Here is a 40,457-nt window from a genome sequence, read left to right on the forward strand (position 1 = left end):
CGAAAGTAGGTCATCGCCAGGCTCTTACTACCTAAACCCCCTGCGGTACAAAACCGCAGGGGGTTTTTTCATTCCACTAACACCTACCCATGGCCGACAGCTCCCACGCGTGCCTGCCAATCCCTGCCGGGACATCCAGCCGCGTGCACATGAGCCAATGCCGACGTTCCAGTGAGACGCTTGTCTTCGCTTGTGCAAGGTCGTCGTGAGTCAGCCTCTCATCTCCCGTATCGTGGCGTAACCGGTTAACATGCACGCTTACCGTGCGCATTGTGCACGGGTAGCCCCAATCAGATTCATTCTCGAGAGCACGCTATGGCCGCTGACGATAACGCTGTTGCCGACGACTTGCTGCAGTTCATCGACGCCGCGCCGTCGCCGTGGCACGCGGCGGCGATCATGGCGACGCAACTGGAGTCGCTCGGGTTCCAGGAGTTGAGCGAGGCGGACGCATGGAATGTCGAGCCGGGAGGCTCTTATTTCGTCCGCCGTGGTGGCGCATCACTGATTGCGTTTCGTATTGGCACGGACCCGGCGGCGTCGGGCCTTCGAGTCATCGGTGCGCACACGGACTCTCCGGGATTCCGGATTCGTCCAGTGCCGGTCGGTGGTGACGATGGGCTGGCGAAGGCAAGCGTCGAGATCTACGGGGGGCCAATCGTCGCGACGTTTGCAGACCGGGATCTCACCGTGGCGGGCGTGGTATGGCGGCATGACGATGCAGGGACGGTGGTCCCTCACCTCTATTCGGAGGACCAGCCGCTGCTTCGTCTTCCCAATCTCGCCATTCACCTCAATCGTGGTGTGAATGAGGACGGACTCAAGTTCCAGCTACAGGATCAGCTCAATCTCGTACTGGGGGACGTGTCGGCGTCCACCGGGATGAACCGGGGCCTGCCCGAGTTTCTCGCCGAGCGCCTTGGTGTCGATCACGAGTCCATCGCGGGCTGGGAGCTTGCCGTGGCGGACACCCAGCCAGGGGCAAGGTTCGGCTGGGACGGTGAGTACATCGCCAACAGCCAGTTGGATAACCTTGCGAGTTGCCATGCCGGCTTGTACGCGCTGGTTTCTCAGGCGCCGCGTGAAGGTATCAGTGTGCTCGCGTGCTTCGATCACGAGGAAGTCGGCAGTGAAAGCCATCGCGGTGCGGGCGGGTCATTTCTCTCGGATACGCTGGAGCGCGTCCTGGCAGCCACGGATGCGCACGCGAACCGCCACCGAATGTTCGCCCGAAGCTGGCTGATCAGTGCGGACATGGCGCACGCGTGGAACCCGAATTTTCCCCAAGCCTATGATTTCGCCCATGCACCGCGCGTCAACGGCGGCCCCGTGGTCAAGGTGAATGCCAAGCAGCGTTATGCGACCGACGCCGAGGGCGAAGCGTACTTCCGGGCGGCTTGTGCCCGCGCCGGGGTGCCGGTGCAGCGATACGTGCACCGAAATGACCTGCCGTGCGGCAGCACCATTGGCCCGATCAGCGCCAGTCGACTGGGTATACGCACGGTTGATGTCGGCAGCGCGATGTGGGCCATGCACAGCGTACGCGAATCCGGCGGCGCCCGGGATCCCGGCTATCTGGTTCGGGCGTTCCAGGCATGCTTCGCGGAGATCTAGCCACGTGTCGAACGCTCACGATCGCGACGAATCCACGGCCGCGCAGCGTGTACAGGCGGCACTGGCCGATGGGGACGTGCATTCCGGTGAAGCGCTTGCGCGGGCGAGTGGTGTCTCGCGTGCTGCGGTATGGAAGGCGGTCGAACGGTTGCGAGAGCTCGGCCACGAAATTGACGCCGTGCCGGGGCGTGGGTATCGGGCGACGATGCCTCATGCGCCACTGTCCGCAAGGGCGATCCGGGACTATGCCTGCGTCTCGCCTGCGATCGAGCTCAGCGTCCACCAGGAGCTGGATTCCACCAATGCCCAGTTGCGCCGCGACCCACCGGCCGGTGGCACGGCGGGCGTTTGCTTTGCAGAACGCCAGACGGCCGGACGTGGACGTCTGGGTCGGGATTGGGCGTCGCCCCCGGGCGGCTTGTACTTCTCTGTTTCCTGGCCGTATCGACACCTGGAACGGGGACCGGCCGGGCTGAGCCTGGCGGTCGGAATCTGCCTTGCTGAGCGTCTCCATGCGCTGGGGGTTCGCGGGGTAGGAGTGAAGTGGCCGAATGACCTGTGGCACGAGGATGCGAAACTCGCCGGTATCCTGGTGGAGCTCGAAGGTGATCCTACTGGTGCATGCCGGGTCATCGTCGGCGTCGGCATCAACTGGCGCATGGGGGATGAGTGGCGCGAACGCCTCGGACGGCCGGTCGTTGGCGTGACGGAACTTCGTGCGGGTCTCGACCGCAACCAGGTGGCGGGTGCCGCTGCAGCGGCGGTACTGCAGGCGTGCGATTCTGTGCCTCATGGTATCGAAACACTCCTGCGTGATCGCTGGCCCTATCATGACGTCCTGTCCGGGCGGAGTGTTCGCGTCGAGCTGCCGGGACGGACAGTGACCGGCATCGCCCGCGGGGTGGACGCGGACGGGGCGCTGTGTGTGGCTACGGCGGAAGGGATGCAACGGTTGTTGAGTGGCGATGTAAGTGTCAGGCCGTCAGCATGAAGCTGCTATTCGATCTGGGTAACACCCGCTGCAAGTGGGCGACGGCCGCCGGCGGGCACTTGGGACGCTCCGGGGCCTTCACACGCGGCGACGATATCGCACAGCGTTTTCGTACCCTCATCACACGACTCGAGCCACCCGAGGCCGTCTACGGTATATCCGTGGCGGCGCCCGAGATCTGGGCGGCCCTCGTCCATCTCTGCCGAGAGCACTGGGGCATAGAGGCACACGAGCTGGTTACGCCGTCGGAAGGTGGTGGCGTGAAGGTCGCATACACCCATCCCCGCGGCTTGGGTACGGATCGCTGGGCGGCGATGGTAGGTGCTGCCGCACGGCATATGCTGCCGGCCTGCGTCATCGACTGCGGAACCGCACTCACCGTCGACGTCGTCGGGGGTTCAGGACATCATCGCGGGGGCTTGATTCTTCCAGGGCTGTCCACCATGCGCCGTTCGCTAAGTACCGGCACCCATGCGCTCCCCTCGGTGAACGACGGTCCGGTGCCCCTGCTCGCGAACAATACGTCGGATGCCATTAGAGCCGGCACGCTACGTGGCCTCGCCGCAACGGTCGACGGCCTCTACGACCAGCTTTCCAGGGAGCTCGGGGAGCCACTGAGCCCGGTGATAACGGGCGGCGACGCAGGGACGCTGCTGGAGTACTTGCGTACGCCGTTCCACATAGCGCCGGACCTCATCCTGGAGGGCATCGCGCACTATGTGGAGGGGGCGCATTGCGGATCATCGTAGCCCTGCTACTCGGGCTGAACGTCGCAGTACTGCTGTGGGGGCTTTGGCATACTGAAGGGGCGAGCGAGATAACGCTGGCTAAGTCCGAGCCCGCGGCGCCGCCCAACACGTCCTGCCGTGACGACAGCCAGGGGCAGGGGCCGACACGCGTTCTGATCGGCCCCTATCGTACCCTGCGGGAAGCGCGTGCCGTATTGCCGGATATCCGTAGCGTCACCGGCCGCAACGCGGTGCTTGCGTCCGGTGATTCGCCCAATATCCTGGTCATCCGTACAGCAGATGCCGAGACGGCCGATGCCTTGATCGATAAGCTGCGAGACGCCGGCTACGATGCGAACCCGCCGAACGCCGACGGCACCCGGGATTGCCTGAACGGCTCTAGATAACTATCATCTTCCTCACACAAGCTGGCGTAGCTCAGTTGGTAGAGCAGCTGATTTGTAATCAGCCGGTCGCGGGTTCGACTCCTGTCGCCAGCTCCAGACAATTCAAGTGCTTGGCTGATGTCCGCTTGTTCAAGCGGGCATTCTGTATGGCCAAGTGCCTATATCGTGTCACCCCGGCGCCGATAATGTCTTGGACGGGCACCCAGGTGGGGGAACCGTGCGGTGAGCGCTGATCTGCGCCTGACGTCACCGGGGCACGCCATCCAGTGGGACGTTGTAGGCGACCAAGGCATCTCACCGCTCGTTCTCGCCGAAAACCAGTCGGTCAGAGACGCAAGCCGTGATCCCGCCCCTGCCGCACGCTGCATTTACGCGTCTATACGCCGGCGTGACATCGCGTGAAACAGGACCTTGGCGGCGAATTTGGGCAATGCGGCTTGCCGGTGCGCCCGTTGCGGCTGTGTCACCAGCCGATAGAACCACTCCAGGTTGAGCCGTTGGAACGACTGCGGTGCGCGCCGAGGATTGCCGCATATGGCGTTGAAGGTACCGCCCACGCCCTGGCAGACCCTGACGCGGAGGCGGTCACGGTATCGGTTTATCCATTGTTCCTGCCTCGGGCTGCCGAGCGCCACGAAAAGAACATCCGTTCGCAGGGCGTTGATGCGGCCTATGAGTGCGTCCATCTGCGTATCCGGTAGATAGCCGTCCTGTGTGCCGACGATCTGGAGTCCGGGGTAGCGTGCTCTGAGGATTATTGCCGTTCTCGTCACGACGTCCGGCTTGGCCCCATACAGGAAAACGCGGCTGCTTGTTTCGACTGCCAGTTTGCAGATTTCAGGCATTAGCTCTGCACCCGGAACGCGACGCATGGTCGCCAGTCCAAGTATTTGCGCAGCCATGACCACTCCGATGCCGTCCGGTACCAGCAGGTCAGCGTCGCGAAGAATCGATAGCAGATTCGGCTGCTTTTGCGCCACGATCACCTTCTCCGGGTTGACGGAGAGGATGACATTGGATCGGCCACTATCCCGCGACAGCATGACGCGCACTGCGCCAGTCGCCGCTGTCATATCCAGGGAATCGACGGGAACGCCGAGAACTTCGATTCGCCTGATTGCTGGATCTGTTGCCTGAACCATGAAATTGCCCTCCCGGTCCAGCGATCGATCCCGTCATCGCCAGTCAGGCGGATCCGGGTGATCAGCTCGTGTGGCAACGTTCCGCGGTGGGTGACTTTCACCGTCGTAATCGGTTCCAGTTGTCCATAGGAGGGCGAACGCCAGCCGAGGATCGGGCTTCGTTCCCCGCGGTGAACCGATAGCGACCCGCCCGTGCAGGAGACTTCGAGGCCGCTGGCGGCGGGTTCGAGGATGAGCGTCCGTTCGTCGCGCCATTCGCCGAGGGGGACGCCCAAGTGCCAATGGAGCTCGATGAGATGTTCGTCCGTGCCGAACAGGCCGTCCCAGATCGTTATCCCTCGATCCGTCGACCACGCGACACCGCGCGCGTGGAGAACCCCAAGACGTGCGTAGCCATCGTGCACCGCAAGTAATCGGCCTTCGCCACGGTCGATTGCGGAGGCGATGAGCCGGCAGCGAAATGGCGTCGACCACTGGAAACACCCTTGCTGAACGGCCTGGTCGATTCCGTCGACGGTGACTGTGTTGTGAGCGCGTGTCCCTCGGAAGTACGCTCGCCACTGCGGGTCTCCGGTGTATGTGTATGTACCGGCGTCGAGTAACACGTCGTCGTCTCCGACGGTAAGCACAATCGCGAGGGCATCAGCGTGCCCGTGCCCGAACGCGGGGGGCATTCCCAGCGGTCCGTGGTCGAAGACGAGCTTCGCGGGAGGCGCCGAGGGCAGGCGTGCGACTGTGTAGCCCGTATTGCCGAACGTGCGTGTCTGCGGCGGGTCGGCGGAAACCTCCCCAGGCAGCCGCAGACTTTTGCACAGCGCCGCACCATCGTCGCTGTCTCCAATGCGGGGTAGTCGCATGCCCGACGTAATCATCGACGCCAGGAAGCGGTTGCTTCGCTCGAGCGCCTCACGTAGTTCCACCGGTACTTCGATACCGTGGTGAGTGAGCAGCGTGGACACGAGGGAAAGCAGCTGCGTGTTCTGGACGTGATAGTCGATCGCCTGCTCGATACCGCCGCCGTCTGGCAGAATCTGCCTCTGCGCTTCGGCGCGCAGAAGGCGTAGGCCAGTCGCGCGCCAATCGCACGCATGGCGTAGCTCCGGAAACAGCATGCCCGCGTAAACCAGCGCCGAACCCTCCGCGATGGTGTGGTTGCCACTGGAGGAATGCAGTGAGATGCGCCGTTCGATCAATGGTGCGTGGCTGTACACTATCGCCAGGAGATCTTGCCAGGGGGATGCGTCGAGCAACCCGCCACGTACCAGATCGAGCGCGTGACAGGCAGCGATGAGCCGCAGACCGCATTCCATCGCGGAGATGTAATGCGGCCCTACCAACGGCGGATTGTCCTCCACCCAGGAATGCAGCTGTGCCGTAATCATCGCGACTGCTTTACGCTGCCGCCCAGCGGAACCGCGTCGGGCAATGAGCGCCAGTTCGACCAGATGCTGCAGCCGGGCCGGCTCCCAGAGCGCGCGGACGTCGCCGTAGGGGTTGCCTTCACGATAGGGAATGGCGGCAAAGAAACGCTTCGGCCAGAGGCGACCGGTATCCGGTGCCTGGTGCCAGATCCCGGCAACGGGTTCCCACTGCCACGAGCCTTGTGCCGTGTTGACGGATCCCGCCATTAACCCGTTTGCCGCGTGCTCCAGCCGTTCCGGGTCATAGGGAAAATCGGGGAGTTGTGCGCTGTGCGATGTGCAGAATCGGGAGCTGGTTATGGTATTCGCATCGTCAGGCACGACGCTCATGCCCAGGCAGTGCTGGATGCGCATTGACAGAATCGTGCCCTGCTGGCTTGCGCGGTGGAAAACCTCACGGCCGGACATGAGTCGAAGCCGCCTGATGTACCACGCGATTTGCGTTGAACCGCGCGCACTCGGACGTCCGTCCTGCGCAACACGGGCTGACAACGAATGGTGGTTGTCGTCGCGTGCCCTTTTCACACAAGCGCCCTCAAGGTGAAGATGATCGTTGCTATGAACGTTGCGAACGGGAGCCAGTCTTTTCGCTCACGCCGTTCGACGAGTATTATTTCGCACCCGTAAAGGATGATCGGTAAGTAGATAACGAAAAATATGTTGGCGAATCCCGAAATGTTGTGGAACGCGGAGAATGTCAGGAAAACGAGAAGCGCAACGAGGGAGTCAATTCCCGTGCTGTAAAATTCCCGCTGGCGGCGTTTGGGCGAGAAACGGATTGCGCTTGCCGTGGCGGCGATTATTCCGGAAAAGGCAACAGCCTCGGTCAGGTGTGACGTCGCGCTCAAGAAAGGCCGGTTCTCCGTGTACAGATAAACGATGGCTGCTGCGGCGATGAATATCGGTATCCGTGCCATCGAAATGTTCTTCGCGTCTGGTGTCAGGAAATGAATTGCCATCGCGACCAGAAGTGCGCCGCCGAGTATGGAAAAATCGTCGGGGATGTCACTTGCGAGGCTCGCACAGATAACGAGAACCAATGGAATGACTGTCTCTAGCAGGATGCGGGGAGCCCAGACCAGGATGGGGCTTACGTCTTTCCCGTGTTGAGACCTCATCGTGAGCCGGGCTATTGCGCGATGATTCTCCCGCTGTGATCCCTCGGCAAGTATCAGGAACCCATAGAGAACGGCTATGTGAAGTACATAGACGAGCAGGATTTTCCAGTCGGTCGAGGTCATCGTCACGATGGCGAAAAAGACAAACGACGTTTGCGCTACGTAGATGATCACCACCGCCTGGTTGTGCGAGAAGCCCAGATCCAGCAGGCGGTGATGAATATGGTTGCGGTCCGGTCGGAAACAGCTTACACCGCGCATTAACCGGCGTACGGCAGCTACGGCCAGGTCGAATAGCGGCAGGCCCATGACCAGCAGCATCGTCCACGGGGACAGGCTGCCAGCTTCGGGCCGAACCAGTGCGAGTCCCAGAACGGCGACCGCGAACCCAAGAAACTGACTGCCCGCATCCCCCATGAATATCGTGGCCGGATGCGTGTTGTATCGAAGGAACCCGAGTAAACCACCGGCGGCTGCCGCGGCGATGAACAGGAGATTCGTATTACCGGTCGCGTAGGCGAGATAGGAGACACCGGCGAGGCTCAATAATGACTCGCCTCCGGCGAGGCCATCCAGGCCGTCAGACGTGTTGGTTGCGTTAATGCCGGCAACGAGTCCGACGCCGGTAATCGCGATTGCCACTGGATAGGCAATCGTGTGCTCGCCGAAAAGGGGGATTGATTGCACCGCCAGGCCGGCAAACCAGACAACGGGTAGAGATGCCGCGAATTGTACGGCGAGTTTCGTTGTGGCCCGCAAATCCCAGCGGTCGTCTGCCGCTCCCCCTATGAGCAGGATGAGCGATCCCCAGACAAATGCCAACGTCAACGCATTGATCGGCACCCACAACAATATTGCGACGACGGCGCCGCAGACGATGCCCCACCCCCCCACTCTGGGTATTGGCTGCGTGTGCACCTTTCGCGAGTTGGGATAGTCGAGCATCCCCAGTGTCGGTGCCAGACGCACCATCAGGCCCAGCGTCAGAAGGCTTACGACAAGAGCTGTCACAGTCGCGACCAGGGACTCCATGTTTCAGCCTCGATTCTTTGACCGCTTCCCAATGTCCCATCGGCCCGCGGCAGTACCCTGAACGCCCGGCTATGAGTGGCGACGACTCAGTCCCTTGGAGTTCGAGCCAAGTCCCTTTCGCGTGCTGTGCTGAAATCTGCGCAGGAGCCCTGGATGCCGTGATGCGCCGCAATGGACGCCGCCGCAACCTTGCATGCCGCCCGGCGGGAAGGTGGGCATGATCGGTGCGCAGGCGCGCTAGCTCACGGCGAAGGGCTTTGTGCCCGCGAATCCGTGCCAAGTATAGACACGGACCCTGGAAGGTGTGTGGTGAATAGGCAACCGTTCATCATATATCAAAGAATCTGGAGCATGGCGCAAGGGCCACGAATTTTGCGCAAATTGTGATTTAATTAACACATAAAGACAAAAATTGATCACAACTTTGGTGCGGTCTATATTCATTAAGCAGGTTGTCTGCAACGGCGTGTGAGCCGGCTCCGCGAGACTCTGCTCGGGCCATGACTATACTGCCGAGCGGGGGCAGCGGGACCGTCAGTGCGTCCTTGCCAGGCAATGGTGTCCGGAGTGGGGCGCATAGCCAGCGAGGTGAGGGTGGTGCACTTGCGGAACATGCTCGTCATCGCGTTGTTTTTGTGCTTGGGGGCTACAGCGACGCCCGCGGCTTTGGCCGAGACCGGCCCCGGGCAAACGTTGCCGGGGCCAGCCGCCCTCGCCGATGGAACGCTGGCGCGCTCGTGTGTGGGTGGATACGGGGTCGGCCCGAACGCAACGGTCCGCTTTGCCGTGGACGGCGCTTCGCCGCTGCGTGCATCAGAACTTCATTTCAAGCCTGGTCCCGATAACGCTGTGGCCCTTGCCCTCGCGGACCAAGGGTGCGGCACCTCAACCGGGATGCCGTGTGTGGTCCGCGTTGTAGCGACTCAGGTTGCGGACAATTCCGTCAATCGTGGCGGCAGCGCGCAGGGGCAGCCGCTTCTCATGCATCGTCGCGAAGTCGACGGGGGCTTCGTGCTGCCCGGTTCCGTGATTGTCCTCATAGTTGGTGTTCTGGGGGTCGTTCTGGTGTCTCGCCGGCCTATGCCGGCCTCACGGGGGAATACCAAGGGCTGAGACAAGTCCGAGTCGATCGCCGGGTGTGGATAGGCAAGGAGGTTGGATATGTGGCGCGGTGCGTTCATGGCCATTGTTTTTGGCGCGGTTGCCGTTTCGGGATGTAACACGATGGGGGAACAGCTACGGGCCGGCGGTGCTGCACCGGCTGCGGAATCGGCGCCAGTGGACCGGCAATACCGTATCGGACCGGAGGATGTTCTCGAGATCTCCGTGTGGAAGGAGGAGGGGCTGCAGAAGGAAGTTCTGGTACGCCCGGACGGCGGTATTTCATTTCCGCTGGCCGGCGATGTCGATGTGGCGGGCAAGACGATCCATGAGGTGCAGACAGAGATAACCGAGAGGATCAGCGAGTACATTCCCGACGCGGTAGTGACGGTTTCCGTACAGGAGCTCTCCGGCTATCGCGTGTTCGTGCTCGGTAAGGTCAACAAGCCAGGCCAGTATATCGTCGGGCGCTACCTTGACGTGATTCAGGCATTGACCCTTGCCGGCGGGTTGACGCCTTTTGCCGCTGAAGACGACATCATGGTGCTCCGCCGCATGGGCGATGAAGAGAAAGTGTTCCGCTTCAATTACTCGGATATCAAGCAGGGCCGGGACCTGGAGCAGAACATACCGCTACACAGCGGGGATGTGGTGGTCGTTCCGTGACCAGCGACTTTTCGGGCAACGCAGTGATGACAGTAAGGACGCGTCAGTTAGGCGAAGGGGGATCGATGCGTTGTAAAGCGCCGGCGAATGGCCCGGATAGAGCGGCAGGGTATGCCCTGATCGATGTGTGGGCACCTAGGGGGGATCAATTCGACCGTGGGAGGCATCGTTTAAGCCTGACGGTCGCCGTCATGTTGATTTCGGTCTCCCAGCTTGCGCCTGCGGCCAGCTGGGAGACGCAGACGTCAGTCTCGGTGGGCGCAGGTGTCGACGACAATGTGGCGCTGTCCGAGGACTCCCCGGGCACTACCTACTCCGGACGCACCACGGCGGCACTGGCATTGCGTCGAGTCACTGAGATATGGGACGTGCGGGCTGCCGGGCGAGTCGGCTATACGACTTACTTCGGCTCCACGGAAGGTGTCGAGGACTCCGATTTCCAGCATCTCACACTGGATGCCGCCTACGAGAGCGAGCGTGCCCGCTGGGGGTTCGAGGGCGGGCTGCGTCGGGACAAAACCCTCATCGAGATCGGTGATCCGGATGCTGACGTTGATCCGGGGGCGGATATTGACCAGGGACTGGTGGAGGAATCGGTGCGCCGGACCCGACTGATTCTCCGGCCGTCGTTCGAGTATGAGCTCACGGAACGTCTGCGCGGTGCGCTTCGCTATGAGGGCGTCAGCCTGAACTACGACGATCGTGAAAGCATCGACGTCGAGGACTCCCTGACCCACGAAGTCATCGCTGGTACGACCTACCGGCTTAGCCGGCGGGCCACCGTCGGTGCGGACGTCGAGGCGCTGTACTTCCGCGGTGAGGACGAAGACGACGACGTGGACAGCTACGGCCTGGTGGCCACGCTGGACTACCGCGTCAGCGAGCGAACCCGAGTGGCCATCGCCGGCGGCGCACGCCACGCCGAGCCACGTGCGGCCAATGGGGCGGCAGATGACGATACCGGCGCTCTGGCCCGTCTGGAAGGGCGAACCCGGGGCGAAAACTGGACAGCCTTCGTGGCACTCGAGCGCAGACTGAGACCGGGTGGCGAAGGGTTGCTCAGAGAGACGGACCAGCTCCGGCTGCGTGCGTCGCGGGATCTGTCTCCGAGAGTTGCCGTGAGCTTCAGCGGCCGCGCGTTCGAGGCGCGCTCAGCCACCGGTGACACTGACGGGCAAGACAATCGGTCTTACGTGAACCTTTCACCGGAAATCACGTACCGCCTGACACCCGCCTGGTACCTGACCGGTGCGTACCGCCATCAGTGGGTGGACCGCGATCCAGGCACGGCGACGAGCAACGCGGCATTCGTCGAGATCGAGTATCGCCCACCGTCGGAAGTGCCTTAGGTGCCTTGATGACAAGACTGGCACGCGTATCTCGCGTCTGAACCCGAATGCGGTCGATGCGTAGGAGTGAGGGTTATGAACGCCGCTGCGACACCCGCCGACTATATCGCCATGTTTCGCAGGCGGAGGAGGTTTTTCCTCATTCCGTTCGTGCTCCTGTTCGGGGCGAGCATCGCTCTGGCGACCATGTTGCCTTCGGTGTACGAGTCCACGGCAACGATCCGCATCGACAAACAGCATCTCCCCAAGGACCTGATCGAGACGACAGTGGTGACCGGGTACATCGATGAGTACCTGGAAGTTCTCAGTCAAAAGGTGCTGTCGAATAACAACCTCTGGGAAATCGCCGAATCGCACGATCTCTACCCCGAGCTCCGCGATGAATCGCGCAAGTACGTAGTCGGCGCACACATGCGGCGGAACATCCGCCGGGAGACGTTATACGTCAAGGTGGGGCCCGAGCAGCGCCGGTACGAGGACAGCGTCGCGGTGGCTTTCACCGTTACCTACGCGGCACGTGACCCCGAGACCGCGCATCAGGTCGCCAATGCCCTTGCCGATCTTTACCTGATTCAGAGTCATCGGGTCAGAACGGAGCAGGCTTCTCAGTTGGCCAAATTCCTGCAAGAGGAATCGAAACGCCTTTCCGAACACTTGAATGACCTGGAGCAGAGTCTTGCGCGCTTCAAGGAGGAACACGTCGCGAAGCTTCCGGACTTCATGAGTCTGAATATGAACATGATGGAGGGCACCCAGGATCAGCTGGACCGGCTCAACGAAACCATCGCCGGACTCAGGCAGGAGAAGATCCAGCTACAGGGGCAGCTCGCCCAGATTCAGCCGGAGCAAGGCATTCTGAACGCCGATCGCCGCGGGCTGACCCCGGCGCAACAGGTCGAACGTCTGCGGCTGGACTATATGGACATGGCCACGAAGTATACGCCGAGCCATCCCGACCTCAGACGGTTGCGCAATGAGCTTGCCGCCTTCGACGGCCAGGCTCCGAGAGCCGGGCGGATCCTGCGGCTTGTCACGGCCATCGAGGAAACGCGGGCCAGACTCATCGACGCCCGGGAAACCCACGCGGCGGATCACCCGGAGGTGCGTGAGCTCGAACAGGCAGTTGCCGAGCAGAAATCCGAGCTGTCGTCCCTTGGCAGCGGGAGTCTCGGTTCGGCCGCCAACGCCCAGAATCCCGCCTACATTGCTGCCAGGTCCCGGCTGGAAAGCGTCGAGGCGAAGCTCGAGGCGGAGCGGGAAAAGCGGGCGCTACTCACGCGTCGCCTGGATGAATTCGAATCCCGGGTCATGGGCAGTCCCGCGGTGGAAGAGAAATACCGCCGCCTCATGCGCGATTACGAGAGCGTGCTCAGGGAATACCGGGAGACGCGCGACAAGCAGCTCAAGGCCGAAGTCGCGGAGAAAGTGGAGCGCAACCAGATCGGCGACCGCTTCTCGCTTTACAGTCCGGCCTCTCGCCCGGACGAGCCGGCACAACCCAAGCGCGCCGGTATCGCATTGCTTGGGCTCATCTTCGCGTCGGGGGCGGGAACGAGCCTGGCCGCGCTCGCGGAATACTTCGACAGAACGGTCCGTGGTGTACGGGGGGTTCTGAACATATTCGGCGCTCCGCCCATCGCTACCGTGCCTTCCATTCTGACCAGAAACGAAAAGCGACGTCGCATGGGCCGGCTGGTCTTGCTGTGGATCGTGACACTCGGTGTGATCGCCGTCGGCATCGTGCTGGTGGTGAATATCGTGATGTCGGAGCCATCGAGTGGCGTCGGCATCTTCAATCAGGGCTAACAGCTCGGGCGGTTCCGTGGCTCGAACATGCCAGAGGCGGGGGTGGTGCGATGGTGGACAGCATTTCCAAGGCGATGGAGCTCGCCAGAAACCGTAACCGTGGGCACCATAACGCGCACGGCGTCCGGTGGCCCGAGTCCGTGGTGCCGCAGCACCAGTCGGCTTTTGCGCAGGCGCAACCGGAATACGATGAGGTGGAGCCGGAGTTCCCCGAACTGGAACCGGCTTTCCCGGATGCCAGATCCGTTGAAGTCACGGCGCAAACGCTGGAGCGCAACCGCCTGATCGGGGGACTGACGGACCAGCGGGTAATTGACTGCTATTCGCTGCTGCGCGCACGCCTTCTGCATCGGGTTCGCCAGCGTGATCTGAAGACCATCGGTGTCACCAGCCCGTCCGCTCGCGACGGCAAGACCCTTACCGCGACCAACCTGGCGATCAGTGTCGCCCTGGGCGGAACCCACTCGGTGCTGCTGGTCGACGCCGATATACGCCGCCCTTCTGTCGCGAGCCTTTTCGGCCTAAAGGTGAGCGCCGGGCTCTCCAGCTACCTCTCCGGCGACGTCCAGTTGAACGAGGTACTGCTCAAGCCCCCCATCGACAACCTCGTGATCCTGCCTGGCAATATCGATCCGTCCCTCCGTCCGGAGGCGTTGTCCTCCGATCGAATGCTGGAGTTGATTGCCGAGCTCAGGGCTCGGGCCCACGGCTGCCTGGTCATATTCGACCTCTGCCCGGCGCTGGTCGGTGGCGATGTCGTCACATTCGCGCCCAACCTTGATGGAACGTTGCTGGTCGTGGCGGAGCATCGTACCAATGAGACGGCGCTCGAAAGGACGCTGCCCTTGCTGGAGGGCGCGAACGTCATCGGCACGGTGCTGAATTTCGCCGAGGATGTCATGAGTTCAGATGACTACTATTCCGGCCGATAACGCCATGACGTCATCGCTCGTGACGGTGGCTATGCCGTAGGCATGAAAGCATGATCAAGCAAATCATCTTGGTCTGTTTCCTGGTCACACTCATGGCCGATGACATGCTCGATATGGGGCTGGGCATCGCGACAGGGCTGAGCGCCAAGAATGCCTATCTGTATCTCATTATCCTGTTGATCCTTTTCGAGAAAGCCATTGTTAAAGAACGTGGTTTGCTTCAACTTCCTGTTGTTCACGCTATTTTCGTGCTCCTGATAGGGGATGCCTCGCTATCGATACTGAGTGTTCACCTGTTGGCGGATTATGGCGGTTATGACCTCTTTGGGAAAATAGTTTCGTTGAAGGGAGTGCTGGTCGATCCGTATTTTGTTTTTCTTGTTTTCTTTTACGGTGTTTTTAGCGGCAGGGACGCTGTCAGGGTGGCGAGGTGGCTTGTCGGGTTTATCGTCGTGATCAATTTTGTCACGCTTCTGGATGTCTACGATATGCCGGATCTCGGGCTCATCGAGTTCCGTAAAGGTCGTTTGAGTGGGCCGCTCGGGCAGCCCAACGAATACGGCGCTTTTCTGGTGTTCTTCATTCCGCTCATGTTCTCCATGGCCCTGTCCTCCAGGCATATGAGCGGGCGCGTGTTTTTCGCGTTGGGCACGATCGTATCATTTGGGTTTCTTATACAGACCGTGTCGCGAAGTTCCTACACTGCCCTGATGACCGGAACGTTATTTGCAATTTGGTGGCTTAGGGATGGTATCGACGTCAAGCGGGTCATGCGTTGGGGGGGGGCACTCATTTTGGTGGGGGTGGCAGTCGCTGCCCTATTCGCTCAGCAGGTCGTTCTGCAGTTCGAAGAGCGAATATTGTGGAGTACGATACATGGCGATGCCGACCAGATAACGTCGGGACGAACCTGGCTGTGGGCTACAGCGTTGGACTTCCAGATGGCAAAGCCTTGGACATTGTTGTTCGGTGTAGGGTGGGACAGCTTTACGGACTTTCATGATTTCTCTGCGCATAATGCCTATATCAATTATCTGTTCAGTCTCGGGGCGGTTGGGTTGTCCCTGTTCGTCGCGCTTATCGTCACTATGCTGAGGTACGGAAAGAAAGGGTTTTTTGCGGCTCGATCGTTAGAAGAGCGGGTCATGCTAGCCGGTTTCGTGGCGGCGTGGTTCGGTATGGCTGTAGTGATGATGGGCGGGACTTTCAACAAGCCGTGGCTGTTCATTTGGGCTTATTCCGGACTGTGCATGCGTATCGTGTATGAGGCGGCGCGCGAGCGAATGGGAGAACAGAACGCCGGATGTATTGACTCTGTACCGGGGATGAGTCGGCCATGATACGAGCTATCGCGGCATATACTTCGCTTATCGATCCGCTGATCGACGTGGAGTCCGCCGAATCGGCGCGTACCCGCGCACATCTATTCCTGGTCGTGGCCATTGTCGTCGTTGCCTGCTGGTTGCGCCTGCGGGGTCTGGGGGCCGTCGGTTTCCACGGCGATGAGGAAACCATGGCACTGGCTGTGCGCGGGATCCAGGAGCACGGAATTCCACTGTTGCCGAGCGGTAACCTCTATCCACGGGCGCTCACGCAGCTTTACCTCATGGCGGGAGCCGTGGGCATATTTGGCGAATCCGAGTGGGCGATGCGGTTGCCGTCCGCCTTGGTGGGCGTAGTGAGCACGCTGCTGGCATTCTCCCTGGGGAGGCGATTTCTGACACCGACCTACAATGTTGCTTTCGTCGCCGTCATAGCGTTCACGCCCGCATTGATCGAGGTTTCACAAACGGCGAGGATGTACATCTTCTATATCGCGGCGGCCATGGCGTTCGCACTGGCGGTTTTTCGCTGGGAGTCGACGGGCTCCTGGAGAGCGGCGCTGGGGGCGTTGGCCATTATGGTGATCGCTCTGGAGTTTCACCCGCTGGCCATCTTCGCCGTTCCTGTCGCAGCCTATCCCCTGGTGACGCGCCCCGGTCCTCGGCGCCTGATTCAGGCACTGGTGGTCTGTTGCGGTTCGGTGTTGGCGTTTTATCTCGTGCGCACCTGGCACGCGATGAATTATGACTTCGGCCGGCTGGACGACCGCCAACTGGCGGAAACGGGAGGTCTCACGCCAGAGACGTTGTCCCTGGGCTGGCCTTCTGTCGCGATCAGCATCGGTATTGCGGCGTTCGGGATTTACTGGATCGTTTCGAGGGTACGAAACGGTTCTGAACGGCCGCACACGAAGCCGCTGGTCTTCGGTGCGACGGCGCTGCTGATACTGTCGCTGCTATGTGCTGTTGCGGCTAGCTATCATCTGGTGGCGCTGACATACGCGGTGGCCGCAGCGCTCCTTTTGCGTACCGGCGGTTGGTGGCAGACGCTGGCAGGCACGGCGGTGGCTCTCGCGATGATACTCGCGGCGCAAGGGACAGCACTGATGGCCGGTGGCGACGGCCAGTCGCTGAAGGAAGTCGTCAAGTATCTCATCATCCTTCCTTCACCGGTCCCCTATTTCCGTTTTGCTTATTATTTCCCTGCGGCGGTTCTCGCATACGCCGTCGTGCTGCTGTTTCTGGTAGTCCGGTTCATTCGTGGCGCCTACCTGCCGGCGCACGTTCTGTTCTTCGTGCTCGCCGTTTGGGTACCGCTGGTCGGTATCGGGTTTTTCGAATGGAACGTGCCGCCGCGTTATACCATCGGATTCGTACCGTTCTTCGCGCTCTGCTTCCTCGCGGCGGCGCAGTCCTTTCAAGCGATCGTGGTGACACGGGGTACGATGGGGAAAGGCGCGCATTCATGGCGGGTCGTCAGTGCTGTGGTGGCCGTCGCTTTGCTTGTGCACCCGGCCCAGCTTCCCGAAGCCATGTCCCGAACCTATGCCCATCATCCAGATCACAAGGGCGCCGCGGCGTTCATGCAGCAACTCGCCATTGGTCCGGCGGATATCGTCATCGCCGAGGACGTCCTCCAGCAAACGTACTACCTCGGCCGGGTGGACTACTGGCTAAGACACATGCGGGACGCGAGGCCGTTCCTTCGCCGCAATGGCGAAGCGCTCGTGGACTGGTACACGGGTACACGCGTAATCGCCGACGGTGACACATTCCGTGAGATTCTCAGCCGCCCGGGGCGGGGAGCCGTGTACGTGATAGGCGAGGCGGAGGGCTACCAGGGCCGCGATTACCGCCTCGGTGAGGCGATCATCAGGCAGTTTCGGGATTTCGATAATGAGGTCATCTATACCGGTCGTGATGCGGTGACTCGTATCTGGCGGTTTCCGCCCTTTCCGAAATCCACGCGCCACGCGGAGGCCCCCCGAACAAGGGATCCGCTAGCGGGTTTGGGGCGATGAGCACGGCAACGGTGTCGTCCCTCTTGAATCGCAGCCTGATCCTTGCGTTCGGGCGTGCGAGCAATTACGCGATTCTTCTGATCAGTCCGATCATTCTGACTCGTGTATTGCCGGTTGAGCTGTTCGGGCAATACCGGGAGTTCATACTATATGGTGTGTTGCTTACCGAATTGCTCCGGTTCGCGATTGGCCAGAGTCTTACATATCTGATTCCGCGCGATCCGGGCAATGAGCGTGTTTTCGTGTCTCAAAGCGTGGTGTTCACGCTTGCTGTCTACTTCGTCGGAGTCGGGTTGATTATCGTCGCGTCCGGTGTCTCGGCGATGGTCGAGTATCCCTACATGGCCGAGCTTCTCGTGTATGTGTTTTTCCTTTTGAACCTGGATTTCGTTATTCACTACTGGTTGGCCAAGGGGCAGTCATTCCATGTTTTCGTTTACGGGTGTGTGCGGCTTGTCGTTCGTGTCGGATCGGTTGTTGTCGTCGCCGTATGGGTTGCCGATCTCCAGGCTATAGTCTGGACGCTGATATTCGTGGAAGCGGCTCGTTTCACGGCTGTCCTGGTGTACTTGTCGAAAAATCGCCTGCTGACGCTCGCCGTGTCCAGGAGAACCATGGCCGAGCAACTCAGGTTCTTCGTACCGCTGGGATTTTCTAATGGCGCTGATGCGTTGAACAAGTACGTCGGCCAGCTTTTTGTCTCTCTGGCGCTGGGTCCGTCAGTGCTCGCGTTGTATGTTATCGGGACCTATACGGCGCCTTTGTTGAATTTGTGCCGCAGCTCCGTGGGGGATGCCGTGTTCCCCAGAATGTCGGAAAAAGGTGTCAACGGATCCGGTGAGACGTTGCGGCTCTGGCAAAGAACAACCATCGTCTACACTTTTCTCCTTGCGCCGCTCATCGTGTTCATCGTGGCGAGCGCAGAGAGTATTGTCGTCGTGCTTTTCTCCGATTCCTATCGGGCTGCGGCGCCGGTTCTCCAGGTTTTTTCGCTGGCAATGCTCAAGGATTGCGTGGATTTCGGCTTGCCTCTGCGTGCGCTTGGAAGAACTCGCACCATTCTCGCCAGCCGGTGCATATCGCTGGCAATTAATATCGGCTTGATGATGGTGTTCGTTCATTACTGGGGGTTGCTGGGGCCGGCGATCGCATTGCTGGTGACCCAGTTCCTCATAGAGCTGTATCTCGGGTGGCGGTTGGTGGACGTGGCGGGGGTGGCGTTCGCGAGGCTCTGTCCGTGGGGGGAGATCGGGCGGATCGTCGCGATGGCGATGATGTCCGGGGTCGTTTTCGCCGGGGCGGCGCTGACCGAATGGCCGCGCACGGTCGAGCTGGCGGTATTCGGAATGATGTTCGGCTTGGTCTACGCCGCCAGTGTCAGGGCGATGGGTATCACGGAGATCGACAGGCTGACCGGTCGGGTCGTGGGGACATTGCGCCACCGTCTGGTGCGTCGCCACGCGTAGAGGTTGCGTGCTTTGCCACCGGGGTGGTTTGAGACGCGCGGGCGCAGGGGTCGACGATGGAACTGAATCTGCTTGATGGGCGTAGCGACAAGGGGCGAATCCAGTGTATCCGGTGCGAGTCAGAGCCCGGTCTTTCGGTTGAAGACTTTCGTTCCCGGGCCTGGGGCGAGAGCTGGCGCAAAACGCTGCCTGCCATCATCGTGCTCAGGCTCGCGACCGGTCGCGAGGGTGGAGCGGTGCTCCGGGGCCGGTTTCCGGGGGCCCGTGAGCGGGTGCGTAAGGGCGTGACCGGATCGCGCGGCCTGTTTCTCATTGCCACCGGTGTGCCGGCGGTCGACCGGCGTTCCATCGAAAACAACCCGATTGCCACACCTCGTTACCTCGTGAATTGCGAGTGCGCCGTGGGTGAACAGGCTCTGATCGTGAATCTGATGCGGCATTACTCGGAGCTCGCGTATGGCTGTTGCCCGTCCAGTGCCACCCGGGCGGGCGTAGCGACGGTCCGGGATCGTTTGCGGCTGTCGCTCAAGGGGGCGCGGCGGTTGCGGATGCAGCCCGGGACGCTGACCTCGACTGCGCTCGGGCATAGAGCGCTGGGCACCGTCGAGGCGATCGACGGTGAATCGCAGCGAATCGCGGCCAGGAACGGGGAGGCGGGAAATGGCCCCCGAGGCTAGCGTACGGGCGCCGCGTATCTGCTTCGTTGCGCCGGCAATCTACTCGACCATCTGTCCGGATTCGGGCGTTTCCAGAATCGGGGGTGCCGAGCTGCAGCAGACCATTCTGGGCAACGTTTTCGCTGCAACCGGCATGGAGATTACCTACGTAACGCTGGACCATGGTCAGCCGGACAGGGAGCGGGTCAACGGTGCGACGATCATCAAGAGCTATCGGGAAGAGGCGGGCATCCCCGGGCTGCGCTTCTTCTACCCGCGGGTGCCGAAGCTGTGGCAGGCGCTGGCGCGTGCGGACGCGGACGTTTACTACGTGCGCGGAGCGGGCTACCTGCCGGGCCTGGTAGCCCGGTTCTGCCGGCGTCACGGGAGACGGTTCGTTTTCGCTACCGCCTCCGATGCGAATGTCGACCCCCTCCTGCCGAGCCTTCCGAGAATGCGCGATCGATGGCTTTACCAGCATGGGCTGCGGCGTGCGGACGCGATCGTGGTGCAATCGAACCATCAGGCGGAAGTTCTCTCCCGCCACTTCGGGTTGCCGGCGCGTGTCATCCGCAACGTCTGGCATGCCAGGGCGTTGCCATCCCCGTGCGACCGGCGGGAGCTGATCCTATGGGTTTCCATGTTCCGTGAGCTCAAGCAGCCGGAACATTTCCTCCGCCTGGCGAAAGCCTTTCCGGACGAGCGGTTCGTCATGATCGGAGGGCCGCTGGCGGGAACGAAGCCTTATTTCGATCGTGTTCGCCGCGAGGCGGAAGGCGTGGCGAACCTCGAGTTCCTCGGCTATAGGACGTTTCAGGAAACGGAAGCCTATTTCGAGCGGGCGAAACTGCTGGTTAACACATCGCGCTATGAAGGATTTCCGAACACGTTTCTCCAGGCGTGGTCGAGGGGCGTGCCGGTCCTGTCCTACGTGGACCCGGACAATCTCATCGTGCGGTGCGGTCTCGGCGCAGTGGCAGCGACAGAGTGGGACCTCGGTCGGTGCTTCGGCGACCTGCTCGATGGTTCGGCCTGCGATGTCGGCGACATCGTTCGCTATTTCAATGACAACCATGCACCGGAGGGCATTCTGGCCTGTTACGAACGGGTGTTCGCGGATCTGAATGTGGGCGCCCGGATTGCATTGACCGAACGTCTGCTTCTTTGAGACGGGGATCCGGCGCGGCCGATCACCGAAGGAGATGCCCGATGCCTGCAACGATGAGCTCCGGATATGACCAGCCCCGTTTCCGCTTCGGTGCGAACTGGAAGAACTTCGTCGGGAAGATCTCCGAGGCACACATCCATACCGCAGAAGTGGCGCTTGCCGACATGCTGGGTCGGGAGAGCCTCCGCGGGTGCCGGTTTCTGGACGTAGGCTGCGGGAGCGGCTTGTCGAGCCTCGCTGCCCGGAGGCTCGGTGCCGAAGTCGTGTCATTCGACTACGACGACCAATCCGTGGAATGCACCCGCGACCTTCGGGGCAGATATTGCGGCGATGACCGGCAATGGTCGGTCACTCAGGGAAACGTGCTGGATACGTCATTCATGGAATCCCTGGGCACGTTCGACGTCGTTTACTCCTGGGGCGTGCTTCACCACACAGGGCGCATGTGGGAGGCGATCGACGCGACAATCGACCGGGTTCGTGTCGGGGGGCAGCTTTTCATCGCGATATATAACGACCAGGGGCCGACCTCGCGGCGTTGGGCGGCTGTGAAGCGCATCTACGTCAGCGGGCCGCTGGGCGAGGTCGCGGTCAAGGCGCTGTTTCTGCCCGCATTCGCCGGCAAGCGTGCATTGGCGGACGTGTTGCACGGACGCAGCCCCATGCGCCGGTATCGCGACTATCGAAGGAACCGCGGCATGTCCCTGTGGACCGATTGGATCGACTGGCTTGGCGGCTATCCATTCGAGGTGGCCAAGCCCGAAGCCCTTTTCCACCACGTGCGCGAAAAGGGATTTACGTTGACACGGCTTACCACCCGCGGTGGTGGCCTGGGGTGCAACGAGCTGGTTTTCGCTCGTGGCGTAACGGTGGAATCGCCTGAGCAAACGTCCGCCAGTAACGTCTGAACCACGGGTAACGGGTCCATACGGAGGCATCGCCATGTGCGGTCTGGTCGGTTTCCTGACAGGGGCCTCCCGCGTGCCGCTCGCGGAAGCGACGGTACAGCGGATGCTCGACCCGCTCGAGAATCGTGGACCCGATGACGAAGGTATCTGGCTGGATTCCGCGCTGGGGGTGGCGCTGGGGCATCGCCGGCTGTCGATTCTCGATCTCTCGCCATTGGGGGCGCAGCCGATGCACTCCGCGAGGGGGCGTTTCGTGGTTGTCTACAACGGCGAAATCTATAACCACGTCGACCTCAGGCGGGAGCTGGAGGCGCAAGGCTGGCAATTCCGTGGGCATTCGGATACGGAAGTGCTGCTGGCCGCTGTCGAAGCGTGGGGGTTTCGGGAGACCGTGCCGCGGCTTCGGGGCATGTTCGCGTTTGCGCTTCTGGACCGTGCGTCCGGGGTGCTGCATCTCGCCCGGGACCGGCTCGGCATCAAACCATTGTACTACGGCAGCGTGCGTGGCTGTTTCGTCTTCGGCTCCAACCTCTCCGCGCTGAGGGCTCTGCCGGAATTCGACCAGCCTGTGGATCGGCGCGCGCTGACTCTGTTTCTCAGACATGGCTATATCCCGGCGCCATTGTCCATCTATGAAGGGCTCAGCAAGCTTCCGCCGGGGCACACATTGAGCGTGAACGTGCACGAAACCGGCGTGACCTCCCGGCCATCCCCTTACTGGTCGCTTGCGGACGCTGTCAGGCGTGGCTACGAAGACCCATTCACCGGTACCGAAGAAGAGGCTCTCGATACCCTCGAAGAGCTGCTGGCGGAGGCGGTCAAAGTCAGGCTGATTTCGGATGTACCGCTAGGTGCATTTCTGTCGGGCGGTCTCGACTCGAGTGCGGTCGTCGCTCTTATGCAGGCGGCAAGCGACAGCCCCGTGCGCACGTTTACCATTGGCTTTCACGAGTCCGGTTTCGATGAGGCGCGACGGGCGAAATCGGTTGCCGAGCATCTGGGCACCGATCACACGCAGGCGTACCTTTCCGCCGCGGACGCGCTGGATGTCATCCCGAGCCTGGGCACGATGTTCGACGAGCCGTTCGGTGACTCGTCGCAGATCCCTACCTTTCTCGTCTCCCGCCTTGCCCGGAAGTCCGTCACCGTGGCGTTGAGCGGCGATGGCGGTGACGAGCTCTTCTGTGGTTACCGGCGCTATCACCTGGCCTCGCGCCGGTGGCGTGCGCTTAGCATGGTGCCGGCGGGGGTGCGCGGTGCCCTGGCGAATTGTCTGCGTCCCGGTGAGCCCTCGACGTGTGAGCTGTCCGGTAACGGTTCACTGTCGGCGGTATTGGGGAATCGGTTTCCGCTACCGGGCCGCAAGCTCAGAGGGCTTGCAGAGACGCTTGCCATACCCAGCCCGGACGTGCTGTATCGACAGCGCTTCATATCGCAATGGCGCGACCCGGTGTCGGTGGTTCGCGGTGGCGTGGAGCCGGAAACGGTATTCGGCGGCATGGACGACCCGGATGTGCCCCTTGAATTCGAGCACCGCGCCATGTTCCGCGATTCTCTGGCCTACCTGCCCGACGACATTCTCACGAAAGTCGATCGAGCCAGCATGGCCGTGAGCCTGGAGGCCCGCGTTCCCATGCTCGACCACAACGTAGTGGAATTCGCCTGGCGGCTGCCTCTGACCATGAAAGTCGACCGCACGGGCGGCAAGCGCATACTTCGTCGGCTCCTGGCGCGCCGGCTTCCGCAACACCTGATTGCCCGGGACAAGAAGGGCTTCTCGATACCGCTGTCCACGTGGCTCCGGGGCGGACTTCGCGATTGGGCGGAAGACCTGCTGGATGAGCGGTTGCTTGCGGCGCAGGGATACCTCGATCCGGTGGTGGTGCGCCGGACCTGGCATCAGCATCTCGCCGGTACCCACGACTGGCAACACCAGCTATGGAACGTACTAATGTTTCAATCATGGCTGTCACGGCGATGAGCATCGCGGCGGCTTGCTGGCCGCAGGGCTCGTGTCGGGGAGGATGCCGCCTGTGACCGGGTATTCCCGTGGATCCGGTGCGTCGGGTCGACGGCCCGGTGGCGCCCTGCTGTTGCTGAACTCACTCACCGTCGGCGGGTCGGAAACGAAGGTCGTCGCCATCGCGAACGCGCTGTACCGAGCGGGGACACCCGTTCACATCGCCTACCTCAATGGCCCCGATTGTCTGCGAGCGCGCCTTGACCCTGCAATTCCCGTGATACCGCTCCATCGACAGGGGAAATTCTCGCCCAGCGCCGTGATGCGATTGGCGAAGTATGCCGCGGCGCACGGAATCGGCCGGATCGTCGCGGTCAACCTCCACCCGCTGGTATACGCTCATCTCGCCGCGCGCATTGTTGCCACCAAGCCGGCCGTCGTCGCCCTCGTGAATACCACGATTCACCGCAGCGCGCGCGATCGGGCGTTCATGCGCATCTACGCGCCCCTGCTCAGGCGCAGCACACGGGTCGTGTTCGGGAGCGAATCCCAGGCGGCGACTTGGGTCAGGGCCTATCGGCTGAGTCCTGATCGTTGCGTGAGCGTATTCAACGGCATCGATACCGATCATTTCGCCCCCGGGGGCGATTCGGCGTGTGCGCAGGCAGTGCGACGGGAGCTCGGGTTCCGCACAGACGATTTTGTTCTGGGTACCGTCGGTGCCATGCGCCCCGAAAAAGGTCATGCCGACCTCATCACGGCCGCATGTGAGATGCGTCGCCGCGGGTTGACGGTGCGCGTCCTGTTGGTCGGTGACGGGCCCTGTCGGCGCGAGCTCGAGCGCTACGCCCGGCAACGGGGCGTTGCCGAGGTCACCCGGTTCGTCGGACCAAGCGAGGATGTCAGGCCCTTCCTCTCAGCCATGGATGCATTCGTGTTGCCGTCGGTTGCTGTCGAGACGTTCTCGAACGCGGCGCTGGAGGCGATGGCGATGGCAAGGCCCGTCGTGCTCACCGACATCGGTGGAGCGAGGGAAATGGTCGTCGATGGCGCCAGTGGCCTGATCTACCCCGCCGGTGATGTAGAGGCCCTGATTCGCTCGCTGCACGCACTGGAATCGGACGCGACATACCGGGATTGCCTGGGCCGCGCGGCCAGGGCGCGCGTGTGCGAACGCTTTTCGTTCAAGCGGATGCTCAGGGATTACGAGCAGTGGGTATTCGACCACCGCGACATACCGGCCATGGCGATTTCATGACGCTTTCCACGGGACCAGGCGACTGAAGGGTGTGAACGGCCAATGAGCGCTGCAGGGCAAATACCGGATTCGCGGTTCGTATTCATTGTCGGCGTTGCCCGAACCGGGTCGAAGATTTACATGACCGTGCTCAACCGGCTCTCGGAAGTCGATATCGTCAACGAGCTTCACTACCTCGCGCCCCGGTTCATTCGCCGTGATTTCGTCACCACCGTGCAGCGTCGGCCGGGGACCCGGCTGGAGGCGTCTTCCCCCGGGGCGCTCGTCAACGAGATGTTCTCCGCGCCACTGAACGGTACGTTCTGGCAGCCGCGTTCTTCGGGGTCGCTGGAGCAGCGGATAACGGATTTGAACCGGGACACCCTGGTTCGGCGCCTCTCGACAGGCGCCACTAAGCCGGCGCGGGTGATGCGCGTACTGCTGGAAGAGCACGCGCGTGTCGCCGGCAAATCGAGGCCCGCGGACAAATTTCCCGTGGATATCAGCCGGGTGCCGACCCTCCTGGAGTGGTTCCCCGGGGCCAGCGTCATTCATCTCGTGCGCGACCCGAGGGCCATCTATTCATCGATGATCGCGCGTGATGTGCGCGTGTGCCGGGGAAACTGGCGTCAGCAGGCCGCCGCACGGTCCGGACGACTCGCCTACCTGGTGCACCAGTATCGACTGGCCGCGCGGGTGCACCGTCGGAACGCCGCGAACCCTGCCTATTACCTTTCCCGCTTCGAGGACCTGATCGCCAGGCCTTGCGAGAGCGTCCCGTTGCTGTGCGATTTCCTCGGGATCGAGGTGATGGCTGACATGTATCAGCCTCCGGGAAAAGACTCGTCGTTTCGCAAGGACGAGAGCACGGGATTTGATGTCGGCGCCGTCGATACCTGGCGCGAGTATCTGGATCGCCCCTCCCGCCGTCTAATAGAGACGCTCTTGAGCCGGGAGATGGCGATATTCGGTTATGACACGTTCACGCCCAGGAACCCGAGGAACGCGATCGATGGTATTTGACCCTGGACTGGACGGTGCGGTACCCGCGCAGGCAGGTGACGCGGGTGAGCGTCCGTTGAAGGTTCTGCTGCTGGTCCCGGACCCGAGCCTTGCCGGCGGTGTCGGCCAGTTCCTGCGAACCCAGCTCGAGCACCTTTCCGCCAGGACGTGTGCCGAGACCATGGTAATCGGCCGCCGCGGCACCGATCGGTGGAGCGTGCAGGCAGCGGTGCGGCCGCTCGCCGATTGCCTGCGTCTGGTGGTGCGTGCGTGGTTGGGCCGCTATGACCTTCTGCACGTCAATCCGTCCATGGCCTATCGCGCCGTCGTCAGGGATGGCCTGTTCCTGGCGGTCGCGCGCTTTGGCGGACTGCGCACGGCGGTGGTGTTCTTTCACGGCTGGGATCCACAGGTGGCTGACTGGATTGGCCGTTCGTGGTGGCGGCGGCGGATGTTTCGCGCCACCTATGGTCGTACGAGTCACGTCTTCGTGCTCGCGGAGTCGTTCAAGCAGCGCCTGATCGGCCTCGGCGTCAAACCGGCGAACGTGGAGGTTATAACCACGATGTTCGATGGCGCGGAGCTCGAGCGATGTGTCCGGCACGTCGCTCGCGCTCCGAATGCCCCCAGGCGCGTTCTGTTCCTCGCTCGTGTCGTGCTGGCAAAGGGCGTTCACGAGCTGCTGGACGCCTTCGTCCTGCTGCATCGCAGGCTCCCGTCGGTTGAGCTGGTGATAGCCGGTGACGGTCCGGAGCTCGACGCCGTCCGCGCACGGGTCCGGGACCTGGGGCTGGAAGACGTCGTTCAATGTCCCGGCTTCGTTTCCGGGTCCGAAAAGGCGCATTGGCTTGCCGCCTCAGACGTGTTCGTCCTGCCTACCTACCACCCCGAGGGCTGCCCTGTGGCGTTGCTCGAAGCCATGGCCGTGGGGCTTCCGGTGGTTGCCTCGAGCGTGGGCGGTATTCCCCACATCCTGGAGAATGGCGTCAACGGCGTCGTGCTCGAGGCCATTACCGCTGAGACCATTTGTTCGGCGCTAGAGGCGGTGCTCATGGACGATGACGTGCGTCGCAGAATCGGTGAGTGCAATCGACAGACGGCGTGGCGCCTGTATGAGGCGGGCGCGGTTACGGGAGCCATAGAAGTGCGCTATCGGGCGGCCATGGCGGTAGGCACCGAGAGACGTTCGAAACCGTCCAAAGGGGGCAGATCATGAAATGACCGAATCTGGAGGTCATCACTTCGCGAGAGGAGGAGTTGCGGTTGCTCTCCCGGGTCGTCAGGAACTACGGGGCATCGCACCCGCATATGAAGATACTCGAGGCGGGCTGCGGACGGCGGTGGTTGCTGGATCTGGACGATCTGAAATACACGCTGGTGGGTATTGACGTTGACGAGGACGCATTGAAAATCCGTATGGATGAGACAAAGGACCTGGATGACGCCATGGTCGGTGATCTGCGTGTCATTGATATTCCCGATGAGGAATACTACGTCATTTTCTGTTCCTTTGTCCTGGAGCATATCGACGGCGTGCAGGAAGTGTTGTCCAATTTCGTTCGTTGGGTGAAATCGGATGGTCTGATCATCATAAGAGTCCCTGACAGGCGTTCAGTGTTCGGGTTCGTGACCCGACACACGCCACTATGGTTCCACGTGCTTTATCGGCGGTTACTGGACGGGCGTAACCAGTCCGGCGTTCCGGGGTATGGGCCGTACCCGACTGTCTACGATAAAGTGCTATCGCCAGAGGGCATTCGTGAATTCTGCCTTGTGAATGATCTGGATATTCTCGGGGAGTACGGGATGGCAACGTTTCTCACCAAACAGACGGCAGGTGCCCGTGTCGAACGTGCGGCAGCGAGGCTGATTGGCACCTTGAGCATGGGCCGTCTCGCGGCGAGCCACTCGGGGCTCACGTATGTCATCAGAAAACGGCGCATCGTCACGGACGCATCCATCGGGGCCGACCGCGCGGCAACCGGCATTGTCTGATGTGATCGTGACCCGCGTTTGCAGAGGCTTGCGTCCTGATTTGTGCTGGCAACGCCAATGGCGCTGAGAAGCCCAGTCGGGGCGATAGACGACATTCACGATGAAGGTGGCACGACTCTATCAAGTGCGCTCTGTGACGCCGCTGGCGCGGTGTCGCCGGTAGTACATGCCCCACGTTGCCGGTGGTACGCGGCGTGAAGGTGTTCGAGCGTTTGTTCGCAAAGCGCCTCGACGGCAGGGGTTAGCGTAATGCTCGGCGATGTGATCGAAGACGCATTGATGAAACGAGCGCACCGCCCGCTCTGATCCAGCCCCAGGCGTGAGAAGACCCAGGCCAGTTCGCTCTCCGGGCTTCGGGCGAGTGTTTCGTAGTTCACGATAGTGATTCGGTCTGACTCACTGAGACGCTTTTCCACGAAAATCTGGTTTCTCGCCCACCATACGAGGCAGGAAAGGTCCATATCGGAAAGTTTTTGCGAGTATATGTCGCGCAAGACCTCCAGTGTGTAAGGCGACAACCCGTCCTCGAACCAACCGCCATTGCCACTGCCTGTGCATACCTGGCGAATGGCTTTCGTTGCATTCCCGAATTTCTTGAGTCGGGACAGTGCGACAGGTCTGAAATCCCGGTAAGCCCATATCGCTTTGCATGCCGGGAAATGCGTCAGGAAATCGTGGATTCTGTGGCTGTCACATATGGGTTTGAAGCAGCAGAACGCGGTCCTCGACGTTTGAATAAGTCCGTCGATTTTCTTGAAATCTCGTATCTGGAAGTCCTTGAAGGCGACGCTATTTCTGTGTTCGTCGAAAACCGTCGTGTCAGGGTGCATGTGAAATGCATACATGATCATCGACGTACCCGATCTCTGAGTGCCGAAGAGAAAGACCGGTGCCGCCCGGCGGCGTTGCTTGAACGGTTGTACGACACATTTCCTGGCGTCAGACAGGAAGACCGCTCTGCGTTGCCGGTCGAACAGGCGCTGAATCCTCATGCTGCAGTCTCCCGGACGGCGTGTGGTGGTGAGCACTGACCGCGCTCCGTGAAAGCGGTTGGCAGGCTCTCTATCAGAAGAGACTAATAGATATTTCCGCGCTTGCCCGTCGACCGCTGTCGGTCCAGGAACGTGACGGGCGTTTCTCGGGCGATGAGAGCGGCTGTCGGGGTGACGTAGCCCGGAGAGACGTGAGGTGGGGTTTGGAGATCGGCCGGGAGGGCGATGCCTCCCGGCCGCTATGCGCCTACTGAACCGTGATGTTCGTCGGCGGGTTCGGTGCCGCTGGCTCGTCAGTCGTGGTCGTGCCGTCGTCCGTGGTGCTTCGGCCTTCGACCTTGGCGGCATACTCGTGCAGCCACTCTTCGAGATTGGTGTAGCCGTCGCCGTCGCTGTCACCGCCGGGGTTGGACGGGAGGCTCAGGATACGCTGGTTCTTCGCGAGATCCGGCCAGCCACCGACCTCCGACTGGCTGTCGATGATGTGTCCCTTGCCATTGACCACCTCGTCGGCAATGCGCTGGTCCACACTGTCCCGGTCGGCTGGCCGGGCACCGGCATTGGCGACCACCCAGTCGAAGGCTTCGGAGGACGAGCGCGCGTTCAGGCCCGAGTTCCACGTCGGCGGCGAGGAGGCCTTGTACGTGCTGTCCAGGCTAGAGCCGATATCCACCGCGGACCAGGGGTCCTGGCCGTCATAGCTCGGGGTGATGTTGTCTTCGACGTATACCTTGGAGCCCGGCGTCATGTCGAGGCTGCTGCCGCGGCCGCGCATCTTGATGGCGGAACCTGAGGTGTCTACGCCCGCCTTGTAGTAGTTGCCGACCAGGCTGTTCAGGGTGACGATGCCGTCATCGCCCTGCAAATCCGTGCCCTTGTACTTCCAGTTGTAGACGACGTTGTTGACGAAAACGAGCTCGGCCACGCGTGACAGCGGGTTGCGCTCGGCGGCGTGTGCGAACAGGTTGTCCACCATCGTGATGCGGGTTTTCGAGGAAGGTCCGAACAGAGGGCCCTTGCTGTGCGCTCCTTTCGAGTGTAGCGAGTCGTCGAGCGCCTCCGAGAAGATGTTAGCCCGGAACGTAACGTCACCCGCATCCAGCCAGGTATTCGCCAGCTGATCGATGGACCAGCTAAACGAGTTGTGGTCGATAACGATATCCGTCAGGTCGTTGTCAGGGTGAGCGATACCGATCGGGTTCCGCCGGTCCGGGTCCGGTCCGTCCGGGTCATCGCCCGTGCGAAAGCGCAGGTGCTGGATGAGCACGTGGTTTGCCATGACCTTCAGGCCGGCGCCCCGAATGGTAATGCCGGGCGAGGGCGCTGTCTGCCCCGCGATGGTCAAGTAGGGGTTGCGAATCTTGAGCTTCTCGCTCAGGTGAATCGTTCCCGAGACTTCGAAGACGCACACGCGCGCCCCTGCGCCGTCGATACACTCCTTGAGGGATCCCGACCCCGAGTCGTTCAGGTTCGTGACGCGGTAAATGGCGCCGCCGCGACCTGCCGGTGTGTCCATGCCGAAGCCTGCAGCGCCGGGAACGACGGGCAGAGCGAAGGCTTCGGATAAGGGGATCAGCAGGCAAGCGATACCGAGGGAGAACTGCTTGAGCCGGTGCCCGAAACTTATTTTGGGAATGGCCATCAATGCCCTCCAGGTTGAAAATGGAGTCAATGGGCGTGTGCCGCATCCTGTTGTCGCAGGAAATTTTCAGAAGGGCGGGCGCCATCCTTTTCGCCGCGGACGTCGTTTCTCTTGTTGGTTAATGCACTAGCGTCAGCTCCTGATTGCCGGCACGCGAATATGCTTCTCTGCATATGATTTGGCGTGGACGATAATCCGATTGTGGTCTGTGACGAGTCCACGGCGCGCATTATACCGGCCGCCATTGAGACGTATGTGACGGGCATCACCCCGGTACGTGTGAAAGCCATCCCAGAAAAATTAATTGGGTCAATCATTTGTGTTGTCATTTGGCGACATGGAGGATTCCGTCGGGGGCGTTTTGGCTGGTGCGAAGCGGCACGGCACGAATTCGGGGGAGCCGACACAAGACCCCGAATGACTCGGGGTTCGTTGCCGGTTCGTGCCCTGGGGAAGGCGTGAGACAGGGCCTCACGTGGGGCGACCGCACCGCAGAGGTGTGTGCACCCGCCTGCGTCCTCGCGCCCCCGGTCATGCCGGTCCGACGAGCAGCGAGCCCCCGGGGCAGGGCAAGCCGGTGAGGGTATCGAGCCGTCCTCCCGGAAGGGGGCGAAACGTCCGTCCGCGTACGGTCCCGCCGAAGCGGTGGCGTGAAGGCTCATCCGGCACTCGCCCGATAGGTGCGGCGTCGACGGGTGCCCGCACGGGGTGACGCTCGGGGCGTCGGCTGCACCTGGGGGATGAGCGGTTATGTTCATACCAACACTGCGACGGAGTTTGTTCTATATTTAAAAGGAAGTAATGCTCATGTTTTGTGTGAATTGTGTCACACAAGACGCGTAAGGTCGGCAGTGGGCATATCGGGGCGAATAATCAACGGTTAAGGAGCTGTGGCCATATGGCGCGCCGGGCAACAGTGGACCTGTCGGTTGTGGTGCCGGTCTTCAACGAAGAGGACAGCGTGGCACCTTTGCACGAAGCGCTTATCGGCGCGCTGGAGCCGACCGGGCTCAATTACGAGATCCTCCTCGTCGACGACGGGAGCCGGGATCGGAGCCTGGAGCGTGCCATCGAGATCGCTCGCCGGGATGGGCGCGTGCGTGCCATCAAGCTGCGGCGCAATTACGGCCAGACGCCGGCCATGGAGGCGGGGATCCAGGAAGCGAGCGGACGCATCGTCGTCACCATGGATGGCGACCTGCAGAACGATCCGGTGGATATTCCACGCTTTCTCGAGAAAATCGACGAAGGTTACGACATCGTCGTGGGGTGGCGCCACGAACGCCAGGACAAGCTCCTGTCCCGAAAAGTACCTTCGCGAATAGCCAACTGGCTTATTGGCAAGGTTACGGGCGTCCCCATTAAGGACAACGGGTGTTCGCTCAAAGCATACCGCAGCTCCGTCATAAAGGCCGTCCCGCTGTACTCGGAAATGCACCGGTTCATACCCGCCATGTCGTCCACGGTGGGGTCGCGTATTGCCGAGATAAAAGTGAGGCATCACGCGCGCAGATTCGGTGAGTCGAAATACGGATTGTCGCGGGTCTATAAAGTGCTTTTGGACCTGCTCGTGATCAAAACGCTGATCTCTTTCGCCTATCAGCCAATGGTCTGGTTCTGTGCGCTGGCATTGCCGGCCGCGACGGCAGGCCTCGCCCTGCTGGTGTATTCACTGCTGAGCGCGATCGCCGGTGGCGGCGACTTTTCTCTGCCAGTGGCGGGTAGCGGTGTTTTGTTCTGTGCGCTTGCGATTTTCCTGTTTTTCGGAGGCGCGATCGGGGAGCTCGTCTCCCGGACCGCGCATGCGTCGATGTGGTCGACGGCACTGGTAACGGCAAAGGTTCGGCAACCGGAAATCGACGCGGCTGTCGACGGAAATCGGGGGTGAGGGCCATGGCAGACGGTCGGGAACAGTCATTCGGCAGCGTGTCCGTTGTCATTCCGGTATCGGACAGGTACGACGCCCCGGAGGCCCTCTATGAGGACTACCGCCGCGCGCTATCGTCGCTGAACGCCGAGCTCGAGTTCATTTACGTCATCGACGGCCAGCACGCGGCGGTCCAGCAATCGCTGCAAGCGCTCCAGGCCCGTGGTGAGCCGATTCGGATAATCAGCCTGGGCCGGCGGTTCGGTGAGGCGACGGCGCTATCGATCGGCTTCCGGCACTGTCATTCCGATGCGATCATCACGCTTCCGGCCTTTTATCAGGTCGATCCGTCGGATCTGCCCAAGGTTGTGGCCGGGCTGATGTCGGCCGATATGGTCACCGGGCGCCGCTGGCCGCGGCAGGACTCGCTGGTCAACCGTCTACAGACCCGGCTCTTTTTCTTTCTGGTCTGGTTTCTGACCCGTGCGAGCTTTCATGACCTCGGTTGCAACGTGCGTGGCTTGCGACGTCGGGTTTGTGATGAGGTCATGCTCTATGGAGATCAGCATCGCTTCCTGCCCGTGCTCGCGACGCATCAGGGGTTTCGGGTGACCGAGGTCGACCTCCGGCAGTCGAAACTCGATCGCTTCCGCCGCGTGTATGCCCCTGGCATCTATGTGCGGCGCGTGCTGGATCTGCTGACGGTTTTCTTCCTGGTGCGGTTCACCCGGAAACCGATGCGGTTCTTCGGCCTGCTGGGCACCGTCACGGCGGGTTTCGGGGGCTTGTACGTCGTCTACCTGGTCTTCGAGCGACTGTTTCTCGATGTCGCACTGGCGGATCGTCCCGCCTTGCTGCTCAGTTCCCTGTTGGTGGTTCTGGGAGTCCAGATCTTCGCGATGGGACTGATCGGCGAGCTCATCATCTTCACGCACGCCCGTCACCTGCAGGAGTATGCGATCGAGGCGATCGTCGATTCCGATGCCGAGCGCGACGAGCGGGATATACCGTCACTCGAGGACGCGGATAGCCGTGCCGGCACTACGAGCGTTTCGACGTGGGCGGTGTCACGGGAATGATTACATTGTAATGGGTGCAGCAGCGTCACGGAGCCGCGAGGTGGTCGTTGCTCGAAGCTGAAGAAGGCCGGTCCTGGCGGGCAATCGCAATCGGGCTGTCATTGGCCGTATTGGCGAGCTGCGCCCCGCTTCCGGATGTTACGGATACGCCGGACGAGGCCGGGGTCCCGACCCGGTTTCCCGAGGAGCCCGTAGGTGCGCCGCCGCGAGTGGCAACCGGGGATGCCAGGTTGTCCTGGGATGCGCCCAGAGCCCGCACTGACGGGGCCTGTCTGAGTGACCTGGCAGGGTTTCTGGTGCGTTGGGGAACCGATCCGGACCGGTTGACCCGGGCCAGGCGTATCCCGCTCCAGGGGGCTGATTGTGCTGCGACCGATCGTACCGTCACGTGCGGACAGGTGTTGCGCTGCACCCACATGGTGAAGGGGCTGACGCCGGCTACGTGGCATTTCGTGGTCCATGCGTACGATAGCCAATCGCGCCTGAGCGAGCCTTCCGGCATGGTCAGAAAGACGATTTCCCCGTCCCGGGGACCGGAGCCGCGATAACGGTGGATCGCGCGTGACGTGTCTGTATCGGGCTGCAACGGCCTGCTCGTCCGCTCGAGCCGATGACTATTGGCGCGAAAGGCGCCGAACGTCGCCTTCCTGCCCCGCATGTCCGGCTTCCGGTGGAGTCGGGTCAGGCAGTGCAATCACCACATGAGGCGATGCCTTGCGGGCGTCACGCCCGTTTGAGTTGCCGCCTGTCGACCAGAGTGCTGCCTCCGCCTTGTAAGCCAACCGTACTCGTCTATTCTTGGATTGAATGTTTAAAAATGTGACGTGAGACACAGCAAATAGAAGTGATCAATGATCAAGAGATCGCGAATCCGGAGTGGTTAACCGCTCCCGTGTCGTGGCGGACGGGGTGGGGGTCTAGGTGGCTGTAATCCTGGCGGTTGTGTATCGCTGCCACGCAGGGGCGTGGCCGGCTTTCATGGTCGTCGCATCAAGGGGCGTCCGGCGGGGAACCGTGGTATCGCACCACCCGGGTGAAGGGTGGTGTGGCACGGGTGTGCGTTCAGGTTGCCGTGTCGCCGCTGTGGGCAAGGCGCGCCGGGGTTGTAGGGCACGTTAGGGCAGGTACGGATCATGTACGAGGAGTTCTACGGCTTCCAGGGTGATCCCTTCCGGTTGACGCCGGATTCCCGGTTCTGTTTCGTGCATCGCAGTTTTCGCAAGGCGCGTGCCTACCTGGAGTACGGTATCCAGCGTGCGGAAGGCTTCGTCGTGGTCACGGGGGAGCCCGGCTCGGGGAAGACGACGCTGCTCGAGTATCTCCTCGCGGAATACGATCTCAGCGGGATAAACGTCATACGGTTGCTCACCGGGCGCCTGACCGGCGGTGAGCTGGTGCGTCTGTTGGCCTACGAGCTTGGCATAGACGCCCGCGGCCTGGACCAGGCCACATTGCTGCGCGAGTCGGTCCGTCACCTCGAGGCCGTGAGCCGTGAGGGTCGGCGTTCGGTGTTGATCGTCGATGAGGCCCAGGGGCTCTCCGAGGAGTCGCTGGAGGAGCTGCGCTCGCTCACCAATTTCCAGGACGGAGACCGTCCGCTGCTCCAGGTGTTCCTCCTGGGGCAGCCGAAGCTGCGCGAGTTACTCCAGCGGCCGTCGCTCGAGCAGCTTCAGCAGCGTTTGATTGCCGCCTGCCGGCTCGAGCCGTTGACCGTCGAAGAGACGCACGCCTACGTGGAGCATCGTTTGCGGCTCGTCGGCTGGCGGCCGGGGAAGCCTGCTATCGACGCCCGGCTCTACGGCGTGATCAACCGTGCCACCGGCGGTATTCCGCGTCGCGTCAACCACGTGATGTCACGGTTGTGCATGCACGGGTTCGTGGAGGCACGGCTGGCGCTCGGGCCCGAGGACATGCGTGCCGTGCTGGACGAGCTTCGCGATGACCATCTGTTGCCCTCGGGTTGCGATGTGGACTGGATGATGGCCCCTGCGAGAGCGGCCAGTGGCGTGGCGCCGTCGCCAGCCGGGCCGTCACGACCGGCGCCGAGGTCACCGCCGCGCGCGCGGTCGTCAGCACCCCCGCGGCGTGCTCCGCCGTCTCGGTCGGGGCCGGCTGCGGGGGCGGTCTCTGTCGGTGGTGGCGGTCCTCGAGCTGGTGGCGCGGTGCCGCGTTCGGGGTTGCGCTTTCATCACCCGGTCCAATGGGTGCTCGCGGCGGTGCTGGTCGTTCTCCTCGGTGGAGGAGGTGTGTGGTGGGCGGTCAACGGCAACGTCGCGGGTAACGGATGGGAGAGCTTCAAGGTGCCCGGGTGGCTGAGTCTGCCCGGGGCCGTCGAGTTGCAGCGCGGGGCGGAACCTGAACGTCGCGTGCCGGGTGCCGAACGCACTGTGCATCCGGGCTGAGGGCGCAGGCAGGAGGCGCTGGGTCACGGGTGTCGGGTGCGCGGGCGGGTTGCGGACAGAGCCGTTCCCGGAGGTGGCAGATGGCCAAGAGCGACGAGCCTTTGCTGGTTGTCGAGAACGACGCTGACTTGTGCAACCAGTTGCGCCGGTGTTTACGGGGGTATCGGGTGTTGTCGGCCAATGGTCCGGCGGAGGCGACGGAGACCATGCGCGCCGTCGAACCACCGGTCGTGTTGTTCGATCTCGGTCTGCCCGCGGGCCGAGGGGGTGCGGAACAGGGGGGCGCCGCGCTCGGCGAGATGCTCCGGCGCTGGCCCAGGGCCAAAGTGGTGGTCATTGCTGCCGGCGATGAACGTGAGTATGCGCTCAAGGCCGTTGATGACGGTGCCTACGACTTCTGTGAGAAGCCTCTGGAGATCGACGCGGTCAGGCAGGTTGTCGCGCGCGCCCGCAAGCTCTACCAGATCGAGGAAGAGAATCGTCGGCTGGTGCGTGCCTCCCTTACCCCTTTGCCGGGCATCATCGCCACGTCGCCGGCGATGCTCGAGGTCTGTCGTCTGATCGAGCGCCTCGCTCGGGTCAGCGCGACGGTGTTGCTTCTCGGAGAGAGCGGCACTGGCAAGGAAGTGCTCGCCCGTGCCCTGCACGCGCTCGGCCCGCGGGCGGACCGCCGTTTCGTGGCGATCAACTGCGCCTCCATTCCCGAGAGCCTGCTCGAGAGCGAGCTGTTCGGTTACGAGCGCGGCGCGTTTACCGGGGCTATACGGCGGAACACCGGCCGGATCGAGTACGCTGACGGCGGTACGCTGTTTCTCGATGAGGTGGCGGATCTGCCGCTGCCGCTCCAGGGTAAGCTCCTGCGTTTTCTCCAGGAGCGTGTGGTCGAGCGGCTCGGCGGCCGGGGGGAAATCCCCGTGGACGTGCGCGTGGTCGCTGCCACGCACGATGACCTCGAAGCAATGATCGCCGCCGGCACGTTTCGCGAGGATCTCTACTACCGCCTCTGCGAGATCTCTGTGCGGATACCGCCGCTGCGCGAACGCTCGGGGGATGCCGCTTTGCTCGCCCATACACTTCTGCGCCAGTACGCCCGCAGCGATGGCCGTGTGGTGACCGGTTTCACTGTGGACGCTCTCGCCGCGATCGATGCGTACGCGTGGCCGGGCAACGTCCGCGAGCTGGAGAACGTTGTGCGCCGTGCGGTGATTCTTGCTGAAGACCGGGAGGTGAGCGCATCCCATCTGGGGCTCGACGCCGCCGACGACGGCGCCGGTCGTCCATTGCGGTTACGCGATGCGCGCAATGAGGCGGAGCGCGCCACCGTGGCCCGAGCTCTGGGGTTGGCGAACGGCAACATTGTGCGCGCTGCGGAGCTGCTCGGCGTGAGCCGGCCAACCGTGTACGCGCTGCTCAACAAGTTCGGCATGAGGGCGGGGTGCGAGTAAAGGAAACGCGCACGGGCGCGTGATCAATGGTTGTGCCGGGTGGCAGCGTGAGCTGCGGCGCGGGTAGTGGCGTGTAATCGATGCGCCTTCGACAAAAGGGGGTGTTCCCCGGGGAGGGCCGAAGAAATGGCGGTATCGGTGGCTCATCGGCTTGGCCCCGTGCTCTGTGTGGTGGGGGCGCGGCCAAATTTCATGAAGATGGCGCCGTTGCTGGATGCCTTCGCGAACGCGCCGTCATCGATTCCCTATCGTCTGGTCCACACCGGGCAGCACTACGACGTCTCGATGAATGAGCAGCACTTCCGGGCACTGGACCTGCCGCATCCGGCGGTGTGTCTCGAGGTCGGCGGCGGCAGTCATGCCGTGCAGACCGCGGAAATAATGCGGCGGTTCGAGCCGGTGATCGCCGCGGAGGCGCCGTCGGCCGTGCTCGTGGTGGGGGACGTCAACTCCACACTCGCCTGTGCCCTGGTTGCCGCCAAGCTCGGTGTGCCGGTGATTCATGTGGAGGCGGGCTTGCGCAGTTTCGACCGGCGTATGCCCGAAGAGGTCAACCGGGTGCTTACCGATCAGATCGCCGAGTTGCTGTTCACCACGGAAGTGGCAGCCGGTGACAATCTCGTGCGCGAGGGCGTCGATGCCGCGCATGTCTATTTCGTTGGCAACGTGATGATCGACTCGCTTCATCGTTGCTTGCCGTTGGCCGTGCCGGCCGCGGATACCCTGGCCGAGTCCGGCCGTGCGCCGCCGCCCGCGTACGGGCTGGTGACCCTGCATCGGCCTTCCAATGTGGACGATCCGGTGGTCCTCGCCCGACTCCTCGACGCGCTCGTTGACTGCAGCGATCAGTTGCCCCTCGTATGGCCTTTGCATCCGCGAACCCATGCGCAGCTCGAGGCGATGAACCTCATGCCGCAGCTCGACCGGCCCGGGCTCCACGTTCTACCGCCGGTGGACTATCGCCGCATGCTGGGATTGCTGCGTCAGGCGCGCCTGGTATTGACCGATTCCGGTGGCCTGCAGGAAGAGAGTACAGCTCTCGGCATTCCCTGTTTCACGCTGCGGGAGAACACCGAGCGGCCGGTGACCGTCACCGAGGGTACGAACACCGTGGTGGGTACCGACACCGGCGCAATCCGCGACGGCGTGGCCGCGGTGCTGGCGGATCACGGCAAGCGAGGCCGGATTCCTGCCGGCTGGGACGGCAGGGCGGCTACGCGTATCGCAGAGGTTCTGCAGCGTTGGCTCGCGGCGCGCTATCGTGATGTGGCCTGAGGCGCCTGCGCTCAGGGGGTGGCGTTGATGCGGTAGATCGCGCCGCGGTAGTCATCGGAGACGAGCAGCGCGCCGTCTGGCATCACCTGTACGTCCACCGGGCGTCCCCATATGTCGCCGTTGTCGAGCAGCCAGCCCGAGGCGAAGGGCATGTACGCGTCGCCTTCCCCGGCGAGCGCCGCGTGTGGGTCGACCCGCATGACGCGGTAGCCGATGCGCTCGCTCCGGTTCCACGAGCCGTGCTCGGCAATGTAGATGTGTCCGCGGTAGCGCTCGGGGAAGGCGTCGCCGTCGTAGAAGCGCATGCCGAGAGCGGCGACGTGTGGGCCCAGCTTCTGGATCGGTGGCACGTAATCCGCGCACACGCCGGCGTTGCCGTAATCCGGGTCCGGGAGATCGCCGCCGTGACAGTACGGGAAGCCGAAGTGCTGTCCCGCGGTGGTGAGACGATTGAGCTCGTCCGGCGGGCGATTGTCGCCGAGAAGGTCGCGGCCATTGTCCGTGAACCAGAGTTGCCCGGACTCCGGGTGCCAGTCGAAACCGACGGAATTGCGCACCCCGCGGGCGATTATCGTTTGCTCGCCCGTCGCGGGGTCGACCCGGCGTAGCTGGCCGTATTCCTCGCAGACGTTGCAGGGGGCGCCGAGCGCCACGTAAAGGGCGCCCTGCGGCCCTGCTGCCAGGTATCGCCAGCCGTGGTGGCCGTAATCGGGCAGTTCGGTGACCGGTTCCGGTTGCGGTGGCTCGTCGAGTCGCGATTCGATATCGGCCAGGCGAACGATGCGGTCGATGAGCGCGACGTAGAGATCGCCGTCGACGAATGCCACGCCGTTGGGAGACTTCTCGGCGCCCTCGATCAGGCGCACCTGGGCATCGCTGCGGCCGTCGCCATCGCGGTCCTGCAGCGCGTAGACGTTACCGGCGCCGCGGCTGCCGACGAATACCGTGCCCTCGTCGCCGAGGGTCATGCTGCGGGCCCCGGGGACGCTCGGTGCGAACACCCCGATATCGAAGCCCGCGGGGAGTTCGATCCGCGTGAGTCGCCCCTCGTCGGCACCGTTACAGGCATTGGCGAGGAGCGCGAGGCCGATGAACATGACGAGCCCGACCGGTCCGCCGTGCCGCTGTATCGAGATGGTCGCCATAATCTCCCCTGTCAGAGGGCTTGACGCACGCCCCGCAGTATGTAGAATTTCGCGACCTGACGCGATGATCGCAGCCTCGGCGCGGATCGCGGCATACAAGTTATCCGGAGGGATACCCAAGCGGCCAACGGGGGCAGACTGTAAATCTGCTGGCACAGCCTTCGGAGGTTCGAATCCTCCTCCCTCCACCAGACAAGATAGCGCGGGAGCGGCGCGCCGGTTCTACGCGGGTGTAGTTCAATGGTAGAACCTCAGCCTTCCAAGCTGATGACGTGGGTTCGATTCCCATCACCCGCTCCAGTTTGGGCTCCCGTGTCGGGAGTGCAGAGTGACCTGGCCCATGTAGCTCAGGGGTAGAGCACGTCCTTGGTAAGGACGAGGTCACCGGTTCAAATCCGGTCATGGGCTCCATCTTCAAGTCTTGCCGAATGGCCCCTGGTTATTATTCCGACGCCCGCTGGTAGTCAGCTCGAGAACGAACGGGAGACAACGCCGTGTCCAAGGAGAAGTTTGAGCGCACGAAGCCGCACGTGAACGTGGGGACGATTGGTCACGTTGACCACGGCAA

31 protein-coding genes and 4 tRNA genes are annotated in these 40,457 nt (G+C 62.3%); 28 read left to right on the plus strand and 7 right to left on the minus strand.

Annotated features, from left to right (window positions below):
* Window positions 1-315: 315 nt before the first annotated feature.
* The 5 genes from ACPEES_RS18235 (at window position 316) to ACPEES_RS18255 (ending at window position 3,836) form a co-directional block, all read left to right on the plus strand.
* Window positions 316-1,614: a M18 family aminopeptidase gene (locus ACPEES_RS18235; protein ID WP_435105017.1), complete on the plus strand. Its 1,299-nt coding sequence runs from the start codon at window positions 316-318 to the stop codon at window positions 1,612-1,614.
* Window positions 1,615-1,618: 4 nt separating this feature from the next.
* A complete protein-coding gene (locus ACPEES_RS18240; RefSeq protein WP_435105018.1) occupies window positions 1,619-2,605 on the plus strand; it encodes a biotin--[acetyl-CoA-carboxylase] ligase in 987 nt (328 codons plus the stop codon).
* Entirely contained in the window at window positions 2,602-3,354 is a 753-nt protein-coding gene (locus tag ACPEES_RS18245) for a type III pantothenate kinase (protein ID WP_435105019.1), read from the plus strand. Before ACPEES_RS18240 ends, ACPEES_RS18245 begins: the two co-directional genes overlap by 4 nt.
* Window positions 3,339-3,740, plus strand: coding sequence for an SPOR domain-containing protein (locus ACPEES_RS18250; protein ID WP_435105020.1), 402 nt, complete (start codon window positions 3,339-3,341; stop codon window positions 3,738-3,740). The genes ACPEES_RS18245 and ACPEES_RS18250 overlap by 16 nt, the downstream gene beginning before the upstream one ends.
* A 20-nt stretch (window positions 3,741-3,760) precedes the next feature.
* Window positions 3,761-3,836, plus strand: a tRNA-Thr gene (locus ACPEES_RS18255).
* Between the two features lie 272 nt (window positions 3,837-4,108).
* On the opposite strand, the gene ACPEES_RS18260 is transcribed toward ACPEES_RS18255, so the two are convergent.
* The 3 genes from ACPEES_RS18260 to ACPEES_RS18270 all read right to left on the minus strand — a co-directional run bounded on the left by ACPEES_RS18260 (window position 4,109) and on the right by ACPEES_RS18270 (window position 8,453).
* On the minus strand, window positions 4,109-4,882 hold the full coding sequence (locus ACPEES_RS18260; protein WP_435105021.1) for a WecB/TagA/CpsF family glycosyltransferase: 774 nt from the start codon (window positions 4,880-4,882) through the stop codon (window positions 4,109-4,111).
* Window positions 4,810-6,711, minus strand: a complete 1,902-nt coding sequence (locus ACPEES_RS18265; RefSeq protein ID WP_435105022.1) for a heparinase II/III domain-containing protein — start codon at window positions 6,709-6,711, stop codon at window positions 4,810-4,812. The genes ACPEES_RS18260 and ACPEES_RS18265 overlap by 73 nt, the downstream gene beginning before the upstream one ends.
* 113 nt (window positions 6,712-6,824) lie before the next feature.
* Window positions 6,825-8,453, minus strand: coding sequence for a glycosyltransferase family 4 protein (locus ACPEES_RS18270; protein ID WP_435105024.1), 1,629 nt, complete (start codon window positions 8,451-8,453; stop codon window positions 6,825-6,827).
* Window positions 8,454-9,614: 1,161 nt separating this feature from the next.
* Here ACPEES_RS18270 and ACPEES_RS18275 point away from each other — a divergent pair.
* The 5 genes from ACPEES_RS18275 (at window position 9,615) to ACPEES_RS18295 (ending at window position 15,647) form a co-directional block, all read left to right on the plus strand.
* The gene (locus tag ACPEES_RS18275; protein WP_435105025.1) at window positions 9,615-10,220 is read left to right on the plus strand and encodes a polysaccharide biosynthesis/export family protein; all 606 of its coding nucleotides are present in this window, start codon (window positions 9,615-9,617) and stop codon (window positions 10,218-10,220) included.
* 191 nt (window positions 10,221-10,411) lie between these two features.
* A complete protein-coding gene (locus ACPEES_RS18280) occupies window positions 10,412-11,569 on the plus strand; it encodes a hypothetical protein (RefSeq protein ID WP_435105026.1) in 1,158 nt (385 codons plus the stop codon).
* A 75-nt stretch (window positions 11,570-11,644) separates the two neighbouring features.
* Window positions 11,645-13,375 (plus strand): GumC family protein, encoded by a 1,731-nt coding sequence (locus ACPEES_RS18285; RefSeq protein ID WP_435105027.1) that lies wholly within the window; start codon window positions 11,645-11,647, stop codon window positions 13,373-13,375.
* 50 nt (window positions 13,376-13,425) lie between these two features.
* Entirely contained in the window at window positions 13,426-14,307 is an 882-nt protein-coding gene (locus ACPEES_RS18290) for a CpsD/CapB family tyrosine-protein kinase (RefSeq protein WP_435105028.1), read from the plus strand.
* Between the two features lie 50 nt (window positions 14,308-14,357).
* Complete coding sequence (locus ACPEES_RS18295) at window positions 14,358-15,647, plus strand: O-antigen ligase family protein (RefSeq protein WP_435105029.1); 1,290 nt, start codon at window positions 14,358-14,360, stop codon at window positions 15,645-15,647.
* A gap of 83 nt (window positions 15,648-15,730) precedes the next feature.
* Here ACPEES_RS18295 and ACPEES_RS18300 read toward each other — a convergent pair whose 3' ends face one another.
* The gene (locus tag ACPEES_RS18300; protein WP_435105030.1) at window positions 15,731-15,853 is read right to left on the minus strand and encodes a hypothetical protein; all 123 of its coding nucleotides are present in this window, start codon (window positions 15,851-15,853) and stop codon (window positions 15,731-15,733) included.
* A gap of 60 nt (window positions 15,854-15,913) precedes the next feature.
* Between ACPEES_RS18300 and ACPEES_RS18305 the strand changes: the two genes are divergently transcribed.
* Genes ACPEES_RS18305 through ACPEES_RS18350 form a run of 10 tightly spaced genes read left to right on the plus strand, consistent with a single transcriptional unit; the run spans window position 15,914 to window position 28,042 of the window.
* Window positions 15,914-17,650 carry a glycosyltransferase family 39 protein gene (locus tag ACPEES_RS18305; protein ID WP_435105031.1) on the plus strand — a complete coding sequence of 579 codons (1,737 nt, stop codon included), beginning with the start codon at window positions 15,914-15,916 and terminating at the stop codon, window positions 17,648-17,650.
* Complete coding sequence (locus ACPEES_RS18310) at window positions 17,647-19,116, plus strand: oligosaccharide flippase family protein (RefSeq protein WP_435105032.1); 1,470 nt, start codon at window positions 17,647-17,649, stop codon at window positions 19,114-19,116. The genes ACPEES_RS18305 and ACPEES_RS18310 overlap by 4 nt, the downstream gene beginning before the upstream one ends.
* A gap of 56 nt (window positions 19,117-19,172) precedes the next feature.
* Window positions 19,173-19,793 carry a hypothetical protein gene (locus ACPEES_RS18315; protein WP_435105033.1) on the plus strand — a complete coding sequence of 207 codons (621 nt, stop codon included), beginning with the start codon at window positions 19,173-19,175 and terminating at the stop codon, window positions 19,791-19,793.
* A complete protein-coding gene (locus tag ACPEES_RS18320) occupies window positions 19,777-20,940 on the plus strand; it encodes a glycosyltransferase family 4 protein (protein ID WP_435105034.1) in 1,164 nt (387 codons plus the stop codon). The genes ACPEES_RS18315 and ACPEES_RS18320 overlap by 17 nt, the downstream gene beginning before the upstream one ends.
* Window positions 20,941-20,981: 41 nt before the next feature.
* Window positions 20,982-21,848 carry a class I SAM-dependent methyltransferase gene (locus ACPEES_RS18325; RefSeq protein WP_435105035.1) on the plus strand — a complete coding sequence of 289 codons (867 nt, stop codon included), beginning with the start codon at window positions 20,982-20,984 and terminating at the stop codon, window positions 21,846-21,848.
* 34 nt (window positions 21,849-21,882) lie between these two features.
* Window positions 21,883-23,829, plus strand: a complete 1,947-nt coding sequence (gene asnB / locus ACPEES_RS18330; RefSeq protein WP_435105037.1) for an asparagine synthase (glutamine-hydrolyzing) — start codon at window positions 21,883-21,885, stop codon at window positions 23,827-23,829.
* Between the two features lie 43 nt (window positions 23,830-23,872).
* The gene (locus ACPEES_RS18335; protein ID WP_435105038.1) at window positions 23,873-25,066 is read left to right on the plus strand and encodes a glycosyltransferase; all 1,194 of its coding nucleotides are present in this window, start codon (window positions 23,873-23,875) and stop codon (window positions 25,064-25,066) included.
* 42 nt (window positions 25,067-25,108) lie between these two features.
* Window positions 25,109-26,068, plus strand: a complete 960-nt coding sequence (locus ACPEES_RS18340) for a sulfotransferase (protein ID WP_435105039.1) — start codon at window positions 25,109-25,111, stop codon at window positions 26,066-26,068.
* Entirely contained in the window at window positions 26,058-27,263 is a 1,206-nt protein-coding gene (locus ACPEES_RS18345; RefSeq protein WP_435105040.1) for a glycosyltransferase family 4 protein, read from the plus strand. Before ACPEES_RS18340 ends, ACPEES_RS18345 begins: the two co-directional genes overlap by 11 nt.
* 47 nt (window positions 27,264-27,310) lie before the next feature.
* Window positions 27,311-28,042: a class I SAM-dependent methyltransferase gene (locus ACPEES_RS18350; RefSeq protein ID WP_435105041.1), complete on the plus strand. Its 732-nt coding sequence runs from the start codon at window positions 27,311-27,313 to the stop codon at window positions 28,040-28,042.
* Window positions 28,043-28,137: 95 nt separating this feature from the next.
* Here the strand turns inward: ACPEES_RS18350 and ACPEES_RS18355 are convergent, their stop codons facing one another.
* On the minus strand, window positions 28,138-29,034 hold the full coding sequence (locus ACPEES_RS18355; RefSeq protein ID WP_435105042.1) for a sulfotransferase domain-containing protein: 897 nt from the start codon (window positions 29,032-29,034) through the stop codon (window positions 28,138-28,140).
* 247 nt (window positions 29,035-29,281) lie between these two features.
* Window positions 29,282-30,676, minus strand: coding sequence for a pectate lyase family protein (locus ACPEES_RS18360; protein ID WP_435105044.1), 1,395 nt, complete (start codon window positions 30,674-30,676; stop codon window positions 29,282-29,284).
* A gap of 898 nt (window positions 30,677-31,574) precedes the next feature.
* On the opposite strand from ACPEES_RS18360, the gene ACPEES_RS18365 reads away from it, so the two are divergent.
* The 5 genes from ACPEES_RS18365 to wecB all read left to right on the plus strand — a co-directional run bounded on the left by ACPEES_RS18365 (window position 31,575) and on the right by wecB (window position 38,744).
* Complete coding sequence (locus tag ACPEES_RS18365) at window positions 31,575-32,564, plus strand: glycosyltransferase family 2 protein (RefSeq protein WP_435105045.1); 990 nt, start codon at window positions 31,575-31,577, stop codon at window positions 32,562-32,564.
* 5 nt (window positions 32,565-32,569) lie between these two features.
* Complete coding sequence (locus ACPEES_RS18370) at window positions 32,570-33,622, plus strand: glycosyltransferase (protein ID WP_435105046.1); 1,053 nt, start codon at window positions 32,570-32,572, stop codon at window positions 33,620-33,622.
* A gap of 1,133 nt (window positions 33,623-34,755) precedes the next feature.
* Window positions 34,756-36,024 carry an ExeA family protein gene (locus ACPEES_RS18375; protein ID WP_435105047.1) on the plus strand — a complete coding sequence of 423 codons (1,269 nt, stop codon included), beginning with the start codon at window positions 34,756-34,758 and terminating at the stop codon, window positions 36,022-36,024.
* An 80-nt stretch (window positions 36,025-36,104) separates the two neighbouring features.
* On the plus strand, window positions 36,105-37,469 hold the full coding sequence (gene prsR / locus ACPEES_RS18380; RefSeq protein ID WP_435105049.1) for a PEP-CTERM-box response regulator transcription factor: 1,365 nt from the start codon (window positions 36,105-36,107) through the stop codon (window positions 37,467-37,469).
* A 126-nt stretch (window positions 37,470-37,595) separates the two neighbouring features.
* The gene (gene wecB, locus ACPEES_RS18385; RefSeq protein ID WP_435105050.1) at window positions 37,596-38,744 is read left to right on the plus strand and encodes a non-hydrolyzing UDP-N-acetylglucosamine 2-epimerase; all 1,149 of its coding nucleotides are present in this window, start codon (window positions 37,596-37,598) and stop codon (window positions 38,742-38,744) included.
* Between the two features lie 11 nt (window positions 38,745-38,755).
* Here the strand turns inward: wecB and ACPEES_RS18390 are convergent, their stop codons facing one another.
* Window positions 38,756-39,889 (minus strand): PQQ-dependent sugar dehydrogenase, encoded by a 1,134-nt coding sequence (locus ACPEES_RS18390; protein WP_435105051.1) that lies wholly within the window; start codon window positions 39,887-39,889, stop codon window positions 38,756-38,758.
* Between the two features lie 106 nt (window positions 39,890-39,995).
* Here ACPEES_RS18390 and ACPEES_RS18395 point away from each other — a divergent pair.
* The 3 genes from ACPEES_RS18395 (at window position 39,996) to ACPEES_RS18405 (ending at window position 40,300) form a co-directional block, all read left to right on the plus strand.
* Window positions 39,996-40,080: transfer RNA gene (locus ACPEES_RS18395), tRNA-Tyr, on the plus strand.
* 35 nt (window positions 40,081-40,115) lie between these two features.
* Window positions 40,116-40,189: transfer RNA gene (locus tag ACPEES_RS18400), tRNA-Gly, on the plus strand.
* A gap of 36 nt (window positions 40,190-40,225) precedes the next feature.
* Window positions 40,226-40,300 (plus strand) — tRNA-Thr (locus ACPEES_RS18405).
* Window positions 40,301-40,457: the final 157 nt, after the last annotated feature.

The organism is Arhodomonas sp. AD133 (genome assembly GCF_051195215.1).
Classification (GTDB): Bacteria; Pseudomonadota; Gammaproteobacteria; order Nitrococcales; family Nitrococcaceae; genus Arhodomonas.

What these genes read in the sequence shown, in the direction of transcription:
- ACPEES_RS18375 (WP_435105047.1), top strand. Translation starts at nt 34,756, where the DNA reads ATGTACGAGGAGTTCTACGGCTTCCAGGGTGATCCCTTCCGGTTGACG.
- ACPEES_RS18315 (WP_435105033.1), top strand. Translation starts at nt 19,173, where the DNA reads ATGGAACTGAATCTGCTTGATGGGCGTAGCGACAAGGGGCGAATCCAG.
- ACPEES_RS18360 (WP_435105044.1), bottom strand. Translation starts at nt 30,676, where the DNA reads ATGGCCATTCCCAAAATAAGTTTCGGGCACCGGCTCAAGCAGTTCTCC.
- ACPEES_RS18355 (WP_435105042.1), bottom strand. Translation starts at nt 29,034, where the DNA reads ATGAGGATTCAGCGCCTGTTCGACCGGCAACGCAGAGCGGTCTTCCTG.
- prsR (WP_435105049.1), top strand. Translation starts at nt 36,105, where the DNA reads ATGGCCAAGAGCGACGAGCCTTTGCTGGTTGTCGAGAACGACGCTGAC.
- ACPEES_RS18335 (WP_435105038.1), top strand. Translation starts at nt 23,873, where the DNA reads ATGCCGCCTGTGACCGGGTATTCCCGTGGATCCGGTGCGTCGGGTCGA.
- ACPEES_RS18340 (WP_435105039.1), top strand. Translation starts at nt 25,109, where the DNA reads ATGAGCGCTGCAGGGCAAATACCGGATTCGCGGTTCGTATTCATTGTC.
- ACPEES_RS18320 (WP_435105034.1), top strand. Translation starts at nt 19,777, where the DNA reads ATGGCCCCCGAGGCTAGCGTACGGGCGCCGCGTATCTGCTTCGTTGCG.
- ACPEES_RS18365 (WP_435105045.1), top strand. Translation starts at nt 31,575, where the DNA reads ATGGCGCGCCGGGCAACAGTGGACCTGTCGGTTGTGGTGCCGGTCTTC.
- asnB (WP_435105037.1), top strand. Translation starts at nt 21,883, where the DNA reads ATGTGCGGTCTGGTCGGTTTCCTGACAGGGGCCTCCCGCGTGCCGCTC.
- ACPEES_RS18295 (WP_435105029.1), top strand. Translation starts at nt 14,358, where the DNA reads ATGATCAAGCAAATCATCTTGGTCTGTTTCCTGGTCACACTCATGGCC.
- ACPEES_RS18270 (WP_435105024.1), bottom strand. Translation starts at nt 8,453, where the DNA reads ATGGAGTCCCTGGTCGCGACTGTGACAGCTCTTGTCGTAAGCCTTCTG.
- ACPEES_RS18310 (WP_435105032.1), top strand. Translation starts at nt 17,647, where the DNA reads ATGAGCACGGCAACGGTGTCGTCCCTCTTGAATCGCAGCCTGATCCTT.
- ACPEES_RS18235 (WP_435105017.1), top strand. Translation starts at nt 316, where the DNA reads ATGGCCGCTGACGATAACGCTGTTGCCGACGACTTGCTGCAGTTCATC.
- ACPEES_RS18280 (WP_435105026.1), top strand. Translation starts at nt 10,412, where the DNA reads ATGTTGATTTCGGTCTCCCAGCTTGCGCCTGCGGCCAGCTGGGAGACG.
- ACPEES_RS18305 (WP_435105031.1), top strand. Translation starts at nt 15,914, where the DNA reads ATGGCGGGAGCCGTGGGCATATTTGGCGAATCCGAGTGGGCGATGCGG.
- ACPEES_RS18265 (WP_435105022.1), bottom strand. Translation starts at nt 6,711, where the DNA reads ATGTCCGGCCGTGAGGTTTTCCACCGCGCAAGCCAGCAGGGCACGATT.
- ACPEES_RS18390 (WP_435105051.1), bottom strand. Translation starts at nt 39,889, where the DNA reads ATGGCGACCATCTCGATACAGCGGCACGGCGGACCGGTCGGGCTCGTC.
- ACPEES_RS18260 (WP_435105021.1), bottom strand. Translation starts at nt 4,882, where the DNA reads ATGGTTCAGGCAACAGATCCAGCAATCAGGCGAATCGAAGTTCTCGGC.
- ACPEES_RS18345 (WP_435105040.1), top strand. Translation starts at nt 26,058, where the DNA reads ATGGTATTTGACCCTGGACTGGACGGTGCGGTACCCGCGCAGGCAGGT.
- ACPEES_RS18245 (WP_435105019.1), top strand. Translation starts at nt 2,602, where the DNA reads ATGAAGCTGCTATTCGATCTGGGTAACACCCGCTGCAAGTGGGCGACG.
- ACPEES_RS18285 (WP_435105027.1), top strand. Translation starts at nt 11,645, where the DNA reads ATGAACGCCGCTGCGACACCCGCCGACTATATCGCCATGTTTCGCAGG.
- ACPEES_RS18275 (WP_435105025.1), top strand. Translation starts at nt 9,615, where the DNA reads ATGTGGCGCGGTGCGTTCATGGCCATTGTTTTTGGCGCGGTTGCCGTT.
- wecB (WP_435105050.1), top strand. Translation starts at nt 37,596, where the DNA reads ATGGCGGTATCGGTGGCTCATCGGCTTGGCCCCGTGCTCTGTGTGGTG.
- ACPEES_RS18290 (WP_435105028.1), top strand. Translation starts at nt 13,426, where the DNA reads ATGGTGGACAGCATTTCCAAGGCGATGGAGCTCGCCAGAAACCGTAAC.
- ACPEES_RS18370 (WP_435105046.1), top strand. Translation starts at nt 32,570, where the DNA reads ATGGCAGACGGTCGGGAACAGTCATTCGGCAGCGTGTCCGTTGTCATT.
- ACPEES_RS18325 (WP_435105035.1), top strand. Translation starts at nt 20,982, where the DNA reads ATGCCTGCAACGATGAGCTCCGGATATGACCAGCCCCGTTTCCGCTTC.